This window comes from Hamadaea tsunoensis DSM 44101 (assembly GCF_000428945.1).
Lineage (GTDB): Bacteria > Actinomycetota > Actinomycetes > Mycobacteriales > Micromonosporaceae > Hamadaea > Hamadaea tsunoensis.
In genome coordinates this window covers 1-57,671 of record NZ_AUAX01000018.1, presented here as the reverse complement: position 1 = coordinate 57,671, position 57,671 = coordinate 1, and the positions used below count along the sequence as shown (strand labels likewise).

Annotated in this window: 25 protein-coding genes and 1 pseudogene (1 of these 26 running past the window's edge); 6 read left to right on the top strand and 20 right to left on the bottom strand. The window is 73.3% G+C overall.

Going from position 1 to position 57,671, the window contains the following annotated elements; genetic code table 11:
• Nucleotides 1-1,127 carry the 3' end of a helix-turn-helix transcriptional regulator gene (locus G401_RS0124455; RefSeq protein ID WP_084557569.1) on the top strand. Its footprint begins 1,648 nt before the window's first position, so only the last 1,127 of its 2,775 coding nucleotides appear in the window; its start codon lies off the left edge, out of view; the stop codon is at nt 1,125-1,127.
• 1,021 nt (nt 1,128-2,148) lie between these two features.
• Here the strand turns inward: G401_RS0124455 and G401_RS0124450 are convergent.
• The 9 genes and pseudogenes from G401_RS0124450 to G401_RS48070 form a co-directional block, all read right to left on the bottom strand.
• The gene (locus tag G401_RS0124450) at nt 2,149-6,417 is read right to left on the bottom strand and encodes a type I polyketide synthase (RefSeq protein WP_027344556.1); all 4,269 of its coding nucleotides are present in this window, start codon (nt 6,415-6,417) and stop codon (nt 2,149-2,151) included.
• Nucleotides 6,414-11,576, bottom strand: a pseudogene (locus tag G401_RS48080) (type I polyketide synthase); the annotation flags it as partial. The gene G401_RS0124450 and the pseudogene G401_RS48080, both read right to left, overlap by 4 nt.
• A 20-nt stretch (nt 11,577-11,596) precedes the next feature.
• Nucleotides 11,597-27,115: a type I polyketide synthase gene (locus tag G401_RS48075; RefSeq protein ID WP_211240832.1), complete on the bottom strand. Its 15,519-nt coding sequence runs from the start codon at nt 27,113-27,115 to the stop codon at nt 11,597-11,599.
• Between the two features lie 5 nt (nt 27,116-27,120).
• A complete protein-coding gene (locus G401_RS0124435; protein ID WP_027344555.1) occupies nt 27,121-28,302 on the bottom strand; it encodes a cytochrome P450 in 1,182 nt (393 codons plus the stop codon).
• The gene (locus tag G401_RS0124430) at nt 28,299-29,567 is read right to left on the bottom strand and encodes a methylaspartate mutase (RefSeq protein ID WP_027344554.1); all 1,269 of its coding nucleotides are present in this window, start codon (nt 29,565-29,567) and stop codon (nt 28,299-28,301) included. The genes G401_RS0124435 and G401_RS0124430 overlap by 4 nt, the downstream gene beginning before the upstream one ends.
• Nucleotides 29,564-30,070, bottom strand: coding sequence for a cobalamin B12-binding domain-containing protein (locus tag G401_RS0124425; protein ID WP_211240831.1), 507 nt, complete (start codon nt 30,068-30,070; stop codon nt 29,564-29,566). The genes G401_RS0124430 and G401_RS0124425 overlap by 4 nt, the downstream gene beginning before the upstream one ends.
• Nucleotides 30,067-31,299, bottom strand: coding sequence for a type III PLP-dependent enzyme domain-containing protein (locus G401_RS0124420; protein WP_027344552.1), 1,233 nt, complete (start codon nt 31,297-31,299; stop codon nt 30,067-30,069). The genes G401_RS0124425 and G401_RS0124420 overlap by 4 nt, the downstream gene beginning before the upstream one ends.
• Nucleotides 31,296-32,747, bottom strand: coding sequence for an AMP-binding protein (locus G401_RS0124415; RefSeq protein ID WP_027344551.1), 1,452 nt, complete (start codon nt 32,745-32,747; stop codon nt 31,296-31,298). The genes G401_RS0124420 and G401_RS0124415 overlap by 4 nt, the downstream gene beginning before the upstream one ends.
• A 90-nt stretch (nt 32,748-32,837) precedes the next feature.
• On the bottom strand, nt 32,838-34,340 hold the full coding sequence (locus G401_RS48070; RefSeq protein ID WP_034592962.1) for an AMP-binding protein: 1,503 nt from the start codon (nt 34,338-34,340) through the stop codon (nt 32,838-32,840).
• A 71-nt stretch (nt 34,341-34,411) separates the two neighbouring features.
• On the opposite strand from G401_RS48070, the gene G401_RS0124405 reads away from it, so the two are divergent.
• The gene (locus G401_RS0124405; protein ID WP_027344550.1) at nt 34,412-34,657 is read left to right on the top strand and encodes an acyl carrier protein; all 246 of its coding nucleotides are present in this window, start codon (nt 34,412-34,414) and stop codon (nt 34,655-34,657) included.
• A 12-nt stretch (nt 34,658-34,669) separates the two neighbouring features.
• On the opposite strand, the gene G401_RS0124400 is transcribed toward G401_RS0124405, so the two are convergent.
• Nucleotides 34,670-35,605 (bottom strand): ACP S-malonyltransferase, encoded by a 936-nt coding sequence (locus tag G401_RS0124400; RefSeq protein ID WP_027344549.1) that lies wholly within the window; start codon nt 35,603-35,605, stop codon nt 34,670-34,672.
• Nucleotides 35,602-36,543: a proline iminopeptidase-family hydrolase gene (locus G401_RS0124395; protein WP_027344548.1), complete on the bottom strand. Its 942-nt coding sequence runs from the start codon at nt 36,541-36,543 to the stop codon at nt 35,602-35,604. Before G401_RS0124395 ends, G401_RS0124400 begins: the two co-directional genes overlap by 4 nt.
• A 120-nt stretch (nt 36,544-36,663) precedes the next feature.
• Between G401_RS0124395 and G401_RS0124390 the strand changes: the two genes are divergently transcribed.
• Entirely contained in the window at nt 36,664-37,938 is a 1,275-nt protein-coding gene (locus tag G401_RS0124390) for a nucleotide disphospho-sugar-binding domain-containing protein (RefSeq protein WP_027344547.1), read from the top strand.
• On the top strand, nt 37,932-39,233 hold the full coding sequence (locus G401_RS0124385) for a glycosyltransferase family 2 protein (protein WP_027344546.1): 1,302 nt from the start codon (nt 37,932-37,934) through the stop codon (nt 39,231-39,233). The genes G401_RS0124390 and G401_RS0124385 overlap by 7 nt, the downstream gene beginning before the upstream one ends.
• A gap of 1,853 nt (nt 39,234-41,086) precedes the next feature.
• Here G401_RS0124385 and G401_RS0124380 read toward each other — a convergent pair.
• Genes G401_RS0124380 through G401_RS0124365 form a run of 4 tightly spaced genes read right to left on the bottom strand, consistent with a single transcriptional unit; the run spans nt 41,087 to nt 45,093 of the window.
• Nucleotides 41,087-41,719 carry a LuxR C-terminal-related transcriptional regulator gene (locus G401_RS0124380; protein ID WP_027344545.1) on the bottom strand — a complete coding sequence of 211 codons (633 nt, stop codon included), beginning with the start codon at nt 41,717-41,719 and terminating at the stop codon, nt 41,087-41,089.
• Complete coding sequence (locus G401_RS48065) at nt 41,716-42,972, bottom strand: sensor histidine kinase (RefSeq protein ID WP_245601827.1); 1,257 nt, start codon at nt 42,970-42,972, stop codon at nt 41,716-41,718. The genes G401_RS0124380 and G401_RS48065 overlap by 4 nt, the downstream gene beginning before the upstream one ends.
• Nucleotides 42,973-42,985: 13 nt before the next feature.
• The gene (locus tag G401_RS48060) at nt 42,986-44,341 is read right to left on the bottom strand and encodes an FtsX-like permease family protein (RefSeq protein ID WP_034592957.1); all 1,356 of its coding nucleotides are present in this window, start codon (nt 44,339-44,341) and stop codon (nt 42,986-42,988) included.
• Entirely contained in the window at nt 44,341-45,093 is a 753-nt protein-coding gene (locus G401_RS0124365) for an ABC transporter ATP-binding protein (RefSeq protein WP_027344544.1), read from the bottom strand. The genes G401_RS48060 and G401_RS0124365 overlap by 1 nt, the downstream gene beginning before the upstream one ends.
• A 167-nt stretch (nt 45,094-45,260) precedes the next feature.
• Between G401_RS0124365 and G401_RS0124360 the strand changes: the two genes are divergently transcribed.
• Nucleotides 45,261-45,773, top strand: coding sequence for a hypothetical protein (locus tag G401_RS0124360; protein ID WP_245601826.1), 513 nt, complete (start codon nt 45,261-45,263; stop codon nt 45,771-45,773).
• 45 nt (nt 45,774-45,818) lie between these two features.
• Here the strand turns inward: G401_RS0124360 and G401_RS0124355 are convergent, their stop codons facing one another.
• The 5 genes from G401_RS0124355 to G401_RS48050 all read right to left on the bottom strand — a co-directional run bounded on the left by G401_RS0124355 (nt 45,819) and on the right by G401_RS48050 (nt 55,707).
• Nucleotides 45,819-46,997 carry a serine hydrolase domain-containing protein gene (locus tag G401_RS0124355; protein WP_034592954.1) on the bottom strand — a complete coding sequence of 393 codons (1,179 nt, stop codon included), beginning with the start codon at nt 46,995-46,997 and terminating at the stop codon, nt 45,819-45,821.
• Between the two features lie 136 nt (nt 46,998-47,133).
• Nucleotides 47,134-48,015: a hypothetical protein gene (locus tag G401_RS56140; RefSeq protein WP_027344541.1), complete on the bottom strand. Its 882-nt coding sequence runs from the start codon at nt 48,013-48,015 to the stop codon at nt 47,134-47,136.
• Between the two features lie 134 nt (nt 48,016-48,149).
• Nucleotides 48,150-48,587 carry a hypothetical protein gene (locus G401_RS56135; RefSeq protein WP_157546280.1) on the bottom strand — a complete coding sequence of 146 codons (438 nt, stop codon included), beginning with the start codon at nt 48,585-48,587 and terminating at the stop codon, nt 48,150-48,152.
• Nucleotides 48,588-48,635: 48 nt separating this feature from the next.
• The gene (locus G401_RS53265) at nt 48,636-49,235 is read right to left on the bottom strand and encodes a hypothetical protein (RefSeq protein WP_027344539.1); all 600 of its coding nucleotides are present in this window, start codon (nt 49,233-49,235) and stop codon (nt 48,636-48,638) included.
• Between the two features lie 106 nt (nt 49,236-49,341).
• Nucleotides 49,342-55,707, bottom strand: a complete 6,366-nt coding sequence (locus G401_RS48050) for an RHS repeat domain-containing protein (protein WP_051367095.1) — start codon at nt 55,705-55,707, stop codon at nt 49,342-49,344.
• 516 nt (nt 55,708-56,223) lie between these two features.
• On the opposite strand from G401_RS48050, the gene G401_RS48045 reads away from it, so the two are divergent.
• The coding region (locus tag G401_RS48045) for an arabinofuranosidase catalytic domain-containing protein (RefSeq protein ID WP_034592951.1) at nt 56,224-57,671 on the top strand (1,448 nt) is incomplete at its 3' end.

Here is a 57,671-nt window from a genome sequence, read left to right as displayed (position 1 = left end):
AGACGACCGCCGGCCTGGCCGAGGTGTGGCGTACGCCCGGCAGCGCCGCGAGCACCGCCAGCGCCGAGCGCATCCTGCACAACTGCCCGCTGGAGGACTCCACTCTGGAGGCTCTGGCGACGGCCGTCACGGCACTGGCGTACGGCGGGCAGGGCGAATGCGCCGAGCGCTGGTGCGCCCAGCTGGTCGACCAGGCCGGCCGGCGCGGCGCCCTCACCTGGCAGGCCTTCCTCGGCGCGGTCGGCGCCGGGCTCGTCCTGCGGCGGGGCGCCCCCACCGAGGCCGCCGCCCAGGCCCGCCAGGCCCTGGACCGGCTGCCCGCCGAGAGCTGGGGGGTGTCGATCGCCCACCCGCTGGCGACTCTGGTCACCGCCGAGACCGTGGCCGGCCGGCACGAAGCGGCGGCCCGCGTCCTGCGCCACCCGGTGCCACCGGGCGCCTTCAAGACCATCGGCGGCCTGCTCTACCTGCGGGCCCGCGGCCGCTTCCAGCTCGCCACCGGCCGCCTGCTCGCCGCGATCAGCGACTTCATGGACTGCCGCCGGCTGCTGGACGCGCTCGAGGTGGACCTGCCGGCCCTGGTGCCCTGGCGGGCCGACCTCGCCGAGGCGTACCTGCGGTTCGGCAACGGCCCGGTCGCCCAGGAACTGGCCCGCCAGCAGCTGGCCCGGTCGCCGGAGGCCGACCCACGGGCCCGGGCGCTGGGACTGCGCGTCCTCGGCCTGGCCGCCACACCGGCCGAGGGTGCCGTCCTGCTGCGCCAGGCCGCCGACACCTTCCAGCGCGAGGGCGACCTCCTCGAAGCCACCGGCACCCGCAAACTCGCCGGAGCCACGGCGGCGGGTCCGCGTCCCCCGGCCACCCGCGTCTGGCGGGAGACCCCGCCGAGCCCGCCGCCCGAACCGCGCGAGGACCCGGCCGCCCAGACCGACGACCCGCTGGAGTCGATGGTGCTCAGCGAGGCCGAACTCCGCGTCGCCCAGCTGGCCGCGCTCGGCCAGACCAACCGCGAGATCGGCGGCAGCCTCTTCATCACGGTGAGCACGGTGGAGCAGCACCTCACCCGCGTCTACCGCAAGCTCGGCATCCGCAGCCGCAGCGAACTCCCCATGCAACTCATCGACTAACCAAGATCACCTTCAGACTCAAGGCTCTCTGGTTGCATGTGTGGGTAATCCGTCACCGCTGACGACATCGCTCCCGCCCGCCAGCGATCAATAACGGCGGCCGCCTTGATCAAATACCACCAATACGGCATCGCGAGGCCGATTTCCTTGATCAAATACCGTCATATAGGCGGGAGAACGCTTCCTTGCCGAATAGCCGGTACTTGATCAAGGCTATCCGCCGCGCCCTGCCGTAATGGCGGTAAACAATCACTCGAGGGACGGAGGTCGCCCTGTCAGACGTGAAGGCATGATCAAGTTCCCAAATCCTGCAGAAAACGGGCCGATTCCGCAGCTCCAGGGAACTCGATCACGCCATGGAGATCCACTACTACAGCATCCGGGTACTGGATCGAGACCCAGCGGCGGAGAGCCACCTTCATAGTCAAGATCATTTTGTCCCGGGTACGTCGATCTCACCTCCGCTCCTCGCGCGGGAGACCGTTCCGGCGCCGGAGGCGCCTCCACTGCCAGGTGAGTGGGGCGACGCATCCTCCACCGCGGTTCGGTCACCGTTTACCCCCTCACCCCTGACCTTTGTCGCGACTGTCCGATGTGGGCAGTCGGGTGGGCCGTGCACTCGAGGCGATCTTGACGGATGCCCGGTTGTACCCGCGTTTGGTCTCTGGCGAGGTGGACAAGTGGACCGGGCCCCCTGATTTCTTGATCATTTACGGCTGGGGCGTGATTCCGGCTGCCCTATGCATGATCAATTACGTCTCAGGTGTAGCCAAGGGCGGTCAACGCGCTCCAGAACCGTAAATGATCATGCACAAGCGGGCCGAATTCACACCCCAGCCGTCAACGATCACAAGCGTCGCCGGCAACCGAGCTTTCATATCGGACAGTCGCGACAAAGGCCGGTCCCGCGCCACCGCATCCGGCTCTCCGCCCGCATGTGTGTGATCGTTCGTGCAACGAAGAACGAGGCGGGTTGTCGTGACGACCGGGTACCCGCCTCGATCAAGGAGCCCAGGAGCTGTCAGGTCAGTTCGTCGTCGAGGATGGAGAAGAGCTCGTCGGCGGAGACCTCCGCAAGTGAATCCACATCGGACGCAGGCGTCCAGGCCGCCAGAAGGGCGCGGAGCCGAGCGGCCACGGACTCGTCGGCCACCGCCGACCGGGCTTCGTGTTCCAGCGCCGCCAGACCGGCCTCCACCCCGGAAACCCCAGAACGCCCCGAAACCCCGGAAACTCCCGAGTCACCCGACGAAGCGGTCAGCGTCTCGTCGAGGTACGCGGCCAGTGCCTCCGCCGACGGGTGGTCGAACACGACCGTGGCGGGCAGTCGCAGGCCGGTCGCCGCGTCGAGCTTGTTGCGCAGTTCGAGCGCGGTCAGCGAGTCGAAGCCGAGGTCGAGGAAGCCGGTCGCGGGGTCGATCGGGCGATCGCGGCCGAGGACCGCGACGGCCGTGACGCCGATGAGGTCGAGCAGCGCCTGCCGGCGGTCGGCCCCGGCGGGCAGTGTGAAGCCGGCGGCGGGGCGTTCCGTACGCGGAGCGGGCGTACGCGTGAGGGTCAGGCGGGCCGCGATGACGACCGGGTCCGGCGCGCCGAGGGCCGTGTCGAAGAGTGCCAGGCCCTCCTCGGCGCTGAGGGTACGCATGCCGCCGCGGGCCAGCCGGTCGCGGTCGGCGTCGGTGAGCCGGGCGCCCAGGCCGTCGCCGTCCCAGAGGCCCCAGGCGATCGACACCGCGGGCAGGCCGAGCGATCGCCGGTGGGCCGCCAGACCGTCGAGGTAGGTGTTGGCGGCGGCGTAGTTCGCCTGGCCGGGTGCGCCGAGGACGCCCGACGCGGACGAGAAGAGCACGAACGCGGCCAGGTCGAGGCCGGCGGTCAGGCGGTGGAGGTGCCAGGCCGCGTCGACCTTCGGGCGCAGCACGGCCGCCAGGCGGTCCGGGGTCAGGGCCGCCATGACGCCGTCGTCCACGATCCCGGCGGCGTGCACCACCCCGGTCAGCGGGTGGTCATCGGACACAGTGGACAGGGCTGCGCGTACACCTGATTCTGTGGACAGGTCGCAGGCGGCCACGGTGACCGTCGCGCCGAGGGCGAGCAGTTCGGCGCGCAGGTCTTCGGCGCCGCCGCGGCGGCTGGCGAGAACGAGGTGGCGCACGCCGTGCGCGGTGACGAGGTGGCGGGCGACGACGCGGCCGAGGGCGCCGGTGCCGCCGGTGACCAGGACCGTCCCTTGTGGATCGAACCTCGGCGCGGGGAGGCCGGGCGCGGCGCGCACGACGCGCGGCGCGAGGAGGCGCCCGTCGCGCACGGCGGCGAACGGCTCGGCCGGTGGCGGCACGAGCACCTCCGCCTGCGTCTCGACCAGCGTGAACCGGCCCGGGAACTCGGCGTTCGCGGCGGCGAGCAGGCCGCGCAGGGGCGCGTGGGCGAGTTGGCCGTCGGTCACGACGGCGAGCCGGGTGGCCGCGAACCGCCCGGTCACGGCCTGCGCGAGGGCGAGCGCGGCGCGCGCGGTCGCGTGCGCGGCCTCGGGCCCGTCGCCGGCCGGGGCCCGGAAGAACACGAGCGCCGGCTCCGCGAGGCCGTCCAGGTCCGCGACATCCTTGACCTCCACCGGGTGTACGCCGGAAGCCGGTGCGACGTCGGCCCAGTCGAGCGTGTGGAGCGGGTTGTCGGCGCCCAGGGGCCGTGAGGTGATCGCCGCGACGGTGAGGACGGGCGTTCCCGCGGGATCGACAGCCGTCAACACGGCGGCGCCGGACTCGCCGGGGGTGAGCCGGATGCGCAGGTCGCGGGCGCCGGTGGCGTGCAGGCGTACGCCCGACCAGCCGAACGGCACCTCGGCGGCCCCGGTCCCGGCGAGCGGCACGATGTGCAACGCCGCGTCCAGGAGCGCCGGGTGCAGTCCGAAGCCGCCCGCCGGTACGCCGTCCGGCAGGCTCACCTCGGCCAGCAGTTCGCCGCCGCGCCGCCAGGCGTTGCGCAGGCCCTGGAAGGCCGGGCCGTAGGCGTACCCGAGTCCGGTCAGGCGTTCGTAGGCGGCTGTGAGGTCGACGGGCTCCGCGTCCGCGGGCGGCCAGGCCGTCGCGACCGGCGGTGCGGGCGGCGCGTCCGGGCTCAGGGTTCCGCTCGCGTGGCGCTGCCAGGCGGCGTCCCCGGCGGCCGGTCGCGACCAGATCGTCAGGCGCCCCGCACTCGTGACGATGACGCGTACCTGGAGGGCGCCGGTGGCCGGAAGTTCGAGCGGGGCTTCGAGGATCAGCTCGGCCGGTTCGCCGGTGCCGGTCTCGTCGCCGGCACGTACGGCGAGTTCGACGAGCACCGTGGCGGGCACGAGGGTCCGCCCGCCGATGCGATGGTCGGCGAGCCACGGCTGGCCGGTCGCGGACCACTGTCCCGACAGGACCGTCGTGCCGGACTCGGGGTCCTCGGCGGCGGCCGTCAGCAGCGGGTGGCCGACCGGTCGCAGTCCGGCGGCCGCGACGTCGCCCGCCTGCGGGGTGGGGGTGAGCCAGTAGCGCCGGCGCTGGAATGCGTACGTGGGCAGGCGGAAAGGGTGACCGGGGGTCACCGGCCACGCGACGGTCTCCCCGGCGGTGTAACGCTCGGCGAGGCCGGTCAGCGCCGGGTCGGCCACTCCGCCGAAGACCGGCCCCTGATCCCCCGCGGCCAGGGCCTTGAGCCCGTCGAGCAGTTCGCCCGGGCCGGTGCCGAGGACGACCGCCCGGTGCCGGAAGTGCGAGCGGGTGGCGGCCAGCGCGTACGCGACGTCGGCCGGCACCCAGTCCGCGGTCTCGTCGACCCGGGCGAGCAGCCGGCCGGCCTGGGCGGCGAGAGCCTCGGGGGACTTCGCCGACAGCGGCCAGGCGACCGGGCCGTCAACTGCGGCGGAGGCAGGCGGCGGGACGGCGGGCGGTTCCTCGATCACGATGTGCGTGTTGGTGCCGCTGATCCCGAAGGAGCTGACGCCCGCCCGGCGGGGCCGCCCGGTCGCCGTCCAGGGCCGCGCCCCGGTCAGCAGCCCGACCCGGCCGGCCGTCCAGTCCACGTGCCGGGAGGCCTGGTCGGCGTGCAGCGTACGCGGCAGCCGCCCGTGCCGCAGCGCCATCGTCATCTTGATGATCCCGGCGACCCCGGCGGCGGCCTGCGTGTGCCCGACGTTCGACTTCAGCGATCCGAGCCACAGCGGTTGCGTGCGGTCCTGCCCGTACGCGGCCAGCAGCGCCTGCGCCTCGATCGGGTCGCCGAGAACGGTCCCGGTCCCGTGCCCCTCGACGACGTCCACATCGGACGGATGGAGCCCGGCGTCGGCGAGCGCCTTGCGGATGACCGCCTGCTGTGCGAGACCGTTGGGCGCGGTGAGCCCGTGCGAGGCGCCGTCCGACGTGACGGCCGTGCCCCGGATGACCGCGGCGACCGGGTGCCCGAGCCGCCGGGCGTCCGACAGCCGTTCCAGGATCAGCACGGCGCAGCCCTCCGACCACGCGGTCCCGTCGGCGCCGTCGCCGAACGACTTGCACCGGCCGTCCGGGGCCAAGCCGCGCTGGCGGGCGAAGTCCACGAAGATGCCCGGCGTGGCGAGCACCATGACGCCGCCGGCCACGGCCAGCGAGCACTCCCCCCGCCGCAGCGCGCGTACGCCGAGGTGCACCGCCACCGACGAGGAGGAACAGGCGGTGTCGATGCTCATCGCCGGGCCCTCGAAGCCCAGCGCGTACGCGACGCGGCCGGAGACCAGGCTCAGCTCGTTGCCGGTGACGCGGTAGCCCTCGGCGCCCTCGTCGGCGGTGCTGTCGTAGCCGCCGTAGTCCGAGGAGGCCGCGCCGGCGAAGACTCCGGTGTCGCTGCCGCGCAGGGGTTCGGGGTCGATCCCGGCGTCCTCGAACGCCTCCCAGACGCACTCCAGGAACACCCGCTGCTGGGGGTCCATCGCGACCGCCTCGCGCGGGGAGATGCCGAAGAAGTCGGCGTCGAACTCCTCGGGCGCGGTCATGAACCCGCCGCGGACGGCGTACGTGGTGCCGGGGTGGTCGGGGTCGGGGTGGTAGAGGTTGTCGAGATCCCAGCCCCGGGTCGTGGGGAAGCCGGAGATCGCGTCGGTCCCGCCGTCCACGAGCCGCCACAGCGCCTCGGGATCGTCGGCGCCGCCCGGCAGCCGGCAGGCCATGCCCACGATCGCGATCGGCTCCGCGTCGCCCTCGGCCAGCCGCTGGTTGTCCTGCTGCAGCCGCTTGACGTCGCGCAGCGCCTTGCGCAGGGCCTCGGTCAGGCGCTCGGTCGAGTCGGTCATCCCAGCCTCCCAGTGGCGTCACCGTCGGCGTACGCCAGGTCGATGAGCGCGTCGGCGTCCAGTTCCGCGAGATCGTCGTCCTCGGGGACCGCCGGATCGGCCGGGCGCAGCAGCGCGAGCAGGTGCTCCCCGAGCCGGCGCGGCGACGGGTGGTCGAACACGACCGTGGCGGGCAGCCGCAGACCCGTCGCGGCGGCGAGTCCGTTGCGCAGCTCCACCGTGGTCAGTGAGTCGAAGCCGAGATCGCCGAAGCGCTGGTACGCCTCGATCGCGGCGGCGTCGCCGTGGCCGAGGACCGCGGCGGCGTACTGGCGGACGAGGTCGGTGACCGCTTCCAGCGCGGCCGGCGCGTCGAGCGCGGCCAAGCGCTGCCGCAGGGCTGCTCCGGTGTCCACGGTCGCCGGTCGGGCGGCGGGACCGGCCAGCCCGGCGAGGATCGGCGCCACGTCCGCCCCGGATGTACGCAGCGCGGCGAGGTCGAGGCGGACGGCCACCGGATGCGGGTCGGTGCCGCCGAGGGCCTGGTCGAGCAGGGCCAGCCCGTCGGCCGTGCCGAGGACGCCGATCCCCGCGCGGGCCATCCGGCGCCGGTCGGCGTCGCTGAGCAGGGCGCCCATCCCGTCGCCGGCCCACAGCCCCCAGGCGACCGACAGCCCGGGCAGCCCGAGCCCGCGCCGGTACGCCGCCAGCCCGTCGAGCAGCGCGTTCGCGGCCGCGTAGTTCGCCTGCCCGGCGGCGCCCCAGACGCCCGCGACCGAGGAGAAGAGGACGAACATGGCGAGGTTCCGATCGGCGGTCGCCCGGTGCAGGGTCCACGCCGCGGCGGCCTTCGCCCGCAGGGCGGTGTCCCACTGCTCGGCTGTCATCGTGGCCAGCGTCGCGTCGGCGAGGACGCCCGCGCAGTGCACGACCCCGGACAGGTCCACACCGTCGAGCAGGCCGCGCAGCGCCTTCTCGTCGGCGACGTCACCGGCCGCCACGGTCACGCGCGCGCCGAGGCCCGTCAGGCGGGCGGACAGTTCCGCGGCGCCCGGCGCGTCCGGTCCGCGCCGGCTCACGAGCAGCAGATCGCGTACGCCGTGCGCGGTCACGAGGTGTTCGGCGACGAGGCCGCCGAGGGCACCGGTACCGCCGGTGACGAGCACGGTTCCGGGCAGGGCCGGCCGCCCCGCCGGCGCCGGGGCCGCGTGGGTCAGGTGCGGTGACAGGAGGCGGCCGTCGCGTACGGCGAGCTGACCGCCGGGGTCGGCGACGGCCGAGGGCAGGGCGAGCAGCGACACCGTCCGGTCGTCGACGTCGACGATCCCGAAGCGGCCGGGCGCCTCCTCCTGCGCGGAGCGGATCAGCCCCCACAGCGCCGCGGCGGCCGGGTCCGTGACGCTCTCGCCGACGGCGGCGGCCACGGCGCCCCGGGTCAGCAGCACGAGGCGCGACCGTTCCCAGCGAGGGTCGGTCAGCCAGCTCCGGACGAGTTCCAGCCCGCGCCGGCCCAGATCGGTGCCGTCGGCGTCGTCGGGTCGGCGGAAGGCGTCGGCGTCCGTGAAGAAGGGGGCGACCACGACGGCCGGCTCGCCGGCGAGGTCCGCCAGGTCCGCGACGGCCACCGGCGCCACGTCCAGGAGGTCGGCCGGCAGATCCGTCCCGACGAAGGCGATGTCGTCCAGCACGACGATGTCGTCCACCATGGACGGTGGAGCGGCGGCGGTCCAGGCGAGCGTCAGCAGGCTGCCGCGGCCGCTCACCGGCGCGGCCGGGCGGACGGTCACCGCGTCGGCCCGCAGGACCAGGGCGCCGGTGCCGTCGGCGCAGGTGACCTCGACGCCGTCCCCGCCCGCCGGACGCAGGCGTACGCGTACCGACGCGGGCCGCCCGGTGCCCAGGGTCACGCCGCTCCACGAGAACGGGACCATCGGCGGCCCGTCCGTGCCCGCCAGGGCCCCCGCGTGCAGGGCGGCGTCCAGCAGCGCCGGATGGATGCCGAACGTCCCGGCGGGCAGGGCAGCCGGGCGTACCACCTCGGCGTAGACCTCGTCGCCCCATCGCCAGGCGGCTCGCAGTCCCTGGAAGGCCGGGCCGTACCGCAGCCCGCCCGCGGCCAGGTCCTCGTACGCGCGGGTCAGGTCGATCGGCTCGGCACCCGGCGGCGGCCACTCGCCCGTCAGGCCGGGCGGCACCGGGACGGCGGCGGACAGCGTACCGGCGGCGTGCCGGGTCCAGTCGCCGTCGGTGCCGGGTCGCGAGTGGACGGTCACCGGGCGGTCGCCGGCGTGGTCCGGCGCGCCGACGCGTACCTGGAGGTGGACCGGTTCGGCGCCGTCGGTCGGCAGCGGCGCCGCCAGGACCAGTTCGACGAGGTGCGGGCAGCCGGCCATGGCGCCCGCGTACAGGGCCAGGTCGACGTAGGCGGTCGAGGGCAGGACGGGCCGCCCGGCGACGGCGTGGTCGGCGAGCCAGGCGTCCCCCGGCAACCGTCCCGTGAGGATGACCCCCTCGTCGCCGGGCAGCTGGACGACGGCACCGAGCAGGGGGTGCGCCGCGGCCGCCAGTCCCGCCCCGGCCACGTCCACGCGATCGGGGCGCAGCCAGTAGGGGCGGCGCTGGAAGGCGTACACGGGCAGGTCGACGCGGCGCGCTCCGCGGCCGGTGAAGACCGGTCGCCAGTCGACGGCCACACCGCGCACATGCAGCTCGCCCAGTGCCGCGGCGAACGCTTCGGCCTCGGACCGGTCGCGCCGCAGCACCGGTACGCAGACGTCGGCGTCCCCGTCGAGGGCGCGCGCGACGAGTCCCGTGAGCACGCCCGACGGCCCGACCTCGACGAACCGCCGGACCCCCGTGGCCGCGAGGGTCCGGACGGCGTCATGGAAGCGGACCGGCCGCCGGACCTGGCGTACCCAGTATTCGGGGTCGGTCAGCTCGCCCCGGGCGGCCGCCTCGCCGGTGACGGTGGAGACGACCGGGATCCGCGGCTCGGCGTAGGAGAGCCCGGCCGCCACCGCCCGGTACGCGGCCAGCATCGGCTCCATCAGCGGCGAGTGGAAAGCGTGCGAGACGCGCAGGGGCTGGGCGGTGTCGAACTTCGCGGCCACGGCGGCCACCTCGGCGGCCGCGCCGGAGATCACCACAGCGCGGGGACCGTTGACGGCGGCGAGGTCGACGCCGGGACCGAGCAGGGGGCGCACCTCGTCCTCGGTGGCGACGAGGGCGACCATCGCGCCGCCGGGCGGCAGTTCCTGCATCAGGCTCGCCCGGGCGGTGACGAGCGCGCAGGCGTCCGGCAGGGTCAGCACCCCGGCGGCGTGGGCGGCCGCGATCTCGCCGATCGAGTGCCCGGCCACGGCGTCCGGGGTCAGCCCGCACGTCTCCAGCAGCCGGAAGAGCGCCACTTCGACCGCGAACAGGGCCGGCTGGGCGTACCCGGTGCGGTCGAGGCGTTCGGCGTCGTTCCACAGGACGTCCCTCACCTCCCCCGGCAGGTACGCGAGCACGGCGTCGAGGGCGTCGGCGAAGGCCGGGAAGGTCTCGTGGAGTTCGCGGCCCATCCCGACCCGCTGCGCCCCCTGCCCCGTGAACAGGTACGCCAGCCGTCCTTCGCCGGGCGCCCCGGTGAGCAGCCCCGGCGCCGCGGTGCCGTCGGACAGGGCTCGCAGGGCCACGCGTACACCTGAAGTGATCATGGCTCGGTGCGGTAGCGCGGATCTGGAGGTGGCCAGGGAGAAGGCGACGTCGTCGGGGTGCTGTTCGTCCACAAGGGACAACAGCGCCGCGGCCTGGCCGCGCAGCGCGGCCGGGGTGCGGGCGGACAGCAGCCACGGCAGCGGGCCGCCGGTGCGCTCGGCCGGGACCGGCGCGACGGGACCGGCCGACACGACGGGCGCGGGTTCCTCGATGATGACGTGGGCGTTGGTGCCGCTGAGGCCGAAGGACGACACGCCCGCCCGCCGGGTACGCTCGCCGCGCGGCCACGGCCGGGCCTCGCGCAGCAGTTCGACGCGCCCGCCCGCCCAGTCCACATGCGACGACGGGACGTCGGCGTGCAGCGTGCGCGGCAGGCTCTCGTGGCCGAGCGCGAGGATCATCTTGACGATCCCGGCCACGCCCGCGGCGGCGTGCGTGTGGCCGATGTTGGACTTGACCGAGCCGAGCAGGACCGGCTCTTCGCGGCCCTGGCCGTAGGTGGCCAGCAGCGCTTCGGCCTCGATGGGGTCGCCGAGGGCGGTGCCGGTGCCGTGCGCCTCGATCGCATCCACATCGGACGCCTGGAGGCCGGCGGCGGCCAGGGCGGCGCGGATGACCCGCTGCTGCGCCTGGCCGTTGGGGGCGGTGAAGCCGTTGGAGGCGCCGTCGGAGTTGACGGCGCTGCCGCGCACGACCGCGAGGACGGGATGCCCGAGCCGTTCGGCGTCGGCGAGCCGCTCGACGAGCAGGACGGCGGCGCCCTCCGCGCAGCCGACGCCGTCCGCGCCGTCCCCGAAGGCCTTGCAGCGCCCGTCCGGCGCGAGGCCGCCCTGCTCGCTGAAGTAGACGAACATGTCGGGCTCGGCGAAGACCGTGACCCCGCCGACGAGCGCGAGCGAGCACTCCCCCGCCCGGAGCGCGGCCGCCGCGAGGTGCAGGGCGACCAGCGAGGAGGAGCAGGCGGTGTCGACCGTCAGGGCCGGCCCCTCCAACCCCAGCGTGTACGCCACCCGGCCGGAGACGAGGCTGCCGTCGCTGCTCGCGAGCGGGTAGTCGTGGACCATGACCCCGGCGTAGACCCCGGTCGGCGTGCCGCGCAGCGACAGCGGCGCGATGCCCGCCCGCTCGACGGCCTCCCAGGCGCACTCCAGCAGCAGCCGCTGCTGGGGGTCCATGGTCTGCGCCTCGCGGGGCGAGATGCCGAACAGGTCGGCGTCGAAGTCCCCGGCGGCGGCGACGAAGCCGCCGTGCCGCGATATGGTCCGATGTGGATAGAGCGACGCGACGTCCCAGCCGCGGTCGGCGGGGAACTCCCCGATGGCGTCGCCGCCGGCGGCCAGCAGCCGCCAGTACGCCTCCGGCGAGTCGGCGCCGGGCAGCCGGCAGGCCATGCCGACGACCGCGATCGGCTCGCTGAACCGGTCGACGCGGCGGCGCAGGCGTTCGTTGTCGGCGACCGACTGACGCAGGGCGTCGGCGAGCTGGGCGGCGGTGACCGTCATTACGCACTCTCCCCGGTACCGCGGTACACCGACCGCACGAGGTCGGCCAGGTCCATGCCGGCGACCGCGTCCTCGATGCCGTCCTCGGGCTCGGCCGGCGGCTCCTCGGGGACGAGCTCGCCGAGCAGGTGGCGGGCCAGCGGCAGCGGCGACGGATGGTCGAACACGAGGGTGGCCGGCAGCCGCAGCCCGGTGGCCGCGCCGAGCCGGTTGCGCAGTTCGAGCCCGGCCAGCGAGTCCAGGCCGAGGTCGAGGAACGCCTTCTCGGCGTCCACCGCGCTCGCGTCGTCGTAGCCCAGGACGGCGGCGACGTGCGTGCGGACGAGGTCGAGCAGGAGTCGCTCGCGGTGCACCGGATCCAGGTCCGCCAGCCGCTCGGCCAGCGGCTTCTCCACCGCCGCCGGCGCGGTCGCGACCGGGCGGGAAGCCTTGCGGCCCAACGCCCGTAGCAGAGCCGGCGGTTCGCCCCCGGCGGGCGCGGTCTTCAGCGGCACGAGGACCGGCCCGCCGCCGAGCGCCGCGTCGAACAGCGCGAGGCCCTCGGCGACGGACAGCTCGGCCACGCCGGTGCGGGCGAGCCGGTCGCGGTCGATCTCCGCGCCCGCCCCCTCCCACGGGCCCCAGGCGAGCGACGTCGCGGGGAGCCCGGCGGCCGCCCGGTGCTCGGCGAGCGCGTCGAGGAAGACGTTCGCGGCCGCGTAGTTGGCCTGCCCGGCGGCCAGTACGAGGCCGCCCGCCGAGGAGTAGAGGACGAACGCCGCGAGGTCGTGGTCGCGGGTCAGCTCGTGCAGGTGCCAGGCCGGGTCGGCCTTGGCCGCGTACACGGCGTCGATCTGGGCGGGGGTCAGCGCGGTCAGGATCGCGCTGTCCATCCGCCCGGCCGCGTGCACGACGGCCGTCAGCGGGTGCTCCGCCGGGATCGCGGCCAGCAGGGCGGCGAGCCCGTCGCGGTCGGCGCCGTCCCACGCGGCCACGGTCACGTCCGCCCCCAGGGCCGCCAGGTCCGCGCACAGTTCCGGCACGCCGGGCGCCTGCGGTCCGCGCCGGTTCGTGAGCACCAGCCGGCGTACGCCCCGGGCGGTCACGAGGTGCCGGGCCAGGTGCCCGCCGAGCAGGCCGGTACCGCCGGTGATCAGGACCGTCCCGTCGGGGTTCCAGGCGGCGGCGGCCCCGACGGTGCCCTGCGGCTCCAGTCGCGGCAGCAGCAGCCGGCCGTCGCGCAACGCCATCTCCGGTTCCCCGGTCGCCACGGCCGCGGCGAGCATCCGCCGGGACTCCGCGGTGTCGTCGCTGTCCACGAGCAGGACGCGGCCGGGGTGCTCGGCCTGGGCCGCGCGTACGAGGCCCCAGATGGGGGCGGCGGCCAGGTCCGGTCCGCCCGGTGTGAGCACCGCGCGGCGGGTCACCACGACCACGGTCGCGTCGCTGTCGGCCAGGGCGGCCCGCAGTCCGTCCACTGTGGCGTACGCGGCCGCGCGGGCGTCGGCGAGCACGTCACCGGTCGCCGGGGCGGCCCGGTCGAGCACGACGACCGACGGGTCCGGTTCGGCCGCGGCGAGCACCGGCCCGGGCCGCCAGCCTATGCGCAGCAACGCTTCCGGTGCGGTGCTCACCCCGTCGAGCTGCCCCGCCGCGACGGGCCGGACGGCGATCAGGTCCACCGAGCCGACCGCCGCGCCGCCCGGGTCGGCGAGGGTCAGCTCGACGCCGCCGGGGACCTGCCGGGCGCGGACGCGCAGCGCCGCCGCACCCCCGCCGGTCAGGCGTACGCCGTTCCACGCGAACGGGATGGTGGCCTCGGTCAGCGCCGACGGTCCCCCGTCGACCAGGAAGTCCATCGTCCCGAGGGCCGCGTCGAGGAGGGCCGGGTGCAGTCCGTAGCGGGCGGCGTCGGCGGGGTCGGCCAGCGCCACCTCCGCGTACGCGGACCCGCCCGACCGCCAGACCTTGCGCAGCCCCTGGAACTGGGGCCCGTAGCCGAATCCGAGGTCCGCCAGGTGCTCGTAGACGCCGTCGAGGTCGACCGGGTCGGCGCCGGGCGGCGGCCACACTGTCAGGTCGGCGGTCAGGTCGGCGGCCGGCGTGGCGGCGGCCCGGCCGAGGCGGCCCTGGGCGTGCAGGGTCCAGGTCGCGCCGCGCGAACCGGCCGGCCGCGCGTAGATCGACAGCGGGCGGCCGCCGTCCTCCTCGGCTCCGGCGACGAGGCGTACCGTCATCGCCTCCCCGGCCGGCACCACGAGCGGGCGGTGCTGGGTCAGCTCCTCCACCACGTCCAGGCCCACCTCGTCGGCGGCCTGCACGGCCAGCTCCACGAAGGCCGTGCCCGGCAGCACGGTACGCCCGTGGATGACGTGGTCGCCGAGCCAGCCGACGCTGTCGGCGGACAACCGTCCGGTGAGGACGACCGCGCCGGTGTCGGGCAGGTCGACGACCGCGCCCAGCAGCGGGTGCGTGGCCGCGGTCAGGCCGGCCGCGGCGACGTTCCCGGCGGCCTCGCTGGCGTCGAGCCAGTAGCGCCGGCGCTGGAACGCGTACGTCGGCAGCGGCACGGTACGCCCGCCCGGGTGGACCGCGGCCCAGTCGACCGGGCCGCCGTGGGCGTACACGCGGCTGACGGCGTCGAGCACGGCGACCGCTTCGTCGCGGCCGCTGCGCTGCACCGGGGTCAGGAGAACGCCGTCGGCCGCGTCGCTGAGGCACTCGGCCACGAGCGCGGTCAGCACGGCGTCCGGCCCGAGCTCGACGAACCGGGTCACGCCCTGCGCCCGCAGCGCCGCGACGGTGTCGGTGAAGCGGACCGCCTGGCGGACCTGGCGTACCCAGTAGTCGGGGCTCGGGTCGCCGCCGAGGACCACCGGGATCACCGCCGGGTGGTGCTCGATGCCTTCGGCGACCACCGCGAACTCGGGCAGCATCGGGTCCATCCGGCCGGAGTGGAAGGCGTGCGAGACGCGCAGCCGCTTGGCGGAGCCGAATCCGGCGGCCACCTCGGCCACGGCGTCCTCGTCACCGGCGAGCACGATCGAGCGGGGCCCGTTGATCGCCGCGATGTCGACGCCGTCGCGCAGGGCCGGGCGTACCTCGGCCTCGGTCGCGCGTACAGCCATCATGGCTCCGCCCGGCGGGAGCGCCTGCATGAGGGCCGCGCGGGCAGACACCAGCGCGCAGGCCCCGGCGAGGTCGAGCACCCCGGCGACGTGCGCCGCGGCCAGTTCGCCGATCGAGTGCCCGGCCACCACGTCCGGGCGTACGCCCCACGACTCCAGCAGGCGGTAGAGCGCCACCTCGACGGCGAAGATGGCCGGCTGGGCGTACCCGGTCCGGGCGAGATCCTGACCGTCGCCGTGCCACATGACGTCGCGCAGGTCGGCCGGCAGCTGGGCGAGGACTTCGTCCAGCGCTCGGGCGAAGGCGGGGAAGGCGGCGTACAGGGCGCGGCCCATGCCCAGCCGCTGCGATCCCTGGCCGGTGAAGACGAACGCGGTACGCCCGCCCGGCCGGGCCCGCCCGGTCACGGCGCCGTCGGCGACCGCGGCGTCGGCGAGCCGCTCCAGCCCGGTGAGGGCCGCCGCCCGGTCCGCCGCCACGACGACCGCCCGGTGTTCCAGCGCGGTACGCGTGGTCCCCAGCGAGTACGCCACGTCCGCGAGGCCGGCTTCGCCGGAGACGAGGTACGCGTGCAGCCGCCGCGCCTGGTCGCGCAGGGCGTCCGGGTGGGCCGCGCTCAACGGCAGCGCCACGACGGGCGGCTGCGCTCCCGGCGCGGAGGCGGCGGCGGAGGCGGCAGCGGGTGCCTCCTCGACGATGAGGTGGGCGTTGGTCCCGCTGATGCCGAACGAGGAGATGCCGGCGCGGCGCGGGCGGCCGTTCGCCGTCCACTCCCGTGGCGAGGTCAGCAGTTCCACCGCGCCCGACGACCAGTCCACGTGCGGGGAGGGCCGGTCCACGTGCAGCGTCCTGGGCAGCAGCCCGTTGCGCAGCGACAGGACGACCTTGATGAGGGCGGCGACGCCGCCGGCCGCCTGGGCGTGGCCGATGTTGGACTTGACCGAGCCGAGCCACAGCGGCCGCTCGCGGTCCTGGCCGTAGGTGGCCAGCAGCGCCTGGGCCTCGATGGGGTCGCCGAGCTTCGTGCCCGAGCCGTGCGCCTCCACCGCGTCCACATCGGACGGCTGGAGCCCGGCGGCGGCGAGCGCGGCCCGGATGACCCGCTCCTGGGACGGGCCGTTGGGGGCGGTGAGGCCGTTGGAGGCGCCGTCCTGGTTCACCGCGCTGGCGCGCAGGACGGCCAGGACGGTGTGGCCGTTGCGGCGGGCGTCGGAGAGGCGTTCGAGCAGGACCAGCCCGGCCCCTTCGGCCCAGCCGACCCCGTCGGCGGCGGCTGAGAACGACTTGCACCGCCCGTCCGGCGCCAGGACGCCCTGGCGGCTGGAGTCCACGAACAGGTCGGTGTTGGACAGCATCGTGACGCCGCCCGCGAGGGCCAGCCCGCACTCGCCGCCGCGCAGCGCCTGGGACGCCAGGTGCAGGGCGACCAGCGACGAGGAGCAGGCGGTGTCGATCGTCATCGACGGGCCTTCGAGGCCGAGCAGGTAGGAGACGCGGCCCGAGACGACCGCGCCCGAGCTGCCGTTGGCCAGGTAGCCGGCGACCTCGGCGGGCGCGTCCTTGGCCCGGCTGCCGTAGTCGTCGTACATGGCGCCCGCGAACACGCCGGTGAGGCTGCCGCGCAGGGCGGCGGGGTCGATGCCCGCCCGTTCGATCGCCTCCCACGCGCATTCGAGCAGCAGCCGCTGCTGCGGGTCCATCGCCAGCGCCTCGAACGGGCCGATGCCGAAGAAGGCCGGGTCGAACCAGATCCCCTCGGGCACGAAGCCGCCCTCGCGGGCGTACGTCTTGCCGCGCTTGCCGGGCACCGGGTCGTAGACGCCCGCGATGTCCCAGCCCCGGTCGGCCGGGAACGGGACCACCGCGTCCACCCCGTCGACCAGCAGCTGCCAGAGCTGTTCGGGCGTCTGCACACCGCCGGCGTACCGGCAGGCCATCCCGATGACGGCGATCGGCTCGTCCAGCGCGGCCGCCGTGGTCGTGGCGGCGGCCCGGCCGGGCGTACCGATGAGCTTCGTCTGGAGGAACGTCCCGACCGCCCGGGCGGTGGGGTGGTCGAAGACCAGCGTCGCGGGCAGGGTCAGCCCGGTGGCCGTGCCGAGCAGGTTGCGCAGTTCGATCGCGGCCAGCGAGTCGAAGCCGAGCTCCTTGAAGGCGCGCCCGCCGTCGAGCGCGGCCGGGTCGTCGTAGCCGAGGACCGCGGCCGCGTGGCGGACCACCAGGTCGGTGAGGAGGCGGTCGCGCTCCGGTTCGGCCAGCCCCGCGAGGCGTTGCGCCAGCGGCAGTTCGCGGGCGGCCGCCGGCGCGGCCCGGCGCACGGCGGGCGCGAACCCCCGCAGGAGCGCGGGCAGGTCGTCGGTGCGCTGCCGCAGCGCGGCCGGGTCCAGGCGCAACGGCGCGACGACCGCCGCCCCCGTACGCAGAGCCGCGTCGAACAGCCGCAGCCCGGTGGCGACGCTGACGGCGGGCAGGCCGAGGCGCTGCATCCGGCGCAGGTCGGTGTCGGTGAGGGCGCCGCCGAGGCCGGTGTCCTTGTCCCACAGGCCCCACGCGAGCGCGGCGGCGGGCTGCCCGGCGGCGGCCCGGTGCTCGGCGAGCGCGTCGAGGAACGTGTTGGCGGCGGCGTAGTTGGCCTGCCCGGCGGCGAGCACGAGGCCGCCGGCCGAGGAGACGAGGACGAACGCGGTGGCGTCGCCGGCCAGCTCGTGCAGGTGCCAGGCACCGTCCACCTTGGCCCGCAGGACGGTGTCGAGCTGGTGCGGGGTCAGCGTTTCGGCCGTCGCCGCGTCGGCGGTGCCCGCGGCGTGCACGACGCCGGTCACCCGGCCGGCCGTGGCCAGCAGCGCCTCGACACTCGCGCGGTCGGCCATGTCGCACGCGGCCACGGTGACCGCCGCGCCGAGCGCCTCCAGTTCGGCCACCAGTTCGGCGACCCCGGGGGCGGCCGGACCGCGCCGTCCGGCGAGCAGGAGCCGGCGTACGCCGTGACGGGCGGCGAGGTGCCGGGCGAACTCCCCGCCCAGCCCGCCGGTGCCGCCGGTCACGAGGACGGTTCCGTCGCCCCAGTCCGGGGCCGTGCCGTCGGCCGCCGTGCGGACGAGGCGGGGCACGAAGACGCCGTCCGGGCGTACCGCCGCCTCGGGTTCGCCCGCGGCCACGATCGCCGGCAGCCACGCGAGGGCGTCGCCGTCGGCTTCGACGAGCGTGAAGCGGCCGGGGTGCTCGCCCTGCACGCCGCGGATCAGACCCGCGACCGCGGCGTGGGCCAGCTCGCCGGTACGCCGGACGCACACCACCCGCGCGGCGCCCGGCAACGCGGCCTGCACCGTGGACAGCAGCTCGCGCGCGACCTCCCGGGCCCGCCCGGGCAGGTCGCCGTCCGGCCGGTACGCGCCGCAGTCCACCACGACGACGTCGGCCGCCGGAACCGGCTCGCCCAGGCCGACGACCGCCCAGCCGTCGGGCAGGCGCTCGGCGGCGGTGAGCGTACGCGGCTGCCACTCGACGATCAGCAGGTCGCCGTCGTCGGCCGGGGGCAGTTCCACAGCGGCCCGGGAGACGAGGCGGTCCACCGTGGCCACCGGAAGCCCGTCGCCGTCGGTGAACTCCATCGCGGACTCTTCGGCGCCGTTGATCTTCGTGATCCGTACGCGCAGCGCCGACGCCCCGACGGCGTGGACGCGTACGCCGGACCACGCGAACGGCAGCAGCGTCGGCCCGTCGCCGTCGTCGAGGAGGTCCGCGTGCATGGCCGTGTCGAAGAGCGCGGGATGCAGCCGGTACGCCCCGGCCCCCCGCGCGGTGTCCTCGGGCAGCTCGACGTCGGCGTACACCTCGTCGCCCAGGCGCCACGCGGCCAGCAGTCCCTGGAACGCCGGACCGTAGCCGTAGCCGCGGTCGGCCAGCCGCCCGTACGCGTCGTCCAGGTCCAGCGGTACCGCGCCCGGTGGCGGCCAGGCGCCCGGGACCGGGGCCGGCGTGCCGGGATCGTCGGCGGTCAGCGTGCCGGAGGCGTGCCGCTGCCAGGGCGACTCGGAGTTCTCCGGCCGCGCGTACACGGCGACGGTACGCCCGCCGCCCGCCGGAGCGCCGACGACGACCTGGATCGCGGCGCCGCCCTCGGGCGCCATCACGAGCGGCCGCTCGATGGTCAGGTCGGCCACCGCGGCGCACCCGGACTCCGCGGCGGCGACCAGCGCCAGTTCCGCGTACGCGGTGCCCGGCACCAGGATCGCGCCCCGCACCACGTGGTCGCCGAGCCACGGCTGCGCCCGGGCGGACAGCCGTCCGGTGAGGACGATCGACTCCCCCGCCGCCGCGCCGGTGCCGGGCGTGCTCAGCGCGGCCCCCAGCATCGGGTGGTGCACGGCCCGCTGGCCGAAGCGGGTCACGTCACCGGACGGCGTCGCGTCGAGCCAGAAGCGGCGGCGCTGGAAGGCGTAGGTGGGCAGGTCGGCGCGGGCCGGTCCGGCGCCGAGCAGGGCCGGCCAGTCGACCCCGGCACCGCGGTCGTGCACCGCGACGAGAGCAGTCAGCGCCGTGGTGACCTCGTCCCGGTCGCGGCGGACGAGCGGGACGAACGCGTACTGTTCGCCGGCGACCGAGCGGCCGAGCGCGGAGAGGATCCCGTCGGGACCCACCTCGACGAAGGTGGTGACCTCCTGCGCGAGGAGGGTGTGCACCGTGTCGGCGTACCGGACGGTGTCGCGGACGTGCCGCACCCAGTAGGCGGGGCTCGTCACGTCGCCCGCCGCGACCACGGCAACGGCGGGCTCGGCGTAGGCCAGGCTCTCGGCGACGGCGGCGAACTCCGCCAGCATCGGCTCCATCAGCGGCGAGTGGAACGCGTGGCTGACCGGCAGCCGGTGCGACAGGACGCCCCGCTGCCGGGCCGTCTCGGCGATCGCGAGCACGGCGGCCTCGTCGCCGGAGACGACCACCGCGGCCGGGCCGTTGACGGCGGCGATCCCGACGCCGTCCTCCTTGCCCGCCAGCAGTTCCCGGACGTCCTCTTCGGACATCGCGAGCGCGACCATGGCCCCGGGCCGGTCCGGCAGCTCGCACATCAGGCGGCCGCGGGCGGCGACGAGGGTGGCCGCCCCGGCGAGGGTGAGGACCCCGGCGGCGTGCGCGGCGGCGATCTCGCCCACCGAGTGCCCGGCGAGCCGGTCCGGGCGTACGCCCCACGATTCCAGGAGGCGGAACACGGCCACCTCGAACGCGAACAGGGCGGCCTGGGCGAGATCGGTGCGGTCGAGGGCACCCTCGGCGCCGTCGAAGACCAGCTCCCGCAGACCCGGTACGCCGCGCGCGACGTCGAGGGCCGCACACGCTTCGTCGAAGGCCGCGGCGAACACCCCGAAACGCGAGTAGAGCCCCTTGCCCATCCCCGTACGCTGCGCGCCCTGCCCGGTGAACAGGAAGGCGACCCGCCCCTCGGCCGCGGCCGTGACCGGCGTGCCGCCGTCGGCGACGGAGTCCAGGGACCGCAGCAGCGCAGCGGCGTCGGCGGCGACCACACCCGCGCGGTGGGCGAGGGCGGCCCGCGACGTGGCGAGCGCGTGCGCCAGCACGCCCGGATCGGTGCCGCCGTCGGCGACCACCTGCCGCAGGCGCTCGGCTTGCGCGCGCACTGCTTTCGGCGTACTCCCGGAAAGGAGGAAGGGCCACGGCGCGGCCGGTCCCTCCACAGTGGCCACGACGGCGGCCGGGGGTTCCTCGATGATGACGTGGGCGTTGGTGCCGCTGATGCCGAACGACGAGACGGCGGCCCGGCGCGGGCGGCCGTTGCGCGTCCACGCGCGGGCCTCGGTGAGCAGCTCGACCGAGCCGGTGCTCCAGTCGACGTGCCCGGACGGCGCGTCGACGTGCAGGGTACGCGGCAGGACCTCGTGGCCGAGCGCGAGGACCATCTTCATGACGCCCGCGACGCCCGCGGCGGCCTGGGTGTGGCCGATGTTGGACTTGATCGAGCCGAGCCGCAGCGGCGCGGCGCGGTCCTGGCCGTAGGTGGCCAGCAGGGCCTGCGCCTCGATGGGGTCGCCGAGGACGGTGGCCGTCCCGTGGCCTTCAACCGCGTCCACATCGGACGTACGCAGTCCGGCGTCGGCGAGCGCCTGGCGGATCACGCGCTGCTGGGACAGGCCGTTGGGGGCGGTGAGGCCGTTGCTGGCGCCGTCGTGGTTGACCGCCGAGCCGCGCACGAGCGCGAGGACCGGGTGGCCGAGGCGCTGGGCGTCCGACAGCCGCTCCAGGACGAGCATGCCGGCGCCCTCGCCCCAGCCGGTCCCGTCGGCGGCGTCGGCGAACGAGCGGCTGCGCCCGTCGGCGGACAGGCCGCGCTGGCGGCTGAAGTCGATGAACGTGTCCGGTGTGGACATGACGGTGACGCCGCCCGCGAGGGCGAGACCGCACTCCCCGCGCCGCAGTGCCTGGACGGCGAGGTGCAGCGTGACCAGCGACGATGAGCACGCGGTGTCCACGGTGACCGTCGGCCCCTCCAACCCCAGCGCGTACGCCACCCGGCCGGAGACGACGCTCGCGAGGCTGCCGTTGCCGATGTAGCCGGCGACGTCCTCGGGCACCGTGCCCAGCCGCGTCGCCCAGTCGTGGTACATGACCCCGGCGAACACCCCGGTCGCCGAGCCGCGCAGGCGCGACGGGTCGATCCGGGCGCGCTCCAGCGCCTCCCACGAGATCTCCAGCAGCAGCCGCTGCTGCGGGTCCATCGCCTGCGCCTCGCGCGGTCCGATCTCGAAGAACTCGGGGTCGAACAGGGCCGCGCCGGACAGGAAGCCGCCGTCGCGTACGTAGGTCTTGCCCGAGCGGCCGGGCTCGGGATCGTAGATGGCGCCGACGTCCCAGCCCCGGTCGGCGGGGAACGGGCCGATCGCGTCGACCTCGCCGGCCAGCAGCCGCCACAGGTCCTCGGGCGACTCCACGTCGCCGGGGTAGCGGCAGCTCATGCCGACGATCGCGATCGGCTCGCCGCTGGCCACCGCCGCCTGGACCGCGGTCTGGCGGCGCGCGCCGTCGAGCCGCTCGCGCAGGTGGTCGGCGATCGCGCGCGGCGTCGGGTAGTCGAACACCAGCGTCGCGGGCAGGCGCAGGCCGGTCGCGGCGTCCAGCGCGTTGCGCAGCTCGATCGCCGCCAGCGAGTCGAACCCCAGCTCGCTCAGGGCCCGCTTCGGCGCGACCGCCGCCGGCCCGCTGTGGCCGAGCACCGTCGCCACGTGCCGGCGTACCAGATCGAGCAGGTCGTTCTGCGCGGCCTGCTTCCGGGCCGCCGTCGGTGCCAGTCCACGCAACATCGGGGGTACGCCGTCCGGCCGTGCCTTCACCGCGGGCAGGTCGAGGCGTACCGGGACGAGGGCCGGTTCTCCCGAGGCGACGGCCAGGTCCAGCGCGGCCAGGTTCTCCTCGACGCTCAGCGGCGGTACGCCCTGCCGCAGCAGGCGGGCCCGGTCGGCGTCGCGCAGGGCGGCGCCCATCCCGTCGGCGCCGTCCCACAGCCCCCAGGCCGGCGCCGTCGCCGGTTTCCCCTCGGCCGTGCGGTGGGCGGCGAGCGCGTCGAGGAAGGTGTTGGCCGCCGCGTAGCCCGCCTGCCCAGCGCCGTCGAAGTGCCCGGCGGCCGAGGAGAACAGGACGAACGCGGTCAGCTCGCGGCCGGCGGTCAGCTCGTGCAGATGCCAGGCACCGTCCACCTTGGATCTGAGTGTGGCCCGCAGCTGCTCCGCGGTCATCACGGCGACCGTGGCGTCGTCGACGACCCCGGCGGCGTGCACGACCGCCGTCACGTCGACCTTCTTGAGGGCAGCGGCCAGGGCGGCGCGGTCGGCGACGTCGGCGGCGACCGCCTTCACCCGGGCGCCGGCCGCCGTGAGGTCGGCGATCAGGGTGTCGGCACCGGGCGCGCCGGGACCCCGGCGGCTGATCAGCAGCAGCTTCCGTACGCCGTGTGCGGCCACGAGGTGGCGGGCGACGAGGGCGCCGAGGCCGCCGGTCCCGCCGGTGACGACGACGGTCCCGGTCGTCGGCCAGCTGAATCCGGCCGGTGCCGGGTCGGCCGCGGGGCGGAACCGGGCGAGGCGGGGGACGAGCGCGCCCGCGCCGGTGAGGCGGATCTCCGTCTCCCCCGCCGCGAACGCCGCCGCCACGACGGCTTGCAGACCTTCGTCAGCGGGATCGGCGCCCTGCGTGGTGTCGGCCCGCTCGGCGTCGGCCTGCTCAGTGTCGGCCCCCTCGGTGTCGGCCCGTGTGGTGTCGGCCCGTGTGGTGTCGGCCCGTGTGGTGTCGGCCCGTTCGACCATGAGGATGCGGCCGGGGTGCTCGGCGGCGGCCGAGCGGACGAGGCCGCGGACGGCTGCGGCGGCGAGGCCCACGGGCACCGTCACGACGAGGCGGTCGGCGTCCGCGCGGTCGGTGCTCAGCCACTCCTGGATCGCCGCGCGGCAGCGGTCGGCCGCCTCATGGACGGCGGCCGGGAGGCCGCCCGCCTCGGACGGTACGGGCGCGGCGAAGGTCAGCCGCAGATCGCCGGCGGATTCCACGGACTCCGTCGCGGGCGGCGGCACCCACTCCACCCGGTACAGCGGGGCGTCCACAGGGGACTCCAGCAGGCCGGCGGCCACGGGACGCGTACGGAACGAGGCGACGGTCGCGACCGGTTCCCCGGCGGCGTCCGCGAGGACCAGGCTCACGTCTCCGGCCGCGCCCGGCGTGATCCGGGCCCGCAGCGCCGAGGCGCCGTGGGCGTACCGGGTGATGCCGTTCCAGGCGAAGGGCAGGTGCACGGCGCCGTCGGCGGTGGCCCCGGACGCGAAGTCGGTCGCCTGCAGCACCGCGTCCAGCAGCGCCGGGTGCAGCCCGAACCCGCCCGGCCGGGCCGCCGGGGCGGCGATCTCCGCGTACACGTCGGTGCCGAGGCGCCAGGCGGCACGCAGGCCCTGGAACGCCGGGCCGTAGCCGTAGCCCTGCTCCGCCAGGTTCTCGTAGAAGCCGTCCAGCGCGATCGGCTCGGCACCCGGCGGTGGCCATGCGGACGAGAGCGCGAATGTGGGCGCCGCGGCCGGGGACAGGCGACCGGAGGCGTGCCGGGTCCACGTCGTGATGTCGCCGTCGGAGCGCGAGGCGAACTCGATCGGCCGGTCGCCCGCCTCGTCCGGCGTACCGACGACGAGTTGCAGGGCCACGCCGCCGGGCGGCAGCACGAGCGGGGCGTGCAGGGTCAGCTCGCCCACCGAGACGCAGCCGACCCGTTCGCCCGCGTGCAGGGCCAGCTCGACGAACGCGGTCGCGGGCAGCAGCGTACGCCCGGCGATCGTGTGGTCGGCCAGCCACGGCTGGGTCGCCGCCGAGATCCGTCCCGTCAGGACGGTCGGGCCGCCCTCCAGGTCGACCTGCGCGCCGAGCAGCGGATGGCCGGCGCCGGCCAGGCCCAGCCCCGCGGCGTCCGCCGGAACCGGTGGCGGCGCCCAGAAGTGGTCGCGCTGGAAGGCGTACGTGGGCAGGTCGACGCGGGCCGCTCCGGCGAAGTGGGCCGGCCAGTCGACCCGGCCGCCGCGCGCGTACAGGCGGCCGAGCGCGGCCAGCACCGTCTCCGCCTCGTCCGACCCGTCGCGCATCAGGGGCACGAATGTCACGTCTTCGCTGCTCACGCCCGCCCGGGCCAGCGCCGACAGCACGGGGTGCGGTCCCGCCTCCACGACGGTACGCACACCGAAGCCGCCCAGTTCCGCCACGGCGTCGGCGAAGCGCACCGGTTCGCGTACCTGCCGGACCCAGTAGTCGGGCGTACGCAGTTCGGCCGGATCGGCGACGCGGCCGGTGACGGTGGACACGAGCGGGACGGTGGGCTCGGCGTACTCGACGAACTGCAGGATCTGCCGGTACTCGGCGAGCATCGGCTCCATCAGCGCCGAGTGGAAGGCATGCGAGACGCGCAGCCGCTGCGCGCCGGTGAAGTGCGCGGCGACGGCGTCGACCGCGGCCTGCTCGCCGGAGACGACCGTCGCGGTGGGACCGTTGACGGCGGCGATGCCCGCGCCGTCGGTGAGCCGGGCGCGCACCTCGTCCTCGGCGGCCGGGATGGACACCATCGCGCCACCGGTGGGCAGCGCCTGCATGAGACGGCCGCGGGCGGCCACCACCGTGCAGGCGTCCGCGAGGTCCCAGAGCCCGGCGATGTGCGCCGCGGCCAGTTCGCCGATGGAGTGGCCGAGCACGACCGCCGGGCGTACTCCCCAGGATTCGAGGAGCCGGGCGAGGGCGACCTCGACGGCGAACAGCGCGCACTGCGTGTACGCCGTCTGCGCCAGCAGGTCGGCGTCGGAGCCGGCGAGGACGTCGCGCAGCGGCCGGTCGAGCTGGAGGTCGAGGTGGCTCGCGGCCTCGTCGAAGGCGGCCGCGAACACGGGGTACGCGAGGGCGAGCGAGCGTCCCATGCCGAGGCGCTGGGCACCCTGCCCGGTGAAGATCATGGCGAGTGTGCCGGGCCCGGCGGTGTCCGCGATCGCGGCGGAGCCCTCGGCGACGGCGGCGAGGCCGGCGCGGGCGGCATCGAGGCCGGCGGCCACGACGGCGGCGCGGTGGCCGTGGGCGGCGCGGGTGGTGGCGAGCGAGTGGCCGAGGTCGGCGAGGCGGACGGGCTCGTCGAGGCGGGCGAGCAGCCGGCGGGCCTGGGCCCGCAGCGCCTGCTCTCCCTTGGCGGAGAGCACGAGCAGCGCGGGACCGTCCGCATCGGACACCGCGGCCGGGACGGGAACGGGCGGTTCTTCGATGATGACGTGGGCGTTGGTGCCGCTGACGCCGAAGGAGGAGACCCCGGCCCGGCGCGGTTGCCCGCCGCGCGGCCAGGCGCGGGACTCGGTGAGCAGTTCGACCGAGCCGGCGCTCCAGTCGACGTGCGGCGTGGGCGCGTCGACGTGGACGGTGCGCGGCAGGGTCTCGTGGCGCATCGCCATGGCCATCTTGATGAGCCCGGCGGCGCCGGCGGCGGCCTGGGTGTGGCCGATGTTCGACTTGACCGAGCCGAGCCACAGCGGTTCACCGCGATCGCGCCCGTACGCCGACAGCAGCGCCCGCGCCTCGATCGGGTCGCCGAGGCGGGTGCCGGTGCCGTGCGCCTCGACCGCGCCGACGTCCTGCGGTCGCAGCCCGGCGTCGGCGAGCGCGGCGCGGATGACGCGCTCCTGCGCGACGCCGCTGGGCGCGGTGAGCCCGTTGGAGGCGCCGTCGGAGTTGACGGCGGTGCCCCGGATCACGGCCACGACGGTGTGCCCGTTGCGGACGGCGTCGCTGAGCCGTTCGAGCACGAAGAGCCCGGCGCCCTCGCCGAAGGCGGTGCCGTCGGCCGCCGCGGCGAACGCCTTGCACAGGCCGTCGGCGGCGAGGCCGCGCTGGCGGCTGAAGGCGGTGAACGTGCCCGGGGCGGCGAGGATGGCGACGCCGCCGGCGAGGGCGAGGCCGCACTGGCCGCGGCGCAGCGCCTGGACGGCGAGGTGCACCGCGACGAGCGAGCCGGAGCAGGCGGTGTCGACGGTGAGCGCGGGCCCCTCCAGCCCCAGCGAGTACGCGACGCGCCCGGCGATGACGCTCGGGGCGTTGCCGGTGAGCAGGTAGCCGTCGAGGCCGTCGGGGGCCTCGTGCAGGCGGGGGCCGTACTCCTGGGCCTCGGCGCCGACGAAGACGCCGGTCACCGAGCCGCGCAGGCTGTCCGGGTCGATGCCGGCGCGCTCGACGGCCTCCCAGGCGGTCTCCAGGACGACGCGCTGCTGCGGGTCCATGGCGGACGCCTCGCGCGGGGCGATGCCGAAGAAGTCCGCGTCGAACCGGGCCGCGTCCGGCAGGAACCCACCGGTACGCACATAGCTCGTGCCGGGCTTGTCGGGGTCGGGGTCGTAGAGCGCTTCGAGGTCCCAGCCGCGGTCCTCGGGGAACGGCGTGAGCACGTGGCGTCCGGCGGCGACGAGGTCCCACAGCTGTTCGGGCGAGGCGACCCCGCCGGGATAGCGGCAGCCGATGCCGATGATCGCGATGGGCTCGTCCGGGTCGACCCGGTCGGCGGCCGGCCCGGTGACCACGGCCTCGTCGAACCCGGCCAGCGTACGCACGACGGCCACGATCGCCGCCGGGGTCGGGTGGTCGAACGTGACGGTGACGGGGACGGCGAGCCCGGTCGCGGCGGCCAGGCGCTCCGCGAACTCCACGGCGGCCAGCGAGTCGAAACCCAGCTCCCGGAACGGGAGACCGGCGTCGACGGCGGCCGGGGACCCGCCGGGGTGGACGATCGCCAGGACGTCCCGGGTCACGTCGAGGACCAGCCCGGTCAGGTGAGCGTCGCGGCGGGCCGGGTCGAGCTCCGCCAGCCGGCGTACGAGCGGGGCGTCCATGGGCTCCTCCACCTTCGTCACGGTCGTCACCAGGCCACGGGCAGGCGCGCCGGGCCGCGGACGATCACGCCGAACTTCCACTTCACGCCCTCGACGCCCTCGGCGAGGTGCAGCGCCGGCATCCGGTCGAACAGGGCGGTCAGCGCCTCCTGCAGCTCCAGCCGGGCCAGCTGCGCGCCGACGCAGAAGTGCGGCCCGTGCCCGAAGGTCATGTGCGGGTTGTCCTTGCGCGTGATGTCCAGCCGCTCGGGGTCGGCGAACACCTCCGGGTCCCGGTTGGCGGCCGCGAGCGCGGGCAGGACGGGCTCGCCGGCGCGTACCACGACGTCACGGAAGCGCACGTCCTCGAGGGCGTACCGGGGGAACATGGCGGCGGTGTTGATCGGCACGTAGCGCAGCAGCTCCTCGACGGCGCTCGGCATCAGCTCCGGCCGCTCGCGCAGCAGCTTCAGCTGATCCGGATAGGTCAGCAGGGTGTACACGAAGCTCGGCAGTCCCGAGGAGACGGTCTCCACGCCGGCGGTCAGCATGCCCGGCCCGGCGATCGAGATCAGCTCGTCCTCGGTCAGCTTGTCGCCGTTGTCGCGGGCGTACACGAGGGCGCCCAGCAGGTCGTCGGTCGGCTCCTCGCGGCGGTCGGCCACCAGCTTCGACATGTACTCCCCGAGCGCCTCGCCGATCTCGATGAGGACGTCGTCCTTGGTGGTGGCGTCGCCGACGAGCCCCTCGGTCCACACCCGGAAGATGTGGTGGTCGGCGAACGGCACGCCGAGCAGGTCGCAGATGACCGAGACGGGCAGCGGCCGGGCGAACTCCTCGGCCAGGTCGGCCGGGGCGCCCTTGTCGAGCATCCCGTCGATCAGCCGGTTGACCCGGGCGCGCACGTCCGCGCGCATCTGCTCGACGCGGCGGGCGGTGAACGCCTTGCCCACCAGGCGGCGCAGGCGGCTGTGGTCCGGCGGGTCCATGCCCATGATGCCGTCGCCCTCGTTCTGGCGGCGGGTACGCGGCTGGTCGAGCCCCTGCGCCACGGCCCGGCTGAACCGCGGGTCGGTCATCACCAGCTTGACGTCGTCGTGGCGCACCGCGAGCCACGCCGGTTCGCCGAACGGCATCTGCACCCGGCTCATCGGCTCCTCGGCGCGCAGCTTCGCGTACAGCGGGGAGATCTCGGTCTCGTAGCCTTCGAAGGGATAGTCGCGGATCATCGGTTCACCTCGGGAAGGGCGAGAGCGGCGGGGGTGGACCGGCCCAGGGCCGGCGCGTCGAAGCTGCGCTGCACGTAGGAGAGGGATTCGAGGAACTCCGCCGACGACACGGCCTGGGCCCGCGTACGCTCGGCGACCGCCCGGATCGGCAGCGAGCCCAGCTCGGCCCAGCGCAGCCGCCCGTCGGCGTCGAGGTAGCTGCGGCTGCGCCCGGCGTTGTCGGGGTGCAGGCAGTAGGGCACGTCGAGCAGGCCGCGCCGGAACGCCGTGACGATCGCCCGGCCCAGGTCGGCGTCGGCGTTGAGGACGGCGTCGATCATCGCGTACGCCTCCTGGTAGATCTGGCCCTCGCCGGGGTCGTCGGCGACCGTGCCGTACCGGGCGGCGGCCTGGGCGGCGGCGTGTTCCAGGGCGGCGATGTTCTCCGCGACGGTCGGGATGCGGTGGGCCTCGGCGGCCGTCTTGACGATGAGCCGCTCGGCGCCGGTGCCGGCGGCGATCTCGACCGCGCGGGTCAGCAGCGCCTCCACACCCCCGGCGGTACGCGGAGCCAGCCCCATGTAGGTGTAGATCACCGTGTGGGTGTCGGCGTCGGGCAGCAGCTGGGCGGTCAGCCGGCGCAGCGCGTACACGGCCTCGACGTCCTGGTCGGCGTTGGTCTGCTGGGCGTAGCTCAGCGAGATCGAGCGCAGGCCGTGCCGGTGGAAGTACAGCGCCTCCAGGACGCTGACGGCCACCAGCTGGCTCGGCGGGCACAGCTGGCCGAGCAGGCAGCCGCCGAAGGTCTCCAGGTGCGCGCCGGGGCCGCCGTCGAGCAGGATCGCGCAGCACTCGGCCCAGTTGGCGACCGACTCGGCCAGCGGCGTACGCCCGTACGGCAGGCAGTAGGAGATCGGCCCGCCCTCGGTGGCCCGCAGCCCGGCGGCGTTCACCGCGCGGAAGATGGCCTGGGGGCGGGCGGAGCCGTGGCGGACCTGCACGGGGAAGTCGTCGCCGCCGATGCCGTCCACGACCGCGCGGGTCACCTCGGGGCTGTGGCTCACGATCGGGTACCCGTTGAGCGCGATGCCTTCGCGCATCGCGTACTCGATGGCGGCCAGGTCGCCGACGCGGGTGTAGCTGTCCAAGGTGATCGTTCCGGCGGTGATCGCGGCGGCGTCGCGGGTGGCGCGCAGGCCCGCCCGCATCGCGCGCGGGTCGGCCAGGCCCATCCGGGGCTGCACGACGAGGCCCGGCTGCCGCCGCACGTACGCGCCGAGGTTCATGGCCGTCCCGCACTCGTGACGCGGGCGGCCACGAACCGCCGGAACGCCAGCGGCCCGTCGGGGTCGGCGGAGCGGTCGTCGTGCACGGCGTCGAAACCGGCCGCGAACAGCGCCTCCAGCTGCGCGGGCGACAGTGCGGCCGAGACGCCGAGCTTGCCGCCGATGACCATCGGCAGGCCGGCGAGTTCGGGGCGGGCGCGCAGCCGCGCGGCGACGCGCAGGCCGTCCTGGTAGCCGTGCCCGTTGACGCTGCTGAGCACGAGCATGGCCGGGTCGCGGGCGAGGCACTCGGCCTCGATCATCTCGTCCGGCACGCACGGCCCGAGGTTGGTCACCGCGCAGCCGAGCTCCTCCAGCAGCAGCTGCAGGAAGATGAGGTTCCACGTGTGCGAGTCCGACGCCATGCTGCTGACGAGGACCGCCGGCCGCGGGAGCCCGCCCGCGGGCGTCATGCCGCCTGCCTGCGCCGGGCCGGGCGGGCGGCGCACGTCCGGGGAGGTCATGCGAGGGCCACCGGGGTCCGGCGGCTCTCCAGGCGGGTGGCCGAGACCACCTCGCCGCCGTCGAGGACGACCTCGGCCGGGGCCGGGCGGCTCAGGAAGTGCACCAGGCTGGCGGTCGGCCCGTACGCGCCGGTGTTGGGGATCGTCACGAGGTCGCCCGCAGTCAGCTTCGGTACGCGTACCGCGCGGCCGAGCAGGTCGCCCGGTGTGCACAGTGGACCGGCGAGGTGGGCGGTCTCGGTCGGGGCCGCGTCGTCGAGCTGCACCGCGGCGGGCAGCAGCCGGCCGATGCCCGACAGCCCGCCGAGGACGTTGATGCCGCCGTCGAGGACGACGAAGGTGTTGTCCCGGCTGGTCTTCACGTTGACGACGCGGCACAGCAGGCTGCCCGCCCCGGCGACGAGGGAGCGCCCGGATTCGCAGGCCAGTTCCGGCGACCCGGTACGCCAGCCGGGCAGCCGGTCGTCGAGGACGGACGCCAGCCCGTCGCGCAGGCCCGGGTACGCCGAGCGCTCCCCCGGCGTCGCGTACGGTGCGCCGAAACCGCCGCCGAGGTCGACGTAGTCCAGGGCGAACCCGAGCTCCGCCAGGCGTACCGCGGACTGCGCGGCCTGGTCGTACTCGGCCAGCAGGGCGTCCTCGGAGGCGGCGTTGCTCATCGTGAAGAAGTGCGCGCCGGCGATCCGCGTACCGTCCACGGACGACAGTTCGGCGGCGAGCCCCGGCAGGGTCTCGGCGTCGATCCCGAACTGGGAGGGCTTGCCCATCATCCGCAGGCCGGTCGCCGCCCCGGACGCGAGCGCGTTGACCCGCAGCAGGCAGTCCGCCACGACCCCGGCCGCCCGCGCGTGGCCGCCGATCCGCCGCAGGTCGCCGATCGACTCGACCGAGAACCGCCGGACGCCGTGCGACAGGGCCAGGGCGATCTCGGCGTCCGTCTTGCCGGGTCCGGTGTAGAGGCAGTCGCCCCCGGCGTACCCGGCTTCGAGGGCGGCAGCCAGTTCACCGGGCGAGCTGATCTCGGCCCGGCAGGCCGGTCCCGCGCCTTCCCGCAGCGCCCGGGCGATCGCCGGATGCGGGTTGGCCTTCAGCGCGTAGTACAGGTGGAAGCCGTCGGGCAGGTCGCCGAACAGGCTGCGGCGCGCCGCGCGTACGCGGTCGAGGTCGTAGACGTACAGCGGCGTCCCGAACCGCTCGGCCAGCTCGGCGTGCTCGGCGGTGGCGCTCACGACGGCAGTCCGAGCGCGCTGATCAGGTCCCGGGTGGCGTTCTTGCCGTGCCCGGTGAGCGGCAGCTTCTCCAGCACGTAGCAGATGGCCGGCACCTTGGCCGGTTCGAGCCGGCGGGCCAGTTCGCGCAGGACCACCTGCGGTTGCAGGTCGGCCTCGACGCAGATCGCCAGGTCCCGGTTCTCGCCGGGCGGCAGGGCGGCGGCGGCGCGTACGCCGTCGATGTCCATGGCGGCGGCCTCGATCTCCAGCGTGCTCATGCGTACGCCCTTGCGCTTGAACATGTCGTCGACCCGGCCGTGGAAGTGCAGCCAGCCCTCGTCGTCGAGCCAGCCGTGGTCGCCGGTGTGCAGGCGCAGCCCGCCGCCGGGGTCGGGCCGGAACGTGCGCGCCGTCAGCTCGGGATCGCGCCAGTAGCCGGGCATGACGTGCGGTCCCGTCACGACGATCTCGCCGAGCTCGCCGGTCGCCAGCGGCGTACCGTCCGGGTCGAGGATGAGCACCGCGGTGCCCGGCAGCGGGCGGCCGACCGTGTCCGGGCCGCGGTCGTCCTGGCCCGGCGGGATGATCGAGATGCGCTTGCACTCGGTCTGGCCGAACTGCCGCACCACCTCGGCGCCCGGGAAGGCGCTCTTCAGCCGGGCGATGGTGGCCGGGGGCAGCGCGGCGCCGGTGTTGGTGAACATGCGCACGAGGTTGTGCTCCGGCGGTGTCTCGCGCTCGGTCAGCGTGAGGATCATCGTGGCCAGCGACGGCACGATCGGGACGATCGTGGCGCCGACCGCGCGGATGCGCGACAGCAGCGTGAGGTCGGACTCGGCGTCGGCGAGGACGATCTCGCTGCCCGCGAGGAAGCACAGCAGGACCTTGTAGAGGCCGTAGTCCCAGGACATCGGGAAGCGGCAGAACACCACGTCGTCGGGCCGGTAGCCGAGGACCTCCTGGATCGCGCGCGTGGCGAAGGTGACCTGGCGGTGCGGGCCGATCACGCCCTTGGGCGTCGCGGTGCTGCCGGAGGTGTAGATGAGCACCGCGATGTCGTCGAGGTCGACCGCCACCGGCGCCGCGCGCTCGTCCTGCGCGCTCAGCTGCTCGATCTCGGCCCACCGGGCGTCGGCCTCCTCCGCCGGCAGGAACAGCGCCGGCTCGGTGGCGGCCAGCACCGCCTTGCGGTGGAAGTCCCTCATCCCGATGTTGAGCGGCACGAAGACCGCGCCGATGCGCGCGACCCCCAGGAACATCGCGACCAGCTCGCGGCTGGTCGGCCACTGCACGACCACCCGGTCGCCGCGGCCGATGCCCTTCGCCTGCAGCCAGGCGGCCACCGCGTGGCTGTAGCGCGCCGTCTCGCCGTAGGTCCACGCGCCGCGCGCGTCGCGTACCGCCGGGGCGTCCGGCGCGGTCGCGGCCGAATCGTCGAGCAGGGAATGAACGGTCGAGGCCCACATAGGATGCTCCTCCGAGGTGATTCACCAGGAAGCTACCGGCGGCCACGGCCACGGCCACACCCCTACTCGCGGCCCGGGCGGCCCCTATTCTCACGCCCCGCCGTGCTGCGGCTCCTCCAGCGCGAGTACGCCGAGAGCGCCCCGGTCGATCTTGCGATTGGCATTGACGGGGAACTCTGCGAGGTGCCGGAAGTGCTTCGGGATCACGGCGTCGGGCAGCAGCGGCCGCAGCCCGCGCAGCAGCTCGACGGGGGTACGCGGGTCGCCGGTGTAGAACGCGTACAGGGCCGTGCTGGGCCCGTCCGGCACCCCCACCACGACCGCGTCGTGTACGCCGCACGCGCGCATGGCATGCTCCACTTCGGACAGCTCGACGCGGACGCCCTGCACCTGCACCTGGAAGTCGAGGCGGCCCAGGTAGGCCAGCCCGGCCGGGGTACGCCGGACCCGGTCGCCGGTCCGGTAGAACCGCTGCCCGCCGTGGCTGAGGAACCGGCCCTCCTCGTCGGCGGGGTCGAGGTAGCCGGCGCACAGCTGCGGCCCGGCGATGCACAGCTCCCCCTCGCCGGCGGCGTCCTCGTCGCGCAGCAGCCAGTCGTGGCCGGCGTGGACGTCGCCGATCGGCACGACCCCGTTCACCGCGTGCTCCCGCGTCTGCGCCGTGCACCGGTACGCGGCCACGGTCGTCGTCGCCTCGGTCGGCCCGTACAGGTTCTCCACAGTGGAGTTCGCGGCGGCCCGCTGCCAGTCCTCGGCGTCGCGGCACGTGAACGCCTCGCCGGCGAAGAAGCTCCACCGCAGGCCGGGCAGCGAGCCGGGAGCCAGACCGCCGAGGCGGCGTACCAGCTCGACCGCGCTGGGGGTGGAGAACCAGACCGACATCCCGGTCGACGCGGCGAACCCCGGCAGGTCCCGGTACGCGGCCAGCGGCACCGGCACGACGGTGGCGCCGGAGCCCCAGGCGGCGAACATGTCGAACAGCGCGCAGTCGAAGTTGAGGTCGAAGGTCTGGGAGAAGACGTCGCCGGGCCCGAAGTCGTAGCGCTCGTCGAGCAGCCCGAAGTAGTGGTCGTAGCCGCGATGGGTGAGCACGACCCCCTTCGGCCGCCCGGTCGAGCCCGAGGTGAACAGCACGTACGCCGGGCTGTCCGGCTCGGCGTACGCGGGTTCGGACAGGGCTTCGGCGGGGTCGGCGTACAGGGCGGTGACGTGTCCGGCGATCGTGCGGCCGGGGGCGAGGACGGGCATCCCGGGCAGGGGCGGCAGCGCGGCCAGGCCCTTGCCGTCCGCGACGATCGCCCCGACGCCGGCCGCCTCGATCATCGCCGCGGTACGCCCGGCCGGGAAGTCCGGCCGCAGCGGGACCACAGTCGCTCCACTGTAGAGCGCGGCGAGCGTGCCGACGTAGGCGTCCACGCTCTTGCCCGCCAGTACGCCGACCGCCGTGGCCTTCGTCCGGGCGAGGGCGCCGGCCCACAGCAGGGCGGTGGCGTGCGCCTCGGCGTAGGTGATCTCGTCCGGGCCGGACCGCACGGCGGCGGCGTCGGGGGCGAGGGCCAGCCCGCGCAGGAACCGGGAGTGCAACGTAGCCATGGTGCGCGACCTTCCGTCGGCGGCGAAATAGGGGTCTACCGGGTACGCCCACCGCCGGTAACGTGCCGGCCATGTGGGACTCAGAATTCGAGGAGCAGCTGCGCCGTTTCCTGCCCTACCTGGGCGCCGACGAGCCGCTGGAGGAGCAGACCGAGCTGCGCGACTACGGGCTCGACTCGATGGCGACCGTCGAACTGCTCGCCAGCCTGGAGAACGCGTACGCGGTGCGGTTCACCGACGACGCGCTCTCGCTGGACAATTTCCAGACGCCCGCGGTGCTGTGGAAGACGCTCACCGCCACCCGCGCCGGCGCCTGACCGCCCGGCCGCTCAGCCGACCGACGCCGCACGGGGGCGCGGCTGCAGGGCGGCCCGCGGATTGGCCGCCACGACCTCGAAGTTGCGCGTCGTCACGCCGACCCGGCCGAAGAGGCTGTCCGGCCCGGCGACGCACACGGTCGCGACCTCCAGTTCCCGCAATGCCGCCACCACGTCCGGCCACCGCATCGGGCGCACGACGCTGTCGAGCACCATCGCGCGTACGGCCTCGCCGGTGCGCACCAGGCCGCCGTCCAGATCGCTGACGATCGGCAGGGCCGGGTCGGCGAACTCCAGACCGCCCAGCACCTCGTGCTCGGCCTTGTCCCGCAACGCGGTGAAGGCCGGGGAGTGCATCGGCGGGCGCATCGTGTACAGCGGCAGGCCGCCGATGGCGCGTACCTGCCCGGCCAGCCAGTCGGCGTTGCGCTCGCGCAGGGTCACCATGTAGAAGTCGTCGTCCACATAGCACGCGATGTCGTACCACTCGCCCCGGCTCTCCAGGTCGGCGAGCACCTCCTTGAGGCGCTCGGGCGGCGTACGCACGAACGAGAAGGTCACCGCGTCGGTGTACTCGGTGGCGAAGAACTCGTCGAGGCAGCGGGCCAGCCCGGCGGTCATCCAGACGGCGTCGGCGACCGGCAGGCAGCCCGCGTACGCCGTCAGCGCCTTCTGCCCGAAGCTCGGCCCGGCCGCGTACGCCGGCGTGACACCGAGCTCGTCGTGCGCCCACCGGGCCAGGGCCAGACAACTGATCATGAAGCTGACCTGGGCGTACTCGGTGTAGTCGGACTCGCTGGCGCGCAGGCCGTCCAGCAGGGACCCGCCGAGGCGCTCGTCGGCGACCGCGACCAGCTCGCGGGCGTAGGGATTCAGCAGCAGGAACTTGCCGAGGTCGGCGAAGCGGGTCGGGCCCATGCCCGGGAAGATCAGTGCGGTGGCGCTCATCGCGCGGCTCCCGTCGTCAGGCCGTCCGGTGTCCGCCCGTCGGGCAGTCCGCGGAGGAACTTCCGCAGCACGGCGCGGAACGCCTCGGGCTCCTCCAGGTGCGGCACGTGGCTGGACTCCTCGAAGATCTCCCAGCGCACGTCCGGGATGTGGTCGTAGAAAGGCTGGATGGTCGCCGGGGTGGCCTCGTCGTGGCGGCCGGAGACGAGCAGCACGGGCACGTCGATGTCGGGCAGGCAGTCCACCACCGACCAGTCGCGCAGCGAGCCGATCACGTGGAACTCGCTGGGGCCGTTCATCGCCGCGTACACCGTGGGGTCGTCGGCCATCTCCAGGAACGACGCCCGGTACTCGCGCGGCCAGGGGTCGAGCCGGCAGACGTGGCGGGCGTAGAAGACGAGCATCGCGTCCTGGTACGCCGCGCTCCCGGTCGTCCCCTCGATCTCGTGCTCGCGTAGGACCGCCTCGACGTCGGGCGGCAGCTGCGCGCGCAACCGGTCCATCTCCGCCCGCCACAGAACGTAGGAGGCCGGAGCGTTGGCGATGACCGCCCCCCGCAGCCCCGCCGGCCGGTACGCGGCGTGCCGGGCGGCGACCAGCCCGCCCCACGAGTGTCCCAACAGGACGTAGTCGTCGGCGATGCCCAGCCCCCGCAGCAGATTGTCCAGCTCGCCGAGGAACAGCTCCGGGGTCCAGAACCCGGGGTCGGCGTCCGGCAGGTGCGTCGAACCGCCGCTGCCGAGCTGGTCGTAGTGCACGACGGGCCAGCCGTCCCCGGCCAGGTCGGCGAGATTGAGCAGATAGTCGTGCGTACTGCCGGGTCCACCGTGGACCACGACGAGCGCGGGCCGGGCCGCGCCGAGCGAACCGGTGATCCGGTACCAGGTGCGGTGCGGACCGTACGGCAGCCATCCGCGGGCCGTGGCCGGCAGCGTCATGCGATCACCCCGTGCCCAGTTATAGCCAGGTCGTCCATCCCCCCACCAGCCCCTATGGGGGACCCCTAATCTGGGCCGCGGCGGCTGCCGGGCCGCTCGCGCCCGCTTACCGTGTCAGCCATGCGGGTCATGTTGATGGCTCTGCCGACGCGGACCCACATCTACGGTCTGGCCGCGGTCGGCTGGGCGCTGCGCGCGGCCGGGCACGAGGTGCGCTACGTCTGCCAGCGCAACCCGGCCGAGGTCGACTCCTTCCTGGAGACCGGGCTGGACGCCATGTGGTTCGGCGAGGAGATGGACGTCTCCCGCTACCGGCGGGCGATCGGCCACCTCGGCGGCGTCGGCATGGAGGCCGACCACAAGATCTCCGAGTCGCGCCCCGAGCGGTGGACCGACGAGCACATCCGCTCGGTCTACGACACCTGGGCGCGCATCCACCACGACGGCGCGCCCGACTCGTTCCTCGACGACGTCCTGTCGTTCGCCCGGTACTGGAAGCCCGACCTGGTGATCTGGGACCCGATCGTCTACGCCGCCCCGCTGATCGCCCACGCCGTGGGCGCGCCGAGCGTACGCATGCTGATCGCCCTGGACCAGACGGCCCGGATCACCGCCCAGTACCAGGAGATGATGCGCCGGCTCGACCCGGCCGGGACGGTCCCCGATCCGCTGGTCGAGTGGATGTCGCGCTGGCTGGGCAAGCACGGGCTCGCCTTCGACGAACGCGTACGCTTCGGCGTCGCCACCCTCGATCCGCAGCCGGCCTGCATGCGCTACGACCTCGACGTGAACTACCTCCCGGTACGCTTCACGCCGTTCAACAAGCCGGTGACGGTTCCACAGTGGATGATCACGCCATCGGAGAAGCCGCGGGTATGCGTGACGCTGGGCGTGTCCGGACGGCAGCTGTTCACCGGCGAGGAGACGTCGGTGGCCGACCTCATCGAGGGCCTCGCCGGCCTCGACGTCGAGATCATCGCCAACTTCACGGCCGAGCAGCTCGCCGAGGTGGGCCCGATCCCCGCCCACGTACGCGTCCTGGACTTCGTCCCGCTGGCCGAGCTGCTGTCGACCTGCTCGGTCATCGTGCACCAGGGCGGCGGCGCGACGCTGTGCAACGCCGTGGTGCACGGCGTACCGCAGCTGGTGATCCCGGGGACGAAATGGAGCGAGCGGGCCGCGGCGCTCGCGCAGCAGGAACGCGGCTACAGCCTCATGGTGGAGCTGGAGGAAGCCTCGGCCGCGACCGTGCGGCGGGGAGTCGAACGGCTGCTCGCCGAGCCGCACTTCGCCCGCAACGCCGCCGAGGTACGCGACGAGATGTTCGCGACGCCGAGCTTCGCCGACATCGTGACCGACCTGGAACTCATCGCTGCGAAGGGCTACCGATGCTGAGCGTGGTCATCCCCACCCACAACGACGTGCAGTGCCTCGAACTGACGCTGCGCTCGCTGAGCCGCCAGACGCTGGCGCGCGACCGGTTCGAAGTCGTGGTGATCAAGGACGGGCCGCTGCTCGGCTACGAGGGCATCGAGCAGCACGGCGCCGGCATCGACCTGCGCGTGGAGACCCTGCCGCAGAACCTCGGCCGCTCGGGTGCCCGCAACGCCGGGGTCGCCCGGGCCCGCGGCGACGTCATCCTCTTCCTCGACGCCGACGGGTACGCCGACCGCGACCTGCTGGCCCGGCACGCGGCGTTCCACGCGGAGTCCGTCACGCCGCGCGTCCTGCTCGGCAAGCGCTACGAGATCGAGTGGCCGCACATGGCGTACGTGCTGGCCGAGGAGACCGTTCCGCCCGCCCTGCTCGCCGACGTGCAGGACCTGAAGTTCGCCAATCTCCGCCCGGAGGCGATCGCCGGCTGCATGCAGACGCCGTGGCTGTTCTCCCACTCCAACAACATCTCGGTGCCCCGCCAGACCATCGAGGCGGTCGGCGGCTTCAACGAGGAGTTCGGCCGCCGCTGGGGCTGGGAGGACCTGGAGGTCTTCTACCGCGTCTACCAGCACCTCGAAGACGGCGCGGCGGCGTTCCACTACGACGAGCAGGCGTCCAGCTACCACCTGCTCCAGCACCGCGACCAGCACAACAACTACGAGGACCTGTACGAGAGCGAGATCATCCTGCGGCGCATCTACCAGAACATCGACTGGGAGTTCCACTCCATGCGCCCCCCGGTCGACGTCTCGGCGAAGGTCCGCTACTACCGCGAGGTGATCGAGCACCACCTCACCACCGGGACGGGTCGCCTGGCGCCGGTCTGGGACTGGGTGTCGTCCCGCGTACCGGCGCGCAAGGGGGTCTGGATCGCGACCGGCACGGCCGACGTCCCCCTGCCCGACGGCGCGGTGACGTTCGACTACTCGGCCAAGCACAACCCGCCGTCGAACTTCCATCTCGTCGGCACGACCATCCCGGTGCCCAACAACTCCCAGGACGTCGTGGTCAGCGTCGACATCTGGCGCAGCCTGCACTGGTACGACCTGTGCGACCTGCTGCGCGAGGCACTGCGGGTCGCGCCCTACGCGTACCTGGTCCACAATCGACGGGCAGACGTGCCGCACGACGCGATGCGTACCGCCGGGGAGATCGACTACATCCTCCGGGCGCTCGCACCCCGCTTCGAGATCACCGTGGACCACGGCGGAGACGGGTTGAGCGGCTTCGCCGTCCGCCGCCGCACCCGCTGACCCTCCCCTCCCCCCTCTTCCCGACTCCCCCTTTCCGACGATCTTGCGCGAATGTCCGGGTTTATCGGGCATTCCGGACGTATTTCGAGACATTCGCGCAAGATCGTGCGGCTGGAGGGCTCACCACGGAGACTCGCCCGCACTTCCGCCTGGCGTCGCGCATGGAGATGCTGCGGCCAGGGCTGCGGCACGATCGGCGTGATCGAATACCACTATTACGGCACCGCGATACCGATCCCCTTTATCGAATACCGCCATTACGGCAGGAGAGCGCTTTCTTGCCGTAGTAGCGGTATTCGATCACGATGATGAGGCCGGAACTGCCGTCATAGCGGCAAACGATCACCGGCAGCTTGCGTGCTCGGCCTGATCGCAGCACGAAAGCTTGATCAAGTACCCGGGTGCTGTCAAAAGCGGCCCGTTCTTGCAGATCCCCGGCTCTTGATCAAGCAATGGAGATCCACTACTACGGATTCCGAGCACTCGATCATCGCCAACCACTCCACGGCCGACCGACGAGACACACGCGGACTGGAGCCCGACTTCGTCGCGAATGTTCGATATAGGGGCGACGCATCCTTGCCGCCCACGGTCCGCCACCGCGGCCCGGTCACCGTTTACCCCCAACCCCCATCCGGACCTTGTCCCGACTGTCCGGCTTGTGGGCGGCCGTGGCGGACTGGATCTTGACGGATGCCGGCCAGGGGGCACGGCGGACCGTGGGCGGCCCGGCCACGCCCCGGCCTTTGTCGCGACTGTCCGACATGGCGGCCGGGCGGATCGGCTGGTCGGTGATCGTTCGCGGCTGGGATGTAGTTTCCGGGCCCATCCCCTCGATCCATTGCGGCTGAGATGTAGGTAGGGGCCGTTTTCCTGCATCACGACCGTTGTGGATCTTGTTGATGGGGTGCGTTTTGACATCTCAGCCGCCGTGGATCACGTCCACCCCGGCCCGCCGAGAGCCATAGTCCGTGATGCGGGAACGATCTTCCGTTATACGGAAGCGGCGTGCTGGTTTCTTGATCGCTTACGGCTGAGGCGTAAATCCGGCCCGATCTGCATGATCAAATACGCCCCAGGTGCAGCAGAACCCGGTCAACGCGCTCCAGAACCGTAAACGATCATGCATCGGGTGGCCGTTCCGCGCCACAGCCGTAAACGACCACCCACCGACCGCCGCCCCACACCCACATCGGACAGTCGCGACAAAGCCAGAACCGGCCAGGGGCGGATGGTGGCCCCACCGACACGATGACCGCCCGATCAGGCCGCATGATGCTCATTTGCGGTTGGGATGTAGCTACGGGCCGGCTTCGTACATCTGAAGCGCTTTGGATCAAGGGCGAGGGGTGCGTTTGGACATCTGAGCCGCCGTCGATCACACCCGAGCCCGATCACACCCGAGACCGATCACACCCGAGCCGTCCAGCCCTCGGCCATCGCCCGTGATGCGGGAACGATCTTCCACGAGGCGGACCCGGGCAGCCTACTTCTTGATCACTTGCGGCTGAGGTGTCAATCCGGCCCGATCTGCATGATCGATGACGCCTCAGGTGTAGCCGGAGGCGGTCAGCGCGCTCCGGAACCGTAAACGATCATGCACGAGGCGGCCATATTTGCACCCCAGCCGTCAACGATCACCCCGTTCGGCAGCCCGCCGGTGCACAAGTCGGACAGTCGCGACAAAGGCCGGGGTGAAGGGGTAGACGGTGACCGGGCGACGGTGGAGGATGCGTCGCCCCACTCAGGTGGCAGTGGAGTCCCCGGAGCGCAGCGATAGGGGCGGAACGGTCTCCCGCGCGAGGAGCGGAAGTGAGATCGACGAACCCGGGACATGAATGTGATCTTCATCTTTAAGCATTGAGCCAGGCCACCACCGCAAGTACGCGGCGGTTGTCGTCGGCCGTCGGCGGCAGGTCGAGTTTGATGAAGATGTTGTTGATGTGCTTGTCCACCGCCTTCTCCGTGACGAAGAGCCGCGCGGCGATGGCGGTGTTCGAGCGGCCCTCCGCCATGAGGGTGAGCACCTGGCGTTCGCGTTCGGTGAGCCGGTGCAGCGGCCGGGCGCTGACGAGGCCGGCGACGACCTCGGGGTCGAGGACCGTGCCGCCGCCGGCGACCTGGTGGACGGCGGCGACGAAGCCGTCGATGTCGACCACGCGGTCCTTGAGCAGGTAGCCCACTGCGCCCCGGCCGGCGGCGAGCAGTTCGCGGGCGTAGAGCGGTTCCACGAACTGGCTCAGCACGAGGACGGGCAGGCCGGGGCGCACGGTACGCGCATGGACGACCGCCGCCAGGCCTTCGGTGGTGAACGTGGGCGGCAGGCGGACGTCGACGATGGCGATGTCCAGCTGCTCGTCGGTCAGCGCCTCCTCGAGTTCGGCGGCGGTCTGGACGGCCGCGGTGACGCGGATGCCGCTGATCTCCAGGATCCGGACCAGGCCCACCCGCAGGAGGGCCTGGTCCTCGGCGACGAGCGCTCTCAGCGCGTCAGCCGGCACGGCACCTCCAGCCGGATCTCCGTGCCGCCGTCGGCGGGGCTGATGACGGTGACGGTGCCGTCGAACGGGGCCAGCCGCCGGGCGATGCCCGACAGGCCGGTGCCTCGCGGGTCCGCGCCGCCCAGCCCGTCGTCGCCGATGGTCACCCGCAGCGTCGTACCGTCGTGGCTGCCGGTCACCCAGGCCCGGCTGGCGTACGCGTGCTTCGCGACGTTCGCGAGGCATTCGGCGACCGCGAAGTACACGGCCGACTCGATGGGCGCGGGCAGGCGCGGCAGGGGCAGGGCGACGGTCACCGGGATCGGGATCGGGATCGCGAGGGCTTCGACCCCGCCGACCAGTCCGCGGTCGGCGAGCACCGGCGGGTGGATGCCGCGCACGAGCGTACGCAGGTCCTCCAGCGCGTTGACGGTGGTGTCGCGGGCCTCGCGCAGGAGTTCGGTGGCGGCGTCGGGATCGGAGTGGACCAGCTTCTCGGCGAGGCCCATGTTCATCCCGGCCGCGGCGATCCGGGCCTGCGCGCCGTCGTGCAGGTCGCGTTCGATGCGGCGCAGTTCGGCCTCGTTGTGGTCGACCGTGGCCGAGCGGGACTGCTCGACCTGCTCGACCCGTTGCTCCAATGTGTACACCAGGGAATGGTCGAGGATGCCGCGGTCGGCCCGCAGCCGGGCGCGCGTCAGGGGGACGGCGACGAACCACCACGCCACCAGCGACGGTCCATAGGCGACGGCGGCGATGGTGAACCACAGCCAGCTGCCGAACACCACGCCGAGGATCATGTGCACCGCCGGGCCGACCAGGAAGAGCACCGGAACCAGGGACAGGATCAGGCCGCCGGTGCCGGAGTACCAGCAGAACGCGAAGTCGCGCCAGCGGGCCGGATCGCGTACCCAGGTGGCCAGGGCGGTGATGGGGTTCCCGCCGGCGACGTCGAGGTAGTGCGCGCCGACCGGGAGGCCCAGTTCCCGGGCGGCGGTCCGGCGGTGGTAACCGGCGAGCAGTCCGGCGAGCGGCACGGTCAGCCACAGGATCAGGAAACCCGCGACCCCGAACAGGGCCGGGAACGCGGAGAGCATGATCACCGCCAGGGCCAGGGCTCCGACACCGGCCCCGACGTGACCGGCCGAGAGCGCGGTGAGCCGCAGCCGGGTCGCGAGCGGGGACGTTCCGGCCGGGTCCGGCGCGGCGGCGTAGGCGCCCGTGTCGCCCACCCGGGGTGCTTGCTGTGATGCCACCACGGTCCTCAGTCTCTCATCGCTCGGTCCGGCGGAGCCCGCCGGCGGCAACCGTCAGGAGTACGCGCCGGACGGTCGCCGACGCGGTGCCGATCGTGAGGACGGCGGCGACCGCGGCGACCAGCGGAACGAGCCACATCTGGCCGTCGGGGACGAGTCCTTCGTGGCGCACGATCGAGTAGGGCACGGCGGTGGCCGTCGAACCCAGCAGTCCGAACAGGATCCCCACGGCCGCCACCACGGTCGCCTCCAGGGCGATGGTGGCGCGCAGCTGGCCGCCGCCCGCCCCCAGCCGCCACAGTCCGTGCAGTTCGGAGCGGCGGTACGCGATCGCGGCGGTCACCGAGTTCACTACCATGATCGCGGCGAACACGCTGATCATGCCGACCACGATCGCGTTGATCATCGAGATGGTGTCGCCGAGGTTCTGGGAGTCCGCCGCCGCCGGGTGCGTACGCGAGTCGATGCCGACCATCAGCAGCGTGCCGACGGCCGTGGAGACGAGCACGATCACCGGGCCGAGCATGCCGCCGAGGCTCTGCGACCGGCGCATCGTGTGCAGGGCCGCCAGGTAGCCGCTCGGCGTACGGGCGAGCCATCCGCGTACCGGGGCGGACGACATCCGCAGGAGCAGCGGGGCCAGCGTGGCCAGGCCGACCCCGGTCACCACCGCCGCCGAGCCCGAGGTCTGCATCGCCGCGTACGGGTCGGTCGAGTTGCCGAAGACGGTGATGGTGACGATGGCGGACGAGACGCCATTGGCGACGAGGACGCTGCCGACGATGACACGCCACCAGGGCAGCCGCGCCGACGGTGCCTGCGCGGTACGCAGCGCCAGCCTGGCCGGCCCGCGGGTCGCCCGGGTCGAGGCGATGACCGCCGCGAGCAGGCCCACGAGGGTCAGGAGGGCCGCACTGATCGCCAGGGACGCCGGACCCCCGCCGTACGAGGTGGCGGCGGTGATCAGGCCGCCGCCGCGCAGGGTGCGGAAGAGCAGCGGGCCCGCGGCCGCGGCGAGCAGGGCACCGGCGCACGCGGCGAGCAGGCCCACCATGGTCGCCTCGAAGACGATCAGCGCCCGCGCCTGGCCCGGCGTGGCGCCGATCGTCCGCAGCAGTCCCATCTCGTGCGAGCGCTGCTCGGCCACGATGCCGACGCTCGACGCCACCGCGAATCCCACGATCAGCGTGGCCCAGCCCCCGACGACAGCACCGATGATGATCAGCATGACGCTGTCGTCGTGGCCCGCGCCGAGCGCCGTCTCCACGAGGGTCCCGAAGGAGGCCGTCAAGGTCGTCCCCAGCAGGACGGTCAGGAACGTGGTGACCACGGCCGCCGGGCGGTGCCGCAGCGACCGCAGGGCCAGCGCCATCACCGGGCCACCGCCGGGAGCTGGTCGAGGTGGGCCAGCTGGGCCGCCACGGCGTCCGGGGTCGGCTTGCTCATCCGGCCCGCCATCCGCCCGTCGACGAGGAAGACCACGGAGTCGGCGGTCGCGGCGGCGATCGGATCGTGCGTCACCATGACCGTCGTCTGCCGCAGGTCGTCCACGGCCGCCCGCAGCAGGCCCAGCACCTCGCGCGCGTTCGTGGTGTCCAGGGCCCCGGTCGGCTCGTCGGCCAGCAGGACCGCCGGCTCCCCGTACAGCGCCCGGGCCAGGGCGACCCGCTGCTGCTGGCCGCCGGACATCGCGTCGGGAAGATGCTCGGCGTGCTCCGCCAGGCCGACCCGGGCCAGGGCCGCGCGTACGGCGGCCGGATCCGCGGTACGCCCGGCCAGCCGCGCCGGCAACGCCACGTTCTCCGCGGCGGTCAGGTACGGCACGAGGCTGTAATCCTGGAACACGAAGCCGATCCGGTCGCGGCGCATCTGCGTACGGCGGCGTTCGTCCCAGTGGGTCACGTCGACGCCGCCCAGCAGCACCCGCCCGGACGTCGGCCGGTCGAGGCCCGCCACGCAGGCGAGGAACGTCGACTTGCCCGAGCCCGACGGCCCCATGACGGCGGTGAACGTCCCCACGGGGAAGGCGAGATCCAGGCCCGCCAGGGCGTCGACGGCGCCGGCACCCTGGCCGTACCGCTTGCGGAGATCCTCGACCGCGAGCGCGGGTGTCTGATCAGTCATGCCGACGACGCTATCGATCCCGCCGCGCATCATCGATAGTGTTGATCCGACCCGACGTGGTGGGGTTAGCCCCACCACGTCGCGCGTCTATATGAGACGGACGATGGACGCGGGCGGCCGAACCGTTGTCGTCGGGACAGGGGTCCGGGGCCGGTAGAATGACCCCGATGACCGACGAGGATCTGGACGCGTCCCTGTCCGGCCGCCTCGCCGGGCTGACCTTCGTCGACCTCGACGCCGACGCGGTCACCGCGCTGCTCACCGACGAGGTCGCGGCCTGGGGCGAGGCGGCCGGCTGGCGGGTCTACCGGCACGCGAGGAGCGTCGTGACCCTGCCGCCGCCGATGGAGCAGCGGCACTCCTGGCTGGACGTCGCGTGCGCCCGCGCCGACGGGTCGCCTGTGGTGATCGAGATCGACCACACCGACCGGCGGCGTACGCTGGACAAACTGGCCGCCGAGGCGGACGCCGGCCGGGTCGCGATCTGGGTCCGGTTCGGTAGTGGGCCGTTCCCGGTCCGCCCCGATCCCCCGGTCCTCATGGTCGCGTACGCGATCGACAGCCGCCGCGAGAACGGCCGGCGGCTCTACTCCGCGCGGCCGCCGCAGCGTCCCGCCCCGGCCCACAGCGACCTGGACGCCGGCGCGGCGGAGCAGGCGGACCTGTTCGGGCCCGGCTGAATCTCGCCGATGGTCGGGCGGAGGGCAGGGGTTGCGGCCATTCCGCTACGGCTGCCCGACGATCAGCTTCCGGGCCAGGCCCGGGATCCCCCGGATGCTTTCCATCTCGTAGTTGGACAGGATCACCGTCACGTACCCGTGGTCCGGGTAGAACGTCAACTCGCCGACGCCGCCGATGCTGCTGCCACCGTTGTGTCCGTACGCCCACCGGTCGCCGGCGAGCGTGGCGTCCGGGCCGTAGCAGGCGAACACCGTCAGTCCCGAGCCGGGCGGCGGCTGCATCGGCAGCTTCGGGCTGAGCATCGTCCGCGTGTACGCGGAATTGAGCAGCTTCTCGTCCGACAGCGCGTGGGCGAAGCGTTCCAGCTGGCCGCAGGAGGCGAACGCGCCGGGCAGGAAGATCTGTTCGCCGAGGTTGTCGACCCGGTCCGCCGCCCCCTCCGGGCGGTAGTAGCCGTGGGCGATGCGGCGGTCCTCGCGCAGCTGCGGCACGGTGTAGAAGTCGGCGCTGCCCATCCCGGCGGCACGGAAGACGTGCTCGCGGACGTAGTCGTGGTATTCCTGCCCGGACACGCGCGCGACGATCTCCGAGAGCACGTGGTATCCGGAGTTGCTGTACTGGCTGCCCGCGCCCGGCGGGAAGGCCGGCGTCTCCGTCCGGACGAACTCGCCGATGCCGTCCATCTGCTGCCGCACGCTGGTCCACGTGCGGGCCGCGTCCCAGAATCCGGGGTCGCCGAACGGGTCGCCCAGGCCCGAGGTGTGGGTCAGCAGGTGGTGGATCGTCACCCGGTCGGCGATCTCGGCCGGGAATCCGTCCACGTGCCGGCCGATCGTGTCGAAGTACGTCAGCTTGCCGCGCTGGGCGAGCTGCGCCACCGAGACGGCGGTGAACAACTTGGCGATCGAGGCCAGGCCGAACAGCGTATCGGGGCCGTTGGCCACCGACCGCGCCTTGTCGGCCAGACCGTACGAAGTGGACAGAACCGTCCGGCCTCGGTACGTGATCAGCACGCTGCCGGAGAACACGTCCCTGGCCGCCATGTCCGCGATCAACCGGTCCAGCTCACCGCCGGGCCGCAGGCCCTGCGGCACTTTCCCGGACGGTGAACCGGTATGCGCGGCGGCGGGCGACGAGCCCGCGGTCTGGACGGTCAGCCCCGTGGCGGCGGCGACCGAGGTGGCGCCCAGCATCCTGAGCGCCGCCCGGCGAGTTGTGGTCATGGTCAGTCCTTTCCCGACTGGATTTCGACATGACCACATCTACCGGCCGGCCCCTATCGGTGGCCGGTCGGCGATCCATATGAGTTCCATATCCGGGCGCCGCGACACCGGGTGGCCGCCCGCGCTCCCGCCGGAGCTACACGTCCGTCTCGCCGTCGAGGAGCCGGTGGCGGCCCGGCATGGCCAGCTCCACGTTGCGCCGCCGCAGGACCACCAGCAGCAGGCAGGAGCCGACGACGGCGGCGAAGGCACCGGTCGCGAGCAGGTAATGGGTGAGGCCGGGGCCGCCGTCGGCCGGCGATGCGCCTGTCCGGTATGGACTGCCGCTGACGGACGGGTCGGCCGTCTCCCCGGGCGCCTGGAAGCCTTCCTCGCCGATCGTGACGCCCGGCGGGACCACGTCGGCGTTCCCGCCCAGGAATCCGCCGCGTTGTCCTCCGCCGGCCCCGGCGGACTCTCCGCTGCTCGGTCCGGCACCGGTCGGCACCACGATCGCGGCGGACGACAGGCTGGGCGCCGCCGCGGACGGCGTACTCGACGGCGGGGCCGGCGAGGGCGATGCCGACGGTGAGGCCAGGGCTGGGCACGTGGCCGCGATGTTGAAGGTCACGCCCGGGGACGCCGACCCGCTGACGACCGCGCTCGCGCCCAGCAGTACGGCGCCTGCGGGCGCCACGAACCACGCCTTGCTCGTCCCGCTGTCCTCCTCGCCGCCACCCGTCACCGTCGCGGCGGGCGTGGTGTCCGGGGAGCCGTCGCGGTTCGTGTCGAGCGAGGCCGTCAAGCTGACGAACCGCCGGCTGCGGTCGGGCAGGACGAACGACCACACGTCCTGCGCCGCGTACGGGCCGCCGCCGCGGTCCCGCTCGCAGTCGTGCGTAGCGAACGTGGCCGCCGTCGTCGGGGCCTGCCCCGCGCGCAGCGCCGCCGCCGTGTTCGCCCAGGCCGGCATGCCGAGCAGCAGCGCGCCCAGCCCGGTCGATGTGATTGTCGAAACGCGTACCCATGTCGTGCGCATGGATTGCCCGCCATTTCATCCGGGACGCACGGACCCGACAAGATGAGCGGTCCGGCAACCAAGACAACGTAACGAGGGGCGAATGCGGGACCCTGCCGTTTCGCCCGTTCCCCGAATGGAGTACGCGGCCCAGGTCAGCCCGGCCCGGTCCGGCCCTCCGGAGACGGGCGCAGGCGGCGGCCCTCGACCGAATCGGGATCGGGATCGCCACGCTCATGATCCTGCAGGGCCCACGGTTCGTCGCCGAACTCCTCCTCGGCCCCGGCGTCCTCACCCGTCACATCGTCGGCCTGGCCGTCCGAGGAGTACGTGGCGAGCGCCCGGTCCAGCTCCGACAACGGCAGCGACTCCGGGTCGCGCCAGAGGTTGGCGTCGTCGTCCGGCAGCGCCTTCAGCAGGCCTTCACGGGTGTACTCGCCCTCCGGGACGAGGTCGAGGCGGGCCAGCAGGCCGGACGGGGCCTTCAGCCGTTCCGCCTGTTCCCGCAGTTGCCGCGTGGACCGCTTTCCGCCGTCCTTGTACGCGGTCGCCAGGAGGCGGTCGAGCGTCGCGGATCTCTCTTCGTTCCCCATCCCTCCTGCATACCCGCATTCCGGCGGCGGCTCAGGGTTATCGGCCGATCAGCGGCTGGGCCAGCTGCCGTCGGCGTACTCGGACAGGGAGGGCTCCCGGGCGCCGACCGTGACGAAGTGGCCGGCGGGAGGCGTACCGAGCAGGTGCACGTCGTGGTACACGTGTTCGGCCAGGAACCGGAACACCGCCCGGTTCATGTCCGGCGGGGCCGAGAAGTCCAGCGGCAGGCTCAACCGATCGCCGAAGCAGGCCAGGCACGCTCGGCCTGATACCGGCCGGGTACGCGGCCTGTCCGACCATACCTGGGCCGGCTGCCAGGACCCGTTCGCGTAGTCCGCCAACGGAGGGTCGTCCGCGAACTCGTTCCGTCCGATGAAGCGAAGGCCGTAATAGACCTCCGACGAGACGCTCTCCCACTCCGGGCTGTTTCCTCCCAGCAGACGGACGTCATGGTCCAGGTGCTCCGAGAGAAACCGCCACAGCGCCCGGACGTGCAAAGGCTCGTCGACGGAGAGCGTGTCCACGTCGCTGGGCGAGGTCGAGTGGGCGAACAGCCGCCGGCCACGAGGGCCCTCGCTGTTCCAGAACATTCCGACGCGCATGCCGAGGCGGTCCTCGAAGCACGTCAGCTTCGCGCTGTCACCCATGGCGACTCCTCAAGGGACGCATGCGCATACGGTTCATGAAGTGGCCCCCACCACGACGCCGCGTGAGCGTCGTGGTGGGGTGACTTCGAGGCTGCTACCTGGCAGATCAGGTTCCTCCGGGGTCCCGGCTGTGGCCCATGTTGCTCGGCGGGGGTTCGCTGGCGCCACCGGAGTAGAGCTCATTGCCCTGCGGATCGACGACACGGATCTTGATCTTGTTGTACAGGCTGAGCCCGCCCCTGGCCCGTTGCGCCCGGAAGGCCGTCAACATCTGCCGCACGCGGAAGACACTTGTGCCTTCCGGTACCTGGATGAAGAGCTCACCCTCGTTGCCGAACTTCTCGAGATTTCCGCGCCCTTCACTCATCGCGCTATCGAATGATCTATCGGTGCCGATAGTCGTCTTGATCTCGCGACGGAGCACCACGTTGCCTTCCGAGTCCTTGAACATGATGTCACCGCCCGGGCCCCTGTTGAAGTCGACCGTCGGCTCGGTGCCTTCCGGCACGTTCTCGTCCAAAGCCTTCCTGGTGTTGGTCTCGCTCAGCGCGTTGCCGTTCCCTTCACCGTTGTGTTCCTCCATCAGGTGCTGCTTCTCGCGTTCGTACTTGTACGGCTGCTTCGGGTCGGCAGCGCCCGCGTCACCGCTACCGCCGCCGCCGTCGAAGCCGGCGTTGCTGTTCATGACGGCCTGCGAGATGCCGAGCGACACCCCGGCCGCCGTCGTCGCCGCGCCGGCGATGATCAGCTCCGTGCCGAGCGCCAGCGCCGGTACGCCGATGATCGCGCCGACGCCGGTGACGGCCAGGAGCCCGCCGCCGCCGTCGATCATCGTGCCGAGCACCATCATGCCGATGCCGGCCCACGTCGCGCCGTTGTTGACCGCGTCGAGGGTCTTCATCAGGCCCTTGAACCAGCTGCGGCCGCTCGGGTCGGTGAACGTGGTCGGGTTGTTGCCGCTGTAGCCGTACGGGTTGAGGCTCTCCGGATGGTCGAGCGCGATCACCGGGTCGGTGCTGGCGAACCGGCCCGTCATCGGGTCGTACTCGCGGGCGCCGAGGTGCACGAGTCCCGTGCCGTCGGTGGTGCCGCCGACGAACCCGCGGGTGCCCACCCAGGTGACCGGTCCTCCGCGGTTGCCGCCGAACGGCAGGCTGCGCCGTTGCGTACGCGACAGGTCGGTGCTGCGGAAGGACAGCTGCGAGGTGCCCTGCTGGTCGACCGCCTGCCAGTACAGTCCGGCCGAGGTACGGACGGCGATGAGACCGGCGGAGCCGTGGGTGTAGTAGCGGGTGCCCGCGACCGCGCCGCTGGACGGGGCCGTGTACTCGGTGTCGCCGAGGTACAGGGTCGTCCCGGTGGACTCCTTGCCGATCAGCCGGTTGCCGTCGGCGTCGTAGACGTAGCTCGTCGTGCCGCCGGTGTCGGCGACCGACGCGAGGTGTCCCTCCTCGTCCCAGTTCAGCGTCTGGCCGGGCTTGCCGGCCACGTTGCGGGTGGCCAGTTCGCCGGTCGCGTTGTAGGTGTAGCCGCTCGTGCCCGCGCCGGGCCCGGTGGTGGTCACCGAGTTGACCGTGTGCGGCCGGACCGCCGCCACCCCGGAACCGGGGTACGCGTACGTGCTGGTGGTCGTTCCGCCGGACGCGTACGAGGCCTCCTGCGTACGCCCGCCGATGGCGTTGTACGCGTAGGTGACCCAGTACGGTGCCGGACCGTCCAGTCCGCCGACCGTCGGGGTGGCCGCGCAGTCCCCTGTGGACGGTGTCCAGGCGGCGAGGAGCTGCCGGTAGCCGTCGTAGCGGAAGCACTGGTCGTCGTCCTTGCCGCCGCCGTGCTTGGCGGTGTGGTCCTGGACCGACAGGACGTTGCCCGCGTTGTCGTAGGCGTAGTCGACGTCGGAGGCGTAGATGTTCGCCCCGAAGTCGCCGAGGACCTGGTGGTTGGCCAGTCTCGTGGTGCCGGGCTCGTAGGTCCAGTACTGCAGGACGTTCTTCGCGCCGCTGGAGGTCAGGTTCAGCGTGCTCAGCTGGCCGTTGCGCTGGTACTGGGCGTCGGTGGCGTAGGTGTTGAGCCCGCTGACCGTCGTCGGCATGCCCAGGGTGTTGTACGCGTACGTGACCGTCTCGTCGGCCAGGCCGCCGAAGGCGGTGACCCCGGACTTCGTCGCCGGCTTCGCCGAGTGGACCGAGCCGTCGGCGTTGTACGCGCGTTCGGTGAGGTAGTCGCCGGCCAGTGCCCCGGCGAGTGTGGTTGCCGGGATCGTGGTCTTCGACTTGGTCGCCTGGTACAGCGTGTTGTACTCGGTGACCGCGCTGGTGTACGCGTTCCCCGCGCTGTCGTAGCGGCTGGAGCTGGCCAGCTGCCCCTTCGCCGCCGGCAGTGCCAGGCTGCCGAATCCGACCGTGTCGTAGGTCCAGCCCGCGAGCCTGGTACCGGTGAGCGAACCGAGGAATCGCCCGGTGAGCCGGCCGAGCACGTCGTACTGGTACGCGATGGTCGTGCCGCGGCCGTCCTCCGTGGTGGTCTTCAGCTGCCCGTCGCCGTAGTAGGTGTAGTGCGTCTTCCCGGAGTCCGGGTCGGCCGCGGTGATCTTCTGCCGCAACTGGTTGTAGTCGTAGTCCCAGACGTTGCCGCCCGGATCCGTGACCTTGTCCGTGTCACCGGCGGCCGTGTAGGTGTAGGTCGTCTCCCGGTACGCGCCCGCGGGAGTGTTGCCGGCGTACTGCCGGGTCTTCGTGGTCAGGCCCCGGCCGTCGGTGAACGTCGAGGTCGCCATCTCGCCGGCCGGGACGGTGACGTCGAGGCGGTCCCCGGCGTAGTACATCTTGGTGCGCCACTTCTCCACCGCCCCCACCTGGAAGACGTCGGTGGTGGCCCGCTCCGCGCCGTCGAAGGTGCTGACCGTCTGGGCCGGCACCTCGATGTCGTGGGGGTCGTACAGCGTCCCGGGTGCGGACGAGTTGTAGTACGGCTGCCGGGCGAGGCGTACCAGGCCCCGGCTGTCGTAGGTCTTCTCGGTGATCATCCGGCCGGTGCCGTCGGCCGAGACCGCCTGGCTCTGCCGCAGCCGCATCAGCCCGTCGTAGAGCGCGTAGGAGCTGACGTAGGCGTTGCCCGCGGCGTTGATCCGCGACGTGACGACCAGGTTGGGCAGGCCGCCGTTGTGGAAGGTGTAGTCGTACTTGGCCGAGGGCGTGTCCGTGCCCTTGACCCGGTCGGGCTCCCAGACCCGCACGAGCCGGCCGAGGCCGTCGTACTCGGTGTCGGTGTGCAGCCCGTTGACGTCCTCGGTCCGCGTCGGCAGGTTCCATCCCGGGTCGAAGTCCGTCTTGGTCTGCCAGCCCAGGACGTTCGTCGACACGGTACGCGTGACCGGCGCCCCCGCCGCGGGCGTGTAGTCCAGCGTCGTCAGGTGGTCGAGCGCGTCGTACGTCTGCGTCGGGCGGCCGTAGTCGTCGTAGTTCGTCCGCCGCTCCTGCTGGTACAGCGGGCTGCCGCCGTTCCAGTCCGACAGCCGCTCGGTACGCGTCACGTCGCCCTTCGACACGGTGGTGCCGTAGGCCGTCGCGTGGTCGAACCAGGTCCGCTCGTCGGAGATCACCTGTGTCGACCGGTCGGGGTTGGTCGCGCACTTCACCGCGACCGTCTCCACCTCGGTGACGAAGGTGAGCATCGTGCCCGCCGCGTTGGCCGCGTACGTGGTGCGGGTGCACTGGTCGTCCGCGGTGGTGGCGGTGTCGCCCTGGTCGTCCACCTGGGACACCCGGCCGGTGCGGTCGGCGAGGTAGCTCGTGGCCGAGCGGACGGTCCGCCAGCCGCGGCCCGCGTCCAGCGCGGTCTTGTCGGTCGTCGCCGCGATCGCCGTGACGTACGCGTTCGACGAGCTCCCGTTCAGGCTCTGGGCGGCCGTCGGTCCGAAGACGTACGGATCGTCCTTCGTCTTGGACACCACCGCGCCGCCGACACCGTTGTAGGTGACGGTTTCCCGGCGCTGTCCGGCGAACCAGTTGTCGTCGGGCCACGTTCCGCCGTCGGAGTCGGCGACCGTGACGGTACGCGTACCGGTCGCGGTCTTGTCGCCGTTCATGCCGCGGAAGTAGGCGCTGACCGTCCGGGACTGGGTCTCGGAGTTGTCGCCGTGCAGCACCTCGACGCTGCCGTAGCCGCGCCACTGCCCCCAGGTGCGGTGGGCGGTGGTGGCGATGGCGTCGTCGTCGTAGTGCCATGCCGGGGTGTCGAGGTAGTTGTAGTAGGCGACCTGGTCCACGCTGCCGCCCACCTTGTCACCGGTGGCGACGGCGGTGACCACGTACTTGTGGAAGTACTCCATCTTCGGCGTGCTGGAACCCGGCGGGGTCCACCAGGCCGGGAAGCAGCGCTTGGTGTTGGTGTCGGGGCTGGCCGGCAGGTTGGTCGTGCTGCACTCGGGAGCCGAGTAGGAGATCGAGATCAGCCCGCCGGTGTCGGTGTTGATCGACAGCATCCGGTACCGGATGATCGAGTCCGTGCCGCCCGCCGGGTCGACCCGGTTGGTCTTCTGGGTCGGGACGAACGTGGTGGACGGCATGCAGGTGTTGTCGTCGGTGCCGCAGTGGTCCAGCTTCGACAGCCACAGGATGCTCGGGTTGCCGTCGCCGGGGCTCTTGAACTCGTGCGTGAGCCGCCACTGCTCGACCCGCCGCCAGCTCTTCGTGCCGTTGGCGATCTGCGTGGTGACCGTCGACAGCTTCCGGGTGCTGAAGAACGTCGGCGCGAACTTGCCGGCGCAGTTGCTGCCGGTGCAGATGAGGTCGACCGGCACGTCGGGCCAGTTGCTCGCGTTCGCCGTCGTCAGCGTGCAGGTCGCACCCGCGGTGATGCAGCGTTCGGTGGTGTCGAACAGGACCCGGGCCGGCGCGGTGCCGGCGAAGACCGAGTCCACGCCGTTGTCCTGGCGCGTGCCGTAGTCGATCTCCTTGAGGTAGCCGCCGCTGACGTAGCTGACCGCGTCGGTGGCGACCTGGTTGCGCGCGTACTTGTTCGTCTCGCGGGCGTAGTAGTACGACATCGAGTTGCCGTGCGGGTCGAGGACGTAGTCGAGGTTCCAGCGGTACGCCTGCTGGCAGCTCGACGCCGCGAACCCGGAGGTCGAGTTGCACGGCTCGTTGGCGTTGTTGCCGAAGACCGGGGCGTAGAACACGGAGTTGGTCTCGGCGTTGCCGGCCTGCCAGCCGGGCAGGTGGTGCAGCCCGAAGAAGTACTGCACGCCCTCCGGGGTGGTCACCTTCCAGTACTCGCCGTCGAGGTCGCCGTTGCCGAGCGCGGCGTTCTTCAGCAGCTCGATCTTCGAGCCGTCGTCGGCCTGCGGCGCCCACAGGTTCTTGGCCGCGTCGAAGACGAGGGGCGTCGAGTGCCCGTTCAGCGTCATGACCGCGTTGTCGCCGGCCCAGCACAGGTCGTCGCGGCCGGCCTGCCCGTCGTCGCGGCAGGGCCGGTAGCGGCGCTCGATCGAGCCGCCGTCGTACGCGAAGCCCTCGCCGATCCAGGTGGGCTGCGCGTTGGTCGCCGAGGTCTGCCCGTCGACGGACTGCGACGAGTAGTTCAGGCCGACCGTCGGCGACGGGCCGCCCAGGTTCGGCGGCATCCGCAGCGGGTACTGCCAGACGAAGTCGCCCGTGTTGCTGCTGACGTCCCAGGTGTTGGACGGCTTCCATCCGGTCGCCGTGAAGTCGCCGCCGTCCGACGACGGCCCGGCCGTCAGGGCGACCAGCAGACCGCCCGCTCCGGCCGCGAGGCTGCCGGTGCCGGCCGTCGCCGTCGCTGTCGCCGCCGTCCGCAGATCGGCCTCGGCCGTCAGCGTCCCGGCGGCGCCGTCGTTCGTCGTCGCGAGCGGTTTCGCCTGGCACGCCTGTGCCTGCGGCGTGCGCAGCGCGCACTCCGGCAACGCGACGAGCCGCAGGCGGCGAGCCCAGTCCGCACCGTACGCGTTGCGGAAACCGCGGTAGTCGACGGCGACGCCGACCGGGCCCGCCGTCGCTGCGTCCACAGGAGACACCCGGACGACGAGGTCGCTGCCCAACTGCTGGGCCGTGCCATGATCGAGCACTTGGAAGCGTACGCGGGAAGCAGCGCCCGAGGTGTCGCCGGCCGCGCGGCGGGCACCGACCGGAAGCCCGGCGGCCCACGAGACGGCGGCGGGCGCGGCCGCCCGGAGCGCCGTTCCGCCCGCGACCACGACATCGGCGGTCGCCGGGGTCGGCCAGGTCGCCCGGGGCGCGGACTTCATCGAGGGGAGCGTGTCGACGGTGGCGGGCTTGGCGGGGATGGTCGTGCCGCCGACCGAGCTGAGTTGCGCCGGCGGCTTCGGCCGGGCGGCGCCGGCGAAGGCGGGCGTCGAGGCCGAGGTGAGGGCGAGCAACGCGGTCAGTACGCCGATGCCGGTACGCCGGACGGCCGAGCGTCTATATCGGATGGTTGTCGGGCCGAGCGTCACAGGTTCCTCCTTCAGGCGGAGATGACGCGGGCAGCCTACGAACGCCGGCGGAGGATCGGCTCATCGCGAAATGTCACCGCCTAGGGCCGGATGCCGGTCCCGGCTCGGGGTCGGGAGCTGCGAAGACGCGGCCGCCATGCGGGCACGGCCGGGCCGGGAGGCAGAAAGGCGGCAGAAGATGCGGCAGAACGGCCGGCCCGCTTCGTCCTCATGGGAGCGACCGCAGTAAGCGTCCTCATGGGAGCGACCTTCTTGATGCCACAGATAACTGTTATGCGGACGCCGCCCCCGCCGTTCCTGCCGCGGCAAGGCGCCGACCTGGTCGGATCCCATCGACGGACGGCCATGTCACTCCGCGCCCGCCGCGTGCGCGCGGGCGCCTCTTGATAGCGGCGCAACATTCTGGCAATCTCGTCGACTGTCAATGGGAGCGTTCCCATAGTCCATGTACGACTACCGCAATGACGTGCGGATTTAACGATGTGAACGCTCACACGGCGTCCAGAAGGGAAGACCGTGAAAACCATCCGTACCTCCGGCCGGCGATGGGCCCTGGCGGCCGCGGCCGCGACCCTGGCGGCCACTGCCGTCGGCGTCGCCGGAACCCACGTCGCCTCGGCGGCCACTGCGGGCTGCCGGGTGACCTACACCGTCACCAACTCCTGGCCCGGCGGCTTCGGCGTCACGGTGGCCATCGACAACCTCGGCGACCCGCTGTCCGGCTGGAGTCTGGCCTGGTCGTTCACTGCCGGGCAGAAGGTCACCGACCTGTGGAGCGGCTCCTACACGCAGTCCGGCGCGCAGGTCACCGTCACCAACGCCGCCTGGAACGGCAGCCTGGCCACCGGCGGCAGCACCAGCATCGGCTTCAACGGCTCGTGGTCGGGCTCCAACCCGAACCCGGCCGCCTTCACCCTCAACGGGGTCACCTGCACCGGCGGTGTCACCGGCTCCGCGAGCCCGTCCTCACCCGCGTCGGCGTCGCCGTCGCTGTCACCGTCCGCCTCGCCGCAGCCCGGCACCCGCCAACCCTGCGACATCTACGCCGCCGGTGGTACGCCGTGCGTGGCCGCGCACAGCACGACCCGGGCGTTGTACGCCGCCTACGGCGGTGCCCTGTACCAGATACGCCGGTCGTCGGACAACACCACGCGCGACATCGGCGTACTGAGCACCGGCGGGGTGGCCAACGCCGCCGCGCAGGACTCGTTCTGCGCGAACACGACGTGCCTGATCACGATCATCTACGACCAGTCCGGCCGGGGCAACCACCTCACCCAGGCCCCGCCGGGCGGGTTCAGCGGCCCGGCCGCAGGCGGCTACGACAACCTCGCCAACGCCACCGCCGCACCCACCACCCTCAACGGCCAGAAGGCGTACGGCGTCTACGTCGCGGCCGGCACCGGCTACCGCAACAACAACACCAACGGCATCGCCAAAGGCGACCAGCCCGAAGGCATGTACGCCATCTTCGACGGCACCCACTACAACGGCGGCTGCTGCTTCGACTACGGCAACGCCGAGACCAACAGCCGCGACAACGGCAACGGCACCATGGAAGCCATCTACTTCGGCAACATCAAAGTCTGGGGCTACGGCACCGGCAACGGCCCATGGATCATGGCCGACCTGGAAAACGGCCTCTACTCCGGCGTCAACGCCGGCTACAACGCCAACGACCCGACCGTCAACTACCGCTACACCACCGCGATCGTCAAAGGCGAAGCCAACCACTGGTCGATCCGCGGCGGCAACTCCCAGTCCGGCAACCTGTCCACCTTCTACAACGGTGCGCGTCCGAACGTCTCGGGCTACAACCCGATGAAGAAGGAAGGCGCCATCATCCTCGGCATCGGCGGCGACAACAGCCACGGCGCCACCGGCACCTTCTACGAAGGCGTCATGACCTCCGGCTACCCCACCGACACCACCGAAAACGCCGTCCAAGCCAACATCGTCGCCGC

What these genes read in the sequence shown, in the direction of transcription:
- G401_RS0124395 (WP_027344548.1), bottom strand. Translation starts at nt 36,543, where the DNA reads ATGACGCTGCCGGCCACGGCCCGCGGATGGCTGCCGTACGGTCCGCAC.
- G401_RS0124355 (WP_034592954.1), bottom strand. Translation starts at nt 46,997, where the DNA reads ATGACCACAACTCGCCGGGCGGCGCTCAGGATGCTGGGCGCCACCTCG.
- G401_RS0124450 (WP_027344556.1), bottom strand. Translation starts at nt 6,417, where the DNA reads ATGACCGACTCGACCGAGCGCCTGACCGAGGCCCTGCGCAAGGCGCTG.
- G401_RS0124430 (WP_027344554.1), bottom strand. Translation starts at nt 29,567, where the DNA reads ATGAACCTCGGCGCGTACGTGCGGCGGCAGCCGGGCCTCGTCGTGCAG.
- G401_RS0124415 (WP_027344551.1), bottom strand. Translation starts at nt 32,747, where the DNA reads ATGTGGGCCTCGACCGTTCATTCCCTGCTCGACGATTCGGCCGCGACC.
- G401_RS53265 (WP_027344539.1), bottom strand. Translation starts at nt 49,235, where the DNA reads ATGGGTGACAGCGCGAAGCTGACGTGCTTCGAGGACCGCCTCGGCATG.
- G401_RS0124360 (WP_245601826.1), top strand. Translation starts at nt 45,261, where the DNA reads ATGACCGACGAGGATCTGGACGCGTCCCTGTCCGGCCGCCTCGCCGGG.
- G401_RS0124390 (WP_027344547.1), top strand. Translation starts at nt 36,664, where the DNA reads ATGCGGGTCATGTTGATGGCTCTGCCGACGCGGACCCACATCTACGGT.
- G401_RS0124425 (WP_211240831.1), bottom strand. Translation starts at nt 30,070, where the DNA reads ATGACCTCCCCGGACGTGCGCCGCCCGCCCGGCCCGGCGCAGGCAGGC.
- G401_RS0124405 (WP_027344550.1), top strand. Translation starts at nt 34,412, where the DNA reads ATGTGGGACTCAGAATTCGAGGAGCAGCTGCGCCGTTTCCTGCCCTAC.
- G401_RS0124400 (WP_027344549.1), bottom strand. Translation starts at nt 35,605, where the DNA reads ATGAGCGCCACCGCACTGATCTTCCCGGGCATGGGCCCGACCCGCTTC.
- G401_RS0124435 (WP_027344555.1), bottom strand. Translation starts at nt 28,302, where the DNA reads ATGATCCGCGACTATCCCTTCGAAGGCTACGAGACCGAGATCTCCCCG.
- G401_RS48070 (WP_034592962.1), bottom strand. Translation starts at nt 34,340, where the DNA reads ATGGCTACGTTGCACTCCCGGTTCCTGCGCGGGCTGGCCCTCGCCCCC.
- G401_RS0124365 (WP_027344544.1), bottom strand. Translation starts at nt 45,093, where the DNA reads ATGACTGATCAGACACCCGCGCTCGCGGTCGAGGATCTCCGCAAGCGG.
- G401_RS48060 (WP_034592957.1), bottom strand. Translation starts at nt 44,341, where the DNA reads ATGGCGCTGGCCCTGCGGTCGCTGCGGCACCGCCCGGCGGCCGTGGTC.
- G401_RS0124385 (WP_027344546.1), top strand. Translation starts at nt 37,932, where the DNA reads ATGCTGAGCGTGGTCATCCCCACCCACAACGACGTGCAGTGCCTCGAA.
- G401_RS56140 (WP_027344541.1), bottom strand. Translation starts at nt 48,015, where the DNA reads ATGCGCACGACATGGGTACGCGTTTCGACAATCACATCGACCGGGCTG.
- G401_RS56135 (WP_157546280.1), bottom strand. Translation starts at nt 48,587, where the DNA reads ATGGGGAACGAAGAGAGATCCGCGACGCTCGACCGCCTCCTGGCGACC.